General features: G+C 66.1%; 40 protein-coding genes, 1 tRNA gene and 1 pseudogene. 18 read left to right on the top strand and 24 right to left on the bottom strand.

What is annotated here, in order from left to right; all coding sequences use genetic code 11:
- Positions 1-212: 212 nt before the first annotated feature.
- From F3J18_RS15545 to F3J18_RS15535, 3 genes are read right to left on the bottom strand one after another with little or no spacing between them, the layout of a single operon-like run.
- Positions 213-1,229, bottom strand: a complete 1,017-nt coding sequence (locus tag F3J18_RS15545) for a substrate-binding domain-containing protein (RefSeq protein WP_166913264.1) — start codon at positions 1,227-1,229, stop codon at positions 213-215.
- Positions 1,230-1,253: 24 nt separating this feature from the next.
- Complete coding sequence (locus tag F3J18_RS15540) at positions 1,254-1,817, bottom strand: DsrE family protein (RefSeq protein WP_166913263.1); 564 nt, start codon at positions 1,815-1,817, stop codon at positions 1,254-1,256.
- Positions 1,818-1,857: 40 nt separating this feature from the next.
- Positions 1,858-2,628 (bottom strand): ferredoxin--NADP reductase, encoded by a 771-nt coding sequence (locus tag F3J18_RS15535; RefSeq protein ID WP_025101823.1) that lies wholly within the window; start codon positions 2,626-2,628, stop codon positions 1,858-1,860.
- Between the two features lie 265 nt (positions 2,629-2,893).
- Between F3J18_RS15535 and F3J18_RS15530 the strand changes: the two genes are divergently transcribed.
- Positions 2,894-3,985, top strand: coding sequence for a TQO small subunit DoxD (locus F3J18_RS15530; RefSeq protein WP_025101824.1), 1,092 nt, complete (start codon positions 2,894-2,896; stop codon positions 3,983-3,985).
- A 143-nt stretch (positions 3,986-4,128) separates the two neighbouring features.
- Positions 4,129-4,719, top strand: coding sequence for a hypothetical protein (locus F3J18_RS15525; RefSeq protein WP_166913262.1), 591 nt, complete (start codon positions 4,129-4,131; stop codon positions 4,717-4,719).
- A 3-nt stretch (positions 4,720-4,722) separates the two neighbouring features.
- Here F3J18_RS15525 and F3J18_RS38165 read toward each other — a convergent pair whose 3' ends face one another.
- Together F3J18_RS38165 and F3J18_RS15520 are read right to left on the bottom strand one after the other, a co-directional pair.
- Entirely contained in the window at positions 4,723-4,827 is a 105-nt protein-coding gene (locus F3J18_RS38165; RefSeq protein WP_345891820.1) for an integrase core domain-containing protein, read from the bottom strand.
- A gap of 55 nt (positions 4,828-4,882) precedes the next feature.
- Positions 4,883-5,260 (bottom strand): annotated as a pseudogene (locus tag F3J18_RS15520) (transposase); the annotation flags it as partial.
- Between the two features lie 230 nt (positions 5,261-5,490).
- Here F3J18_RS15520 and F3J18_RS15515 point away from each other — a divergent pair.
- Positions 5,491-6,834: a hypothetical protein gene (locus F3J18_RS15515; protein ID WP_166913261.1), complete on the top strand. Its 1,344-nt coding sequence runs from the start codon at positions 5,491-5,493 to the stop codon at positions 6,832-6,834.
- A 440-nt stretch (positions 6,835-7,274) separates the two neighbouring features.
- Here F3J18_RS15515 and F3J18_RS15510 read toward each other — a convergent pair.
- The 6 genes from F3J18_RS15510 to F3J18_RS15485 all read right to left on the bottom strand — a co-directional run bounded on the left by F3J18_RS15510 (position 7,275) and on the right by F3J18_RS15485 (position 14,192).
- Positions 7,275-7,350, bottom strand: a tRNA-Ile gene (locus F3J18_RS15510).
- Between the two features lie 139 nt (positions 7,351-7,489).
- Positions 7,490-9,907, bottom strand: coding sequence for an RNA polymerase sigma factor RpoD (gene rpoD, locus F3J18_RS15505; protein WP_080742206.1), 2,418 nt, complete (start codon positions 9,905-9,907; stop codon positions 7,490-7,492).
- Positions 9,908-10,003: 96 nt separating this feature from the next.
- Positions 10,004-11,884: a DNA primase gene (gene dnaG, locus F3J18_RS15500; protein WP_166913260.1), complete on the bottom strand. Its 1,881-nt coding sequence runs from the start codon at positions 11,882-11,884 to the stop codon at positions 10,004-10,006.
- Positions 11,885-11,936: 52 nt separating this feature from the next.
- Positions 11,937-12,383: a GatB/YqeY domain-containing protein gene (locus F3J18_RS15495; protein WP_025101832.1), complete on the bottom strand. Its 447-nt coding sequence runs from the start codon at positions 12,381-12,383 to the stop codon at positions 11,937-11,939.
- Between the two features lie 188 nt (positions 12,384-12,571).
- The gene (rpsU, locus tag F3J18_RS15490; protein WP_006479415.1) at positions 12,572-12,784 is read right to left on the bottom strand and encodes a 30S ribosomal protein S21; all 213 of its coding nucleotides are present in this window, start codon (positions 12,782-12,784) and stop codon (positions 12,572-12,574) included.
- Between the two features lie 79 nt (positions 12,785-12,863).
- Complete coding sequence (locus tag F3J18_RS15485) at positions 12,864-14,192, bottom strand: NAD(P)/FAD-dependent oxidoreductase (RefSeq protein ID WP_275691117.1); 1,329 nt, start codon at positions 14,190-14,192, stop codon at positions 12,864-12,866.
- On the opposite strand from F3J18_RS15485, the gene tsaD reads away from it, so the two are divergent.
- The 4 genes from tsaD to F3J18_RS15465 all read left to right on the top strand — a co-directional run bounded on the left by tsaD (position 14,191) and on the right by F3J18_RS15465 (position 19,989).
- Positions 14,191-15,231, top strand: a complete 1,041-nt coding sequence (tsaD, locus tag F3J18_RS15480; protein WP_025101834.1) for a tRNA (adenosine(37)-N6)-threonylcarbamoyltransferase complex transferase subunit TsaD — start codon at positions 14,191-14,193, stop codon at positions 15,229-15,231. The genes F3J18_RS15485 and tsaD overlap by 2 nt on opposite strands.
- Positions 15,232-15,426: 195 nt before the next feature.
- Positions 15,427-16,284: a DUF4123 domain-containing protein gene (locus F3J18_RS15475; protein ID WP_166913258.1), complete on the top strand. Its 858-nt coding sequence runs from the start codon at positions 15,427-15,429 to the stop codon at positions 16,282-16,284.
- Positions 16,285-16,327: 43 nt separating this feature from the next.
- Complete coding sequence (locus F3J18_RS15470) at positions 16,328-18,895, top strand: T6SS effector BTH_I2691 family protein (RefSeq protein WP_166913257.1); 2,568 nt, start codon at positions 16,328-16,330, stop codon at positions 18,893-18,895.
- A 2-nt stretch (positions 18,896-18,897) separates the two neighbouring features.
- On the top strand, positions 18,898-19,989 hold the full coding sequence (locus F3J18_RS15465) for a DUF6708 domain-containing protein (protein ID WP_166913256.1): 1,092 nt from the start codon (positions 18,898-18,900) through the stop codon (positions 19,987-19,989).
- Between the two features lie 124 nt (positions 19,990-20,113).
- On the opposite strand, the gene folE2 is transcribed toward F3J18_RS15465, so the two are convergent.
- From folE2 to F3J18_RS15445, 4 genes are all read right to left on the bottom strand, one after another.
- Positions 20,114-20,920 (bottom strand): GTP cyclohydrolase FolE2, encoded by an 807-nt coding sequence (folE2, locus tag F3J18_RS15460; RefSeq protein WP_166913255.1) that lies wholly within the window; start codon positions 20,918-20,920, stop codon positions 20,114-20,116.
- 163 nt (positions 20,921-21,083) lie between these two features.
- Positions 21,084-22,988, bottom strand: coding sequence for a 1-deoxy-D-xylulose-5-phosphate synthase (gene dxs, locus F3J18_RS15455; protein ID WP_166913254.1), 1,905 nt, complete (start codon positions 22,986-22,988; stop codon positions 21,084-21,086).
- An 86-nt stretch (positions 22,989-23,074) separates the two neighbouring features.
- Positions 23,075-23,959, bottom strand: coding sequence for a farnesyl diphosphate synthase (locus F3J18_RS15450; protein WP_166913253.1), 885 nt, complete (start codon positions 23,957-23,959; stop codon positions 23,075-23,077).
- Positions 23,956-24,249, bottom strand: coding sequence for an exodeoxyribonuclease VII small subunit (locus F3J18_RS15445; protein ID WP_025100639.1), 294 nt, complete (start codon positions 24,247-24,249; stop codon positions 23,956-23,958). Before F3J18_RS15445 ends, F3J18_RS15450 begins: the two co-directional genes overlap by 4 nt.
- Before the next feature lie 268 nt (positions 24,250-24,517).
- On the opposite strand from F3J18_RS15445, the gene F3J18_RS15440 reads away from it, so the two are divergent.
- Entirely contained in the window at positions 24,518-25,624 is a 1,107-nt protein-coding gene (locus F3J18_RS15440) for an aromatic ring-hydroxylating dioxygenase subunit alpha (RefSeq protein ID WP_025100638.1), read from the top strand.
- 103 nt (positions 25,625-25,727) lie between these two features.
- Positions 25,728-26,597: a sulfurtransferase gene (locus tag F3J18_RS15435; RefSeq protein ID WP_166913252.1), complete on the top strand. Its 870-nt coding sequence runs from the start codon at positions 25,728-25,730 to the stop codon at positions 26,595-26,597.
- Positions 26,598-26,612: 15 nt separating this feature from the next.
- Here F3J18_RS15435 and F3J18_RS15430 read toward each other — a convergent pair whose 3' ends face one another.
- The 3 genes from F3J18_RS15430 to polA form a co-directional block, all read right to left on the bottom strand.
- On the bottom strand, positions 26,613-27,488 hold the full coding sequence (locus tag F3J18_RS15430) for a dienelactone hydrolase family protein (RefSeq protein WP_013690895.1): 876 nt from the start codon (positions 27,486-27,488) through the stop codon (positions 26,613-26,615).
- Positions 27,489-27,782: 294 nt separating this feature from the next.
- Entirely contained in the window at positions 27,783-29,120 is a 1,338-nt protein-coding gene (locus F3J18_RS15425; RefSeq protein WP_166913251.1) for an NAD(P)/FAD-dependent oxidoreductase, read from the bottom strand.
- 237 nt (positions 29,121-29,357) lie between these two features.
- On the bottom strand, positions 29,358-32,117 hold the full coding sequence (gene polA / locus F3J18_RS15420; RefSeq protein WP_166913250.1) for a DNA polymerase I: 2,760 nt from the start codon (positions 32,115-32,117) through the stop codon (positions 29,358-29,360).
- Between the two features lies 1 nt (position 32,118).
- Between polA and F3J18_RS15415 the strand changes: the two genes are divergently transcribed.
- The gene (locus tag F3J18_RS15415; protein ID WP_025100634.1) at positions 32,119-32,886 is read left to right on the top strand and encodes a TIGR00730 family Rossman fold protein; all 768 of its coding nucleotides are present in this window, start codon (positions 32,119-32,121) and stop codon (positions 32,884-32,886) included.
- A gap of 139 nt (positions 32,887-33,025) precedes the next feature.
- Here the strand turns inward: F3J18_RS15415 and F3J18_RS15410 are convergent, their stop codons facing one another.
- Positions 33,026-35,176, bottom strand: a complete 2,151-nt coding sequence (locus F3J18_RS15410; RefSeq protein WP_025100633.1) for an FUSC family protein — start codon at positions 35,174-35,176, stop codon at positions 33,026-33,028.
- A 569-nt stretch (positions 35,177-35,745) separates the two neighbouring features.
- Here F3J18_RS15410 and F3J18_RS15405 point away from each other — a divergent pair.
- On the top strand, positions 35,746-35,985 hold the full coding sequence (locus tag F3J18_RS15405; RefSeq protein WP_025100632.1) for a hypothetical protein: 240 nt from the start codon (positions 35,746-35,748) through the stop codon (positions 35,983-35,985).
- A 232-nt stretch (positions 35,986-36,217) separates the two neighbouring features.
- On the opposite strand, the gene F3J18_RS15400 is transcribed toward F3J18_RS15405, so the two are convergent.
- A complete protein-coding gene (locus tag F3J18_RS15400) occupies positions 36,218-37,744 on the bottom strand; it encodes an AMP nucleosidase (RefSeq protein WP_025100631.1) in 1,527 nt (508 codons plus the stop codon).
- 156 nt (positions 37,745-37,900) lie between these two features.
- Between F3J18_RS15400 and F3J18_RS15395 the strand changes: the two genes are divergently transcribed.
- The 5 genes from F3J18_RS15395 (at position 37,901) to F3J18_RS15375 (ending at position 41,348) form a co-directional block, all read left to right on the top strand.
- Positions 37,901-38,299, top strand: a complete 399-nt coding sequence (locus F3J18_RS15395; RefSeq protein WP_025100630.1) for a hypothetical protein — start codon at positions 37,901-37,903, stop codon at positions 38,297-38,299.
- A gap of 104 nt (positions 38,300-38,403) precedes the next feature.
- The gene (locus F3J18_RS15390) at positions 38,404-39,402 is read left to right on the top strand and encodes a homoserine kinase (RefSeq protein ID WP_036055729.1); all 999 of its coding nucleotides are present in this window, start codon (positions 38,404-38,406) and stop codon (positions 39,400-39,402) included.
- On the top strand, positions 39,393-40,199 hold the full coding sequence (locus F3J18_RS15385; RefSeq protein ID WP_036055728.1) for a BPSS1780 family membrane protein: 807 nt from the start codon (positions 39,393-39,395) through the stop codon (positions 40,197-40,199). The genes F3J18_RS15390 and F3J18_RS15385 overlap by 10 nt, the downstream gene beginning before the upstream one ends.
- A 107-nt stretch (positions 40,200-40,306) precedes the next feature.
- A complete protein-coding gene (locus F3J18_RS15380; protein ID WP_036055727.1) occupies positions 40,307-40,768 on the top strand; it encodes a MarR family transcriptional regulator in 462 nt (153 codons plus the stop codon).
- Positions 40,769-40,928: 160 nt separating this feature from the next.
- Positions 40,929-41,348 (top strand): organic hydroperoxide resistance protein, encoded by a 420-nt coding sequence (locus F3J18_RS15375; protein ID WP_166913249.1) that lies wholly within the window; start codon positions 40,929-40,931, stop codon positions 41,346-41,348.
- A gap of 167 nt (positions 41,349-41,515) precedes the next feature.
- On the opposite strand, the gene F3J18_RS15370 is transcribed toward F3J18_RS15375, so the two are convergent.
- Together F3J18_RS15370 and F3J18_RS15365 are read right to left on the bottom strand one after the other, a co-directional pair.
- Positions 41,516-41,692, bottom strand: coding sequence for a DUF3563 family protein (locus F3J18_RS15370; RefSeq protein ID WP_080562447.1), 177 nt, complete (start codon positions 41,690-41,692; stop codon positions 41,516-41,518).
- A gap of 97 nt (positions 41,693-41,789) precedes the next feature.
- Positions 41,790-42,875 (bottom strand): PHB depolymerase family esterase, encoded by a 1,086-nt coding sequence (locus F3J18_RS15365; RefSeq protein WP_166913248.1) that lies wholly within the window; start codon positions 42,873-42,875, stop codon positions 41,790-41,792.
- A 202-nt stretch (positions 42,876-43,077) separates the two neighbouring features.
- Between F3J18_RS15365 and F3J18_RS15360 the strand changes: the two genes are divergently transcribed.
- Positions 43,078-43,776 carry a phosphatase PAP2 family protein gene (locus F3J18_RS15360; RefSeq protein WP_025100624.1) on the top strand — a complete coding sequence of 233 codons (699 nt, stop codon included), beginning with the start codon at positions 43,078-43,080 and terminating at the stop codon, positions 43,774-43,776.
- A 100-nt stretch (positions 43,777-43,876) separates the two neighbouring features.
- Here the strand turns inward: F3J18_RS15360 and F3J18_RS15355 are convergent, their stop codons facing one another.
- Positions 43,877-45,541 carry a CHAD domain-containing protein gene (locus F3J18_RS15355; RefSeq protein WP_166913247.1) on the bottom strand — a complete coding sequence of 555 codons (1,665 nt, stop codon included), beginning with the start codon at positions 45,539-45,541 and terminating at the stop codon, positions 43,877-43,879.
- 120 nt (positions 45,542-45,661) lie between these two features.
- A complete protein-coding gene (locus F3J18_RS15350) occupies positions 45,662-46,045 on the bottom strand; it encodes a tautomerase family protein (RefSeq protein ID WP_166913246.1) in 384 nt (127 codons plus the stop codon).
- Between the two features lie 117 nt (positions 46,046-46,162).
- On the opposite strand from F3J18_RS15350, the gene F3J18_RS15345 reads away from it, so the two are divergent.
- Positions 46,163-46,734: LysR family transcriptional regulator (locus F3J18_RS15345; protein ID WP_166913245.1), on the top strand; the 572-nt coding region annotated here is incomplete at its 3' end.

Genomic DNA, 46,734 nt, shown 5'->3' with positions numbered 1-46,734 from the left:
TCTGCAGGCGCAGCGGGCGGAACTCTTCTTCGCTCAATTCGCCCGACAGCCGGCGACGCACCTGGTCGCGGTACTGCGCGACGCGTTCGTCGACGATCGTCTGGTCGTACTGGTCGTACTGATACATGCCTGGCTCCATAGGCGGTCGCCCCAAAAAATGGGCGATCCCGCCTGGTTGCGGACTCAACCAAAGTGATGTGCCATACCGGCGCTCAACTCGCCCCGCCCATGTAGGGTTTGAATCCGTAACGTTCGAAGATGGCCAGCGCCTGCGGCGATCGAATGAAATCGAGCCAGCGCCGGGCTGCTTGCGGATGCGGCGCGTGCGCGGCCATGCCCGCCGCGTAGACGGCGGTGGTGTTGTCGGCCGCGGGTATGTCGACGTGGCTGATCGGATGGCCAACCTGCTCCTGGAACACCGCTTCGGACTGCCAGGTCACGCCGGCCCGCACCTTGCCCTGCATGATCCAAAGCGGCGTCTGGCGATGATGGATATGCGTCAGCAACGTCGTGCCGTCGGTCACCTTGGCGTCATACACCTCGCGCACCAGTGCATCGCCACCGACCTTCGCGAGCGAGGCTTTCACCTGTCGCGCGATTCCCTCGAATGCCGGATTCGGCATGGCCAGCATCAGTTTGCTCCGGCCGAGGTCGGCGAGCCCGTCGATATGGTCGGGATTGCCACTGGGCACCATGATCGTCAGCGTGTTGGTGACGTAAGGCACGGCGGGCGCCACCAGGCTTCCTGCGTCGATTTGCTTTTGAACGGCTTTCAGGCCGGCCAGGTAGACGTCGGGTTTCACCGTCCAGGTCATGTTGCCCACCGTCACGGTACCGCCCGCCTCCATCTGCCGAACCAGCAGCCCCGGAGGCAGCGTCTCCCAGTAGACATGCCCGCGATACTGCGGATAGCTGCGCTCGAATGCCTGTACCAAGGGCGCCATCGCGAAGAAATAATTGCCGCCCACGTAGAGCGACAACTGCGCAGCGAGCGGATCGCCGTGGAAGTCGGCGAGATTGTCCGCGTCCGGCTCGGTGAAGGAAAGGCCCCGGCGTGCCATGTCGATATCGTCGTTCGCCCCGTGTTGCCACGGCGGCGACACGCTGAACGACGCGGCGACGGGACTTGCCGGCTCGTCTTCGGCCGATGCATGTGCCGGTACCATCGCCAGCGTACCGAGAGCGCCTGCCAGGCAGGCGGCCAGAATCTTGCCAATACGTATCATCATGCTTGGGTTCCGTGGGATCGAGTATCAGAGCGGCATGAGGGCATAACCCTCGGTTTCCAGGGTGGTGACGGTCGTCAGCCCGGACAAGGCGAGCGTCACGTCCGTGGCGATCCAGCCGTAGGCATAGTGATGTTCGGCCACCGCCTGCCCGCAGACAGCGACCGTCACGCCGGCTCGCTTCAGCAATGCGATCAACGGCAGGTTCGGGTTCGCCATGCCATAGGCCTCGCGATAATGCGCATCGTCAAGCATGCTCGGCGTGGCCGCGCCATAAGCGACGGCGACGAACTTCAGGTGCGAGAGCGGCACCCCCGCCGCCGCATAGAGGTTCACCGTGCGCGCCACATGGTCGAGTGCCGGGTTCACCTTGTCGGGCGACGGGGTGCCCTGGGTGAGCGCGAACACGATGCGATACGAATGCTTCGGGTCGGGCCTGAACGCCGCATCGGGCAAGTCGTGGATCGGGCCGTAGCCGGCAATCGCGGGCGTCGTCCAGAAGCCCGGCGCTTGGTCCGGTTGTTGCGCGAGCGCGGCCGACCCGAGGCTGGCGGCCAGAACCGCCACGGCGACTGCATGGATGATCTTCATGTCGATTTTCTCCAGGGGAAAGATGGGAGTGACCACACCCTCACGAGACAAAGGCGCGCTCGACTACAAAATGACCGGGCGAGGACTGGCTGCCCTCCTCGAGCCCGCGCTCTTCCAACAGCATCCGGGTGTCCTTGAGCATCTGCGCGCTACCGCACAACATGAGGCGATCATGTCCGGATGAAAACGGCGCGAAGCCCAGATCGCTGAAAATGCGGCCCGATGCGATCAGCTCGGTGATGCGTCCGCGATTCTGAAATGCTTCGCGTGTGACGCTCGGGTAATAGACGAGTTTTTCGCGAACCAGCTCGCCCAGGCATTCGTGGTTCGGCAGCGCTTGCGTGATGGTGTCGCGATACGCGAGTTCGCAAGCATGGCGGCAGGTGTGCGTGAGCACGATCCGATCGAAGCGTTCGTACACGGAAGGATCGCGAATCACGCTCAGGAACGGCGCGAGTCCGGTGCCGGTCGACAGCATCCACAGGTTCCTGCCAGGCAGCAGGTTATCGACAATCAGGGTTCCGCTCGGTCGTTTGCCGATCAAGACCGGATCGCCCTCGCGAAGGTGTTGCAGCCGCGAGGTCAATGGACCGTCCGGCACCTTGATGCTGAAGAACTCGAGATCTTCCTGGTAGTTTGCGCTGGCGATGCTGTAGGCACGCATCAATGGCCGCCCGTCCACCTCGAGGCCGACCATCGTGAACTGGCCGTTTTCGAACCTGAATGATGGACTGCGCGTGCAGGTGAAGCTGAAGAGCGTATCGGTCCAGTGGCGGATGGAAAGGACCGTTTGCGTTTCATGTTGGCTCATGTCGATTGCAAGGAAGTGCCGGGTGCCTTGCAGTGTACGGAGCGCCAGACGCCGGGAAAAATACCAGCTTGGCATCGCTGCCATGACTTGAACACATGGCCTGACGAGCGGAGCGCATCCGATAAGGAAAAGGCATTGCTCGAATGCCAGCAAGATATTTTTCCTGGCGCGCAACGATCGATACGCTGCGTGTATCCCTTCGTCCGCAGCCGCCTGCCCGGCATCGCGCGATCGGACCCGTTCCCTTCATCTCACCAACACAGCGATGACTCCATCAACCTTCCCCTCCTCCCAATACCAGCCGCAAGCGCCGGACGCAAGCGCGAGCCGGACCGCCGTCCGGGCAAGTGCCCTGTCGATGATCGCGGTGCGCGTGATCCAGGGCTTCATCTATTGGGGCGGCGGTTCCCGACGCTTCATCTACGCGCCGAGCAAGCTCAATCCCAACGCGACGCACTGGATGGCAAACAAGTTCCAGACGGCACTGCCCGGCGCGCTGCTCGGCATGGACCACGTGATCAGCTACATGCTCCATCACTTCGTGGTCCTGTATGCCGGCGTGATCGTGTTCAGCGCGGCCGAACTGATCGTCGGGCTGATGTTGATGGCCGGACTCTACACGCGCGCGGCAGCGCTGGCTTCGATGGGATTCTCGGTGATGCTGATGCTGATGTTTGGCTGGCAGGGCGCCACCTGCATCGATGAATGGACCATGGCCGCCTGCAATCTCGCCATGGGGGCGACGCTGTTCCTCGGCGGCGGCGGAGCCTACACGCTGGACAACGTGTTGTTGCGCAAACGGCCGTCACGCGCGCAAAGCGCACTGTTCCGCTGGGCCTCGGGTGCCCTGCCCTTGCCGCTCGGCGAACACGGCATGCGCAAGCTCGCGCTGGCCGTCCTGGCGGTGGTGGTAGTGTTCGACGTGAGTACCTACAGCTACTATCGTGGCTCCGTGGTGACGCCTTTTCACAGCGGCCCGGTCAGCCCGACCGCGCATCATGTCACGCTGAGCCAGGTCTCGCTGACGCCGGGCGGATTGCGATTCCACGCCACGCTCGATGCCGGCACGCCGGAGGCGCCGGTGCATATCGTGCAAGCCGTGGTGCTCGACGCGAACGGCCAGGCGCTGGTTCGATGGGATGCGGATCAACTCTCGCACGTGCCCAAATCGGCCTTCACCAACGATTACGCCTACAACCAGTTCGGCCCCGGCCCGTTCGGACTGCGTGCCCCGATGGGCGCCGCGGCATTCGTCACACTGGCACTTCCAGACGGACATGCCGCCGATCTCGCGAAGGCAGCCAGGCTGCGCCTGATCGATGTCGACGGGCGCAAGTTCGAGAGCGCGATCGGCTGACGGAATGCATCCGGCAACCATCGATGCGGAAACGAGATGGGCACCGGCCAGGGGAGGTTCACCTGCCGCCGGTGCACATTCGGGTCCGCGCCCGCGCACCGACATGGAATAAACGCGCCTCGCCCGACGTCAAGCAATTCACCTTGATCGACATCCAGAGGAACGAAATGACTTCTTCCCTACCTCACCAGAACGGGACCGCCGCATCAGGAATCGGCGCGCAACTGAGCGTCGGCCTGCGCGCCGGCATTCCTGCGATTCTCCTGAATACGGCCCTGCTCGGCGCCGCGGATGCAGTCGGCATCGTCACCGCGCGCGGCGGATTGCTCAAGCTCCTGCTCACGCTCGCGGGCCATGAACATACGCCGGGAATCGCCGGCACCTGGATTTTCCAACAGTTGTTCCACGTGGCTGTCGGGATCGCGATGATCATCGCCTACGGACTACTGTTGGGCTCCTGGCGCGCCCCAGCACTCCTCAAGGGTGTGCTCGCCGCGGCGATCGTCTGGCTGCTCAACGCCGGCATGGTACTGCCCATGCTCGGCGAAGGCTTCGCGGGCTCCCGCGTGCTGACGGCCGGTGGCCTCGCGGCCTTCGCGGTGGCGCACACGCTGTTCTTCGTGGTCGGCGCCGTGCTCCATGAAAGATGGAAAGGACGGACCGGCGAAATCGAACACCGAAGTGGCGTCGACAAGCCAGGTAATCCCCCCGCTTTTAACGCGAGTCAGAAGTAGAGACTATGCTGCGGCCATGAGTTGCTGTTTCGGTGTCATGCCGCCAAGGCCCATGTCAGGGCGCTCGTGATTGTATTGCCACATCCATTCGCTCGCGAAATGCTGCACGTGCGCCCGGTCTTCCCAGTAGTACGGCGACAGCCATTCATAGCGCACTGTCCTGGCGCTCGTAGCGGTAGCACGTCTGGCTTACGCCAAATGCCTCGCATGCGAGCCGGATCGACACGCCCCGGCTCGCCACTGCTTCTCTGGCCATCTCGCGGCGGGTAGATGGCTTCAGTCTTTTTTGCCAGCGCCTGCGCGACGATCTCCGCCTTGATCTTCTCTCCGACGTACATCTTGCGCAGTCGCGCGTTCTCCGCTTCCAGCTCCTTCATCCGCGCCATCAGCGACACGTCCATCCCTCGGTACTTGCTGCGCCAGTTGCAGAACGTCGCCGTGCTGACGCCCAGCTCCCGGCAGATCTCGGCACCGCCACGCCAGCCTCCGCTCGCTTGAGCGCATCCATGACCTGGCTATCCGTGAACTTCGACTCCTTCATTGCCTAGAACTCCCTTTGCTGGAAATTCTCTCCTGATCCCACCTACTGGACGGGAGGATTACTGGCTCGGCACTGGCTTGCCAGACACATTCACGCATGCCACATAGCTGGCCCGGCAAACGGTGCGCCAATACCGAAAATCTTGCACGACCATGGAATAGCGCAGCATATCCGCGCGTTCTGTCAGGATCCGCTACGCGTCGTTCATGCCATCCACTGGGAGATTGATATTGCCACTTGCCGACATCATTACCCAAGCTCGCAAGCAGCAGACACTCGGCCAAGCGTTGAGCTTGAACTCCGGGACAAAATTGCAGAGACGCGCCTCCATCAGCCTGTCCAATCCCGTGACCAGCCCAGAGCCATTGGCCATGTCGCGGATGCCCTTGTCCAGCATCCTGGCCGAGTGTGGGGATACCCTCACATTGGGCGAGCAAATGGGGGGCGGCAGTGTCTTGGTCGATTTTCTCGACTTCCTCGATCCCTACGTTGTCGCCCAGCCGACCAAGCGCTTCGCACTGAAGCTGATTCGAGCCGCCGCCACGCTGAGCACGGCTTTTCGCTCATTTCCACAACTCACGCGGACTGTCGTGCTCTATCAGCTCACGCTCAGAGTGCTGGACCCCTACCGTATCAATCAGGCTCGCACCGGCCTCTGCGGTCCCGTCTCGTTGGCAGTGGAACTCGTACGCAGTCGCCCAGATGCGTATGTCCAATTCGCACTCGAGCTGGCGGAAAGTGGCGCCGGTAGAATCGCCGACTATGAGGTCAAACCCGATCCCAGCATCCGCAATTATCGAGTCAAGGTAAATTCGATTCCGCAAGCCGATTTTCTCGTTCTGGCGAGTTTGAGGAACTCCGCCAGAGCGCTCGAGGCCACCACTAACCTCGCGCAGTACGAAGGTACGCGGGAGTCCGATCTGTTCGAGTGGTGCAAGCGATGCGGATACCCGCAAGTGATGATGTACATCACACCACCGCAATTGCCGTTCTGGCCGCCGGGACAGGCGCCGCTCGCGCTCCTGTTGAAGGTTGCCTATGCCGTGATGGTGGTGGCGCCCAAACTCGGCATCTCGGGAGACAAGGGGGTGGCGATGGTGTATCCGCCGGGTAGCGCATCCGGCGTCTATCCGTTCAGGACACGCCTCGAGGCGGCCGAGCGGATCGCGCATCTCCTGGCATGCGGCTACAAGGTGTTTCTCAAATGCAATATCCAATTGGCCGAAGCGGCCGAAACCTACAGCAGGCTGCTGAAAAACGGACGCACGATGCTCGAGGGTCAGCCCGAAGCGAGGCACGCTGAAATCCTGAAGGGTTTTCAAGCCGTAGCCCAAAAAGACGCTACCTCGAAGCTGGGCAATCTGGCCATGCAACCTCACTGGGTGCTGCTCAATCAATTCCTGATCTCGGGCGATCGGGTCAGCATCGAGGTCGTGCACCACGGCGGCGTGCATTCGTTTCTGGGGCTGCCGCTCGATGGCGTGCTCGCCCAGCTTCTGGGCTTTGTCGCGGCTAAGCCGGCATGGGACTCGAGCATGCCGACACCTTCCTTGAGCGCCGAAGCGCCGGCGTGATGGTCGGCGATCGGGCGCCAGCCATCTGGCGAGCATCCGTTGTGTGACCCGAGGTTCGGCGATCGGGTATTGCGGCAGCGCGTCGCCGAGGTGGCGGCTGATGGCCATCATCGCGGTGTGGATGCCGAAGATCGGGCGCTCCCCATCCTGCTCGAAGACGCGCGTTTCCAGATTGGCTGGCCCGAGACTCCTGACGCAGATCAGCTATTCACATGCGGCACGGTTACGCCACGGCGATGCTGATGGCGGGCATGATGCCCGCCTTCTGCGCCAAGCAACTCGGCCATAGCGTCGAGATGTTCCTGACGACCTACTCCAAGTGGATCGATGGAAGCCAGAACGACATCGAGAGGGGAAGGCTGGAAGCGGCCATATCGTCCCCCGATTCCTCCCCGGAAAAGGAAGTTCGGGCTAAGCCGTTGATGCCGTTGAGGAAGTTTTGGTGGGCCCGGCGGGGTTCGAACCCGCGACCAATCGATTATGAGTCGACTGCTCTAACCGCTGAGCTACAGGCCCTGATCTGACGCAGTGGGAAGACTGCATTGACGCGCGCCCCGGCAGACTGCACTCGGGGACGGCATTGTACCGAACAATTGGGGAGAGAAGAACCGCCGCCGACCTTCACGGCCGGCGGCGGCCACATGCTTGATGCCGATCAGTTCCCTTCCAGGAACGACTTCAGCTTGTCCGAACGGCTCGGGTGACGCAGCTTGCGCAGCGCCTTGGCCTCGATCTGGCGGATCCGCTCACGCGTGACGTCGAACTGCTTGCCGACTTCTTCCAGCGTGTGATCGGTGCTCATCTCGATACCGAAACGCATCCGCAGCACCTTGGCCTCGCGCGGCGTCAGCGAATCGAGCACGTCCTTGACGACGTCGCGCATGCTGGCATGCAGCGCGGCATCGGCCGGGGCGACCGTGTTCGAATCCTCGATGAAGTCGCCGAGATGGGAATCGTCGTCGTCGCCGATCGGCGTTTCCATCGAGATCGGTTCCTTCGCGATCTTCATGATCTTGCGGATCTTGTCTTCCGGCATCTCCATCTTCTCGGCCAGGGTTGCCGGATCCGGCTCGAGGCCGGTTTCCTGCAGGATCTGGCGCGAGATCCGGTTCATCTTGTTGATCGTCTCGATCATGTGAACCGGAATCCGGATGGTACGTGCCTGGTCCGCGATCGAACGCGTGATCGCCTGGCGGATCCACCACGTCGCGTAGGTCGAGAACTTGTAGCCGCGACGGTATTCGAACTTGTCCACCGCCTTCATCAGGCCGATGTTGCCTTCCTGGATCAGGTCGAGGAACTGCAGGCCGCGGTTGGTGTACTTCTTCGCGATCGAGATCACCAGGCGCAGGTTGGCCTCGGTCATTTCACGCTTGGCCTGGCGCGCCTTCAGTTCGCCCGCCGCCATCTGGCGGTTGGTTTCCTTGAGGTCCTTGAGCGGCAGCACCACGCGCGCCTGCAGATCCAGCAGACGCTGTTGCTGCTCGTGGATCGCCGGCACGTTGCGCTGCAGGATGGCGCTGTACGAATGGCTTTCCGTGGCGATCTTCTCGGCCCAGGCCAAATCCGTTTCGCTACCCGGGAAGCGCGAGATGAATTCCGAACGCGGCATGCCGCACTTGTCGACCACGATGTGCAGGATCTGGCGCTCGACCTGACGCACCTCGTCGACCTGGGCACGCAGCGTGTCGCACAGACGCTCGACGGTACGCGCCGTGAAGCGGATCGACATCAGCTCGTTCTGGATCGTTTCCTGCGCCTTCAGGTAGGACTTCGACTTGTAGCCTTCCTTCTCGAAAGCGCGACGCATCTTGTCGAACCATTCGCTGATCAGGGCGAACTTCTCGAGCGAGGTGCGCTTGAGCGCTTCGAGCTGGGCGGCGTTGGCGGTGGCCTGCGCGGCACCGTCGTCGTCCTCTTCCTCTTCGTCCTCGCCGGCTTCCTCCTCGTCCTCGTCCGCCTGCTCGGCTTCTTCCGCTTCCTTCGCGTTGAAACCGTCGGCGTCCTCGGCGTTCGGATCGTTCAGGCCGTCGACCAGCTCGTCGATGCGGATTTCGTCGTTCGCGACGCGCTCGGCCATCGCCAGGATGTCGGCGATCGTGGTCGGGCATGCCGAGATGGCCATCACCATGTGGCGCAGGCCGTCCTCGATGCGCTTCGCGATCTCGATTTCGCCTTCACGCGTGAGCAGCTCCACCGTGCCCATCTCGCGCATGTACATGCGGACCGGATCGGTGGTGCGGCCGAATTCGGAATCGACCGTCGACAGCGCGACTTCGGCTTCCTCCTCGACCTCGTCGTCCGACGACGCGGCGGGCGCGTTGTCGTTCAACAGCAGCGTCTCGGCGTCCGGCGCCTGCTCGTAGACCGCCACGCCCATGTCGTTGAACGTGCCGATGATGCCTTCGAGCGCTTCCGTTTCCGTGAAGTTGTCGGGCAGGTGATCGTTGATTTCCGCGTACGTCAGGAAGCCGCGATCCTTGCCCAGCTTGATGAGCGCGCGCAGCTTGACGCGCCGCTCCTCGAGCTCCTCGGCCGTGCCGGGCTGGCTCGTCGCGAACGCTTCCTTCAGCAGCAGCTTTTCCTTCGCGCGACGATCCCGCGCCTTGGTTTTTTCCTTGCCCGCTGCAGCGGCGGGCTGCTCGTCGCTCTGGGTTGCGTCGTCATCGACGGATACTTCGTTCAGCTTTTTCGTCATGGAGTTCGCCGTACCGGCTAAATCGACTCGCGGCTGCTGGACAACAGCCTCTTGAACCGTGGATGCTTGAGTAGTGCGTACTGCCGTTTCGTCCGCGGCGGCAGCCGCTGCCCTTGCGCTATTCGCACTTGCCCGCTTCGCCGACGGCTTGGCCGCCGTACGCGATTCGGACTTCGCGACGGCCCGTGATGCGCGAACCGTCGGTGCCGGCGCAGCCTTGGCGGTGCCGGCAGCAGTGCGTTTCCTGCCAACTGGCGACGCGCCGGACAACGACTTCGCGGAAGATGAAGATGCAGTGCTGGCCTTCGTGACCTTGCCGGTCGGCTCGTCGGAGCCCTTGCCTACTGATCTTTTCCCGCCTGTCGTCTTTGCCATTGCGAATCTCGCCTTTGTGCTTAGAAAACAAACCGCTGAAAACCTTGTATTATAGCACGTTGGGGTAAGCCTCTCGCCTACCCCGTTGTTCCGCGTTTACAGTCCCAGTTTTGCCTTCATGTCCGTGCGCGCCCGATTGAGCGCCATCAGCTCGGTCAATTCCTCTGGAGAATGCGTCGACTGGCGCGACAACTGGTTCAGCCGGTCGTTGCAGGCGTCGTAGCGCATCTTCAGCACGGCGGCCTTCAGTTCCTCCCCCGCGATCCGTTCGCGCTCGCGCACGGCCTCCTGGCCGGCCTCGTCCTCGGGGCTTTGCAGCAGCAGCTCCCGGACGTTTTCATCATAGTCGAGAATTTCGCGGAAGATTTCGTCGTAGGTTTCGGCGTTCGTCGTATTGCGGAGAACGTCGGACAACAGCCGGAATTCGGCCGCATCGCCCAGCTCCCGCGACATCGCCAGCACCTCGTCGAATAGCTCCCCATTTCTCGGCAGGCCACGCAGGGTCGCAACATCATCCTCGTCGAGCACGGTCACGATGCGCGGGTACATCACCAGGTTGCGCAGCGTGCGCTTCTCGTGGTCGGTCACGCGGCGCCGGTCGGCGCGCGCGGGCGCTTGGCGGGCCGGCGCGGCGATCCGCGCGTCGACGTCGCTCAGCCCCGCCACTTCCTCGAACGGAATGTTCAGGCGATCGGCGAACATGTGCATGATCTGCGCGCGCAAGGCATTGGCCGGCAAGGCCTGCAGCAGCGGCTTCGCCTCGAACAGCGCCTTGGCGCGCCCTTCCGGCTGGTCGAGCTCCTTGCCGCCGATCGCCTCGTTGAGCAGGAACTGCGACAACGGCATGGCGCGGCGCACCTGGTCCGAGAACGCCTCGGCGCCAAATTCGCGCACGTAGCTGTCGGGATCGTGCTCGGTCGGCAGGAACAGGAAACGGATCGTGCGATTGTCGGCCGCGTGCGGCAGGCAGGCCTCGAGCGCGCGGCGCGCGGCGCGGCGGCCGGCCGCGTCGCCGTCGAAGCTGAACACCACCGTGTCGGTCTGCCGGAGCAGCTTCTGCACGTGGATCGGCGTGCAGGCCGTGCCGAGCGTGGCCACCGCGTTCGGGAAACCGAGCTGGGCGAGCGCCACCACGTCCATGTAGCCCTCCACCACCAGCGCGTACTTCTGGTCGCGGATCGCGAGGCGCGCCTCGAACAGCCCGTACAGCTCGCTGCCCTTGTTGAACAGCGGCGTCTCGGGCGAGTTGAGGTACTTCGGCTCGCCCGAATCGAGCACGCGGCCGCCGAAGCCGATCACGTTGCCCTTGACGTTGCGGATCGGGAACATGATCCGCTCGCGGAAGCGATCGTAGCGGCGCGCGGTGCCCTGCGCGTCGGTCTTCTCGCTGACGATCACCAGGCCCGCGTCGACCAGCGTGTCGGCGCGGTAGTCCTCGAAGGCCGTCTCGAGGTTCTGCCAGCCATCGGGCGCGTAACCGAGCCCGAAGCGCATCGCGATCTCGCCGGTCAGGCCGCGCTTCTTCAGGTACTGGATCGCATTGGTCGCGCCGCGCAACTGCTTTCGGTAATAGTCGCTGGCCGTCTGCATCACGTCGGTCAGCGCGGTGGTGACCGATTTCGAGGCGGCGGGCAGCGAGCTGCCCTCGCCGCCGTAGCCGCCCCCGCCTCCGCCGCGCATCGAGGGCTCGTGCGGGACGGTCAGGCCGACCGACTGCGCGAGCTCCTGCACGGCCTCGGGGAAGCTGAGCCCGGCATGCTCCATCAGGAAGCCGATCGCGGTGCCGTGGGCGCCGCAGCCGAAGCAGTGATAGAACTGCTTGGTCGGACTGACGGTGAACGACGGGCTCTTCTCGTTGTGGAACGGGCAGAGCCCCATGAAATTGGCGCCGCCCTTCTTGAGCTGGACGAAGCGGCCCACCACGTCGACGATATCGACGCGGTTCAGCAGATCCTGGAGAAAGGAACTCGGAATCACGATACAGGCGTGGACAGGAACCGGCGGACGCCGCAAGGCGCCCGCCCGACGCTCACTTCGACAGGGCGGCCTTGACGCTCGCGGACACGGCCGTCATGTCGGCCTTGCCGGCCAGCTTGGCCTTCAGCACGCCCATCACCTTGCCCATGTCCTGCGGGCCGGCCGCGCCCACCTCGACGATCGCGGTCTGCACCGCGTCGGCCACCTCGGCCTCCGAGAGCTGCGCCGGCATATAGGCAACCAGCACCGCCACTTCCGACTGCTCCTGCGCGACCAGGTCGTCGCGGCCGGCGGCCTGGAACTGGGTGATCGAATCCTTGCGCTGCTTGAGCATCTTGTCGACCACGGCTACCACGCCAGCGTCGTCGATCGTGATGCGCTCGTCCACCTCGCGCTGCTTGATCGCGGCCAGCAACAGGCGGATCGTGGCGAGCCGCGCGCTGTCCTTCGCGCGCATCGCGGCCTTCATGTCTTCGCTGATCTGGTCTTTCAAACTCATTGCTTCACCCGGAGAGAAAAAATACGGAATGCCCGAGCGCCCGGGCATCAACACAAAAACCCGCTTGAGAGCTTGCTCAAGCGGGTTTGCTCGAATTCGGCATCGACAGCCCGCTGCGTGGGACTACCGGCGCGCCGCCTGGCCAAACTGCGGCGCCTGAGATGTGAGGGGTGGGTGACGACCCGCGTTCAGTAGAGCTTTTTCGGCAGCGTCTGGCTGCGGATGCGCTTGTAGTGCCGCTTCACCGCGGCTGCCTTCTTGCGCTTGCGCTCGGCCGTCGGCTTTTCGTAGAACTCGCGGGCGCGAAGTTCGGTCAGCAGACCGTTCTTCTCGATCGTCCGCTTGAAGCGGCGCATCGCGACTTCGAAAGGCTCGTTTTCTTTAACGCGAATGATCGTCATGACCCGTCACTGAAAAAGGGAAACCACGGAAGAAAGGTTTCCGAGTATAGCAGACGCGTTGCACAAACGCACTAGCACGTCAAGCGCCGCGAGCCAGTTCCGCGGCCGCCTGCCCGGCCGCCACGCCCGAGGCCCAGGCCCACTGGAAGTTGTAGCCGCCGAGCCAGCCGGTCACGTCGACCGATTCGCCGATGAAAAATAGTCCCGGAACGCGCGCGCTCATCATCGTCGACGAGGACAGCTCGCGCGTATCGACGCCGCCCTTGGTCACCTCGGCCTTCTTGTAGCCCTCGGTGCCGTCGGGCACCAGGCTCCAGCGCGACAGCGCGCCGCCGACCTGGCGCAGCGTCTTGTCGGGCAGGTCGGCCAGGCGCGCGTCGGCCGCGACGCGCTGGGTATCGAGCCAGGCCTGGGCCAGCCGCGCCGGCACCCATTCCGACAGCAGCGCGCCGATCTGCCGCTTCGAGCCGGACTTGGCGCCCAGCAGCGCCTCGCTCGCGTCCTCGCGCGGCAGCAGGTCGACATGGATCGGCTCGCCCGGCTTCCAGTAGCTCGAGATCTGCAGGATGCCGGGGCCGGACAGGCCGCGATGCGTGAGCAGCAGGTCCTCGACGAATTCCGCACCGTCCTTTTTGCCGCCGGTCGCCACGCGCACCTCCAGCGACAGGCCCGAGAGCGCCGCGAACGGCGCCCAGTCGGCCGAGGCGAACGTCAGCGGCACCAGCGCGGGGCGCGTGTCGATCAGCTTGTGGCCGAACTGCTTGGCCAGCCGGTAGGCGAAATCGGTGGCGCCGATCTTGGGGATCGACAGGCCGCCCGTGGCGACGATCAGCGCGCGCGCGTTGATCGCGCCGGCGCTGGTGTCGAGCGTGAAGCCGGTGTCGTCGGCATGGCGCACCGCCTCGACCGAGACGGGACGCCGCCACGCGATGCGCCCCGCGTCGCATTCGGCGCGCAGCACGTCGATGATGCCCTCGCTGAGCTGGTCGCAGAACAACTGGCCCTTGTGCTTCTCGTGCCAGGTGATGCGGTGGCGCGTGAGCAGCGCCAGGAAGTCGCGCGGCGTGTAGCGCGCCAGCGCCGATCGGCAGAAACGCGGGTTCTGCGACAGGTAGTGCTCCGGCCCCGCGTTGAGATTGGTGAAATTGCAGCGGCCGCCGCCGGAGATGCGGATCTTCTCGGCCAGGCGCGGCGAATGGTCGATCAGCACCACGCGGCGCCCCAGTTGCCCGGCGACGGCCGCGCTCATCATGCCGGCCGCCCCCGCGCCGATCACGGCGATATCGAAATTTTCCATGGCGCGGATTGTAACCGCCCGGCAAGCCGCGCCCGGCGCCGACCGGCCTCTCACTGCTATACTGCCCGGTTGCCAATGCTGATCCGGCTGCCCAGCCGCCCCACCGACCATGCTTGTCCTCGGCATCGAAAGCTCGTGCGACGAAACCGGCCTCGCGCTCTACGACACGCAGCGCGGCCTCGTCTCCCATGCGCTCCACTCGCAGATCGCGATGCACCGCGAATACGGCGGCGTGGTACCCGAACTCGCCTCGCGCGACCATATCCGCCGCGCGCTGCCGCTGCTCGAGCAGGTGTTCGCCGAAGGCGGCGTGACGCGCGAGCAAGTCGACGCGATCGCATTCACGCAAGGGCCCGGCCTCGCGGGCGCGCTGCTGGTCGGCGCGAGCATCGCGAACGCGCTGGCGATGGCCTGGGACAAGCCCACGGTCGGCATCCATCATCTCGAAGGCCACCTGCTCTCGCCGCTACTGGTCGAGGCGCCGCCGCCGTTTCCGTTCGTCGCGCTGCTGGTGTCGGGCGGCCATACGCAGCTGATGCGCGTGACCGACGTCGGCGTCTACGAGACGCTCGGCGAAACGCTCGACGACGCGGCCGGCGAAGCCTTCGACAAGACCGCCAAGCTGATCGGACTCGGCTACCCGGGCGGCCCCGAGGTGTCGAAGCTGGCCGAGCGCGGCACGCCCGGCGCGGTCGCGCTGCCGCGGCCGATGCTGCATTCGGGCGATCTCGATTTCAGCTTCAGCGGCCTGAAGACGGCGGTGCTCACGCAGATGAAGAAGATCGAGGCCGGCGGCGCGACGGGCGAGGCGCTCGAGGCGGCCAAGGCCGACCTGGCGCGCGGTTTCGTCGATGCGGCGGTGGATGTGCTGGTCGCGAAATCGCTGGCGGCGCTGAAGCAGACCCGGCTCAAGCGCCTGGTGGTGGCCGGCGGCGTGGGCGCGAACCGGCAACTGCGCACGGCTTTATCGGCGGCCGCGAAGAAGCGCGGTTTCGAGGTGCATTACCCCGATCTCGCGCTGTGCACCGACAACGGCGCGATGATCGCGCTGGCCGGCGCGCTGCGCCTCGCGCGCTGGCCCGAGCAGGCCAATCGCGACTACGCCTTTACCGTCAAGCCGCGCTGGGACCTGGGTTCGCTGGCGGCTTGAGCCTGGCGGCGCCACTCGGCGCCGATTCCAGCGCGCCGGATGCGCACCGAGCGCGTTATCGCCACTCAAAAAATGGCGGTGAACGAGATCGCATAATCAGATGGATTCTGATTATTCAGATGCCGGCGATTTTGATTCCCTGATAGACCCGAAAACCACCTGATATTTCCATGCCCGATCGATACGATCGGCCGCATGGTTTTCGTCATTCCCCGTGGCTATATTCCCCTCGCACATCAAGTTCACGACGACGCCGTGGTTCTTGCCGAACTTCCGGCGCGAGGGAAATCCATCATCGCCATGCCGCATTCCACGCAAAACTTAAGAGAACTGAAGTTCGATTGTTCCGGCGTCCCGCCTCACGGCTTCCTGTTGATCGATCCCGTCACTCGGATCGATACCCCCGAGCTTTCCGAATTCGACGGACAGCCCTGTGTGCCGCGTGTACTGGCACATCGTGAAGAATGCATGCCGCAGCTGGTCGATATCGCCGCCCTCGACGACCGGGCAAGAACCCTCGCAACCCAATATCTGCTTGCCGAGAGGCATGTCGAACGAGCCCCCGTGCTCTGTGCCTGGCTCGACAGCGAAGCAAGCGGCGATGCGATCAGGGAACACATCGCGAACCACCTCGTCGGCCCCGGTGCCGAAGGCGCGGACGTTTTCTGGCGCTTTTACGATCCTCGCGTGATGAGCCTGGCACTCGCAGTCCTGGATCCCTCGCAACGACAAGCGCTGCTCGGACCGGTGACATCGTGGACGTTTCCGTGGGCGGGACATTACTGGTGCGTCGAGACGAGCGGCAACGGGCGTGCCGCCGTCGATGCATCGTCCGGGTGGCCGCGCCCGGACCAATGGCCTCGTATCGACCGCAGCGATCTTGCCGACCGGATCGTGCGCCGGCGCCTCGCTTTTTCAATCGATCACCTCGCACATCTCCCCAGCACCCTGGATCGGATGTTTTGCGAAGCGGTGCGTCAGGGAATCACGAGTCCCGACGCACTCGTCGATTACGCGCTGCATCGCCTGCGACAAGCGTTCCTTGTTCCCTGATCCAGCATCACGGCGCTCCAGCCGGCTACCGAGGATGCCTTTCATGCCAGCCCGCAAAGCTTGCCCAATGTGTGATCGCCAGTCATTGCTGATCCATCCGGTTCGCTACGCAATCGCGTGCCCGCGCGGCGCGGACAAGGCCCCGCCCTTGTCCGGCAATTTCCGGATCGACGATCGCGCGCCGCAATCCGTCGCCTCCGCCCGATACACCTTGCGTGCATTGCGCGGCGGGTATCTCTATACCTACGACGAGAAGCGCAAGAACCTGCGCGCCTACATGGTGCTCGACAACGGCATCCTCTGGCGCTTCCCTGCCGACACCCAGCCACCGCCCGGCGACACACCAGACCGGTTCATTCGGCAGATATGCCCCACCAGCGACGAGGCCTACGACTCCTATGGTCGATGCGTGGATGTGCTGCATACCCCCGGCAGCGACGAGGCGACCAAGCTCTGGATCGGCTGGTCCAATGTTCGCTGGACTCGGCGGATCGTCTACGACAAGGTGGAAAGCGAAGCGTGGCGCATGCAGCACATGCAGTGCATCGATATTCCGGCCATGCTCGCCGGCGATGCAGCCGACACGGGCGAGTTCCAGGCGTCGCATTGGCAGATCGCGCATTTCGCGATGGACGACCAGGCGATGACCGAGGCTTTCTCGTTCAGCAATCAGCCTGTCCAATACGAGACTCGCATAGGCCGCAGCCATGCGGCCAAACGTATCGGCGACGCAATGGCGGAATCGCCGAACAAGAAAGGTTTCGTGGTCGCGGTCAATGATCCGGTCGGCATCACCAACGATCTCGCGGAATTGACGGTTCCCAGCCTGCACAACGGCTTCGACGAACAGATCTACTGGAAATCCATCTCGGCACAGTTGCTGGAGCGCGCGGAAGCCGGCATACGCGCCAACGCGCGAGCTACGGCCGGCTTGACGTATGGCGTGTCAAAAGCGATCGCGGAGGCCAACGCCGTCAATATGAAGATCGGTCGCCCAGTATCGGCGGATGCAATGGGAGCTTTTCATGTGCTGCGTCGGTGGATCAAGACAGGAAGCCTCGAGAAGGCCGTGAAAGACGAGACGAAGAAAGCGAACGATATTCCCGCAACCCTGGAGGATGCGGCCAACGAAGCTTGGGAGGAGGCTTCGACCAGGGTTGGCGCGGACGGCAAGCGAGTCAGCGTGATCGATTCAGAGGCCCTGAAGCGCTTCCCGCAGGAATATCAACAAGCGCTCGATGCGTTCAGGCCGACATGGGAAACTCTCGTGCAGGCTCACGCCGATTGGTTGAAATCGCTGCTGCTGGCCGAATGGATGGCAGGCAACCATGACGTGAAGGACTTGCGCAGCGGTTATGCCTACAGCGAATCCTGCGCGCAGGCGATCGGCGCCGCCGCAGGTACCGAAGCCTGCAAGAAGGTGCTCGACGACTGGCTGAACGGCCAGGCTTCGGATATCAGGAATCTGTATGCGCGGGCCCTGATGTTCAATCATGAGGCGTTGATGAAGGCAGCGGACGCGCATGTCCATGCTTCGGATATTCCGTACGAAAATTTCCTGAATATCTACAAGCTGGCCTTCGATCAGATCAAGGAACTGGGCAACGCCGCGAACTTGCGTGACAGGCTAGTGGTCACGACAGCCAATCAAGTCGTCAATGTATTGACGAAGGCTGCACACGGTTCCGCAGTGGGTTTCATCACGATCCGCCTGGCGATGCAATCGGGTGTTCGGATCAAGCGATCGGCAGCCAGCAAGCTCGCGATACGCGATTGGACATTGGAGCAGGCCAAAGCGCTGGAAGTGAAGCTGGATGGCGATCGGACCAGTCAGCGGACAGCCGCCACACAGGTCGGCAAGCAGGTTCTGAGGGCGGCGCCCGCGACGGACATGAATATCGTCGCCTACGAGATGGACGTCGATGCGTTGGTGAAGAACGGGAAACTCGAGGCCGGCGCGATCAAGGCGATCAGGGTGCCAGGGGTGGACGCGACGAAGAGATGGCTCGGATCGTCCAAGGATTTCAATCTCGGCATCGTGACGATGATTTTCCAGCTTGTGACGCTGACATTCGCAGCCAAGGAATGGGAAAGCCGTGATCGATTCACTCATGACGAAGCGGAGTTGAAGCTCTCCGGTGCCGTTGTATCGATTCTTGGAACGGTTGTCGAGACGGCTTCGGCAACGATCGCGAAGGCGCCTGCTCATCCGCTGTCGACGTTCATGATGAAGCAGTGGGCGAGAGCAAGTGAATGGGCCGGAGTCGGCATTCGGTTCGGACAAGGACTCAGCGCTATCGGCGGCATATGTTTTGCAACTTACGACGCATTAGACAAAGCGCCCGAGGCATTTACCAACAACAACTCCCAACTGGGATGGTTATATCTCTCGAGCGGAACATTAGGAACATACATCTCCGTCGCACCGCTTTTCAGCCTCCCACTTTTTTGGACGACATTCATCGCATCGATATTACTCAGCATCGCAATCGCGATTTGCAGACAATCAGCAATCGCGGAGTGGATATCGAGAAGCAAGTTCAGCAAGGACAACCACTATCAATCGCTTGACGATGAAATCAAAGCTTTTCATTTCTCAATAGAAGGGTAGCAATGGACGAACTCGCGATGAAAAGCTGTATCGGCAAACCCATACCAGAATGGGACATAACACACCGATTGAGCATTGATCAGCCAGTCGGACCATCCTTGCAGGATTTTGGTGCCACGTTTCGAATAAATTCAAACCACATGGATGCAACTGAACCATCCTTCCTGGACAAACAGTGGTCTATTACTGGAGTTGCCTTGTCCGTCATTGCCACCGGATTGGGCCCATATGCCTATTGGCTTACCAACGTACGCCATCCCTACGCTGGAGGATTAATCGGAAACATGTTTTCCGCCGGCGTTTCCTTGGTGTTTGCAACCATTGCCTGGAAATTCGGCCACGTCCTATTTTTCAGCCTGCGCTACAGGCCAGTTCGATTCCATCGCCAAGATCGCAAAATCTACGCAATCCGCTCCCGACGTTACTTCGCGAAACCCGGCGAAGGCGACATAGTCTGGGAAGCCCCCTGGTCGACCGAATCGATCTTCTGCCTGCATCGGGAGCACACATCGTTCGGCACCATTTTCCACATCCGACACTACACGCTCGACGACAACGGCAACGTCGCACGCGTGTTCTCGATCGGCCGGGAATGGACCGGCTACCCGCAAATCGACATGGCTCTTGCCCAATGGAACTACTGGTGCACCTACATGAACGATGGACCGGAAGATCTACCCAAACCGATGTTGTTCCATACCCAGCAAGAAACGCTACGCGAAGCGTTCCTGTTCTCGCTTTACAGCTTCGGCTTGCGTGCCCCGGTCGTCGTCCGGCTGCTGATGATGCCGCTCATCCTCGTCTTCACGGTCATGCGCGTATTCGCAAACGCAACCTGTCGCGCTCCCATCTGGCCTGAAACGATCGAACGCATCTCGAACATCTCCGCCGACGATCCCCACGCCGAACCCCGCCCCGGCACCCCTGTCGGCTGGGGCGACACCATCCTGGCCCAGCAACGCGGCGAATATCCAGACAATCCCCAAGCCCAGGTCAAAAACTGGAACGGGGAAATGGACGAGCAAAGAAACGCCGCTGCATGGATCGAAAATCCGGCCGCGGCCGCCCGCCGAACCTCACGAGGCAAGCGGTAAAAGACGACCACGGACGACACGCGATCCCCGTGCCCGCGCCGCCCACTCGCCCCAAGGAAAACAAAACCCCTCGTGATGGCAGTCACGAGGGGTTTTGTCCGTCCGCCCAGCCCGACGTCAGCCGTCAGCCGATCCGCTTGTCGCGCTCGATCAACGCATACGCGCTGTGATTGTGAATCGACTCGAAGTTCTCGGCCTCCAGCACATAAGCGACAATCCGCTCGTCGGCATTGAGCCGCTGCGCGACATCACGCACCAGATCCTCGACGAACTTGGGATTCTCATAAGCGCGCTCGGTGACGAACTTCTCGTCGGGACGCTTGAGCAATCCCCACAGCTCGCAGGAGGCCTCTTCCTCGGCAATCCGGATCAACTCCTCGACGGCCACCTCGCCATCGAGCTCGGCGTCGATCGTCACGTGCGAGCGCTGGTTATGCGCGCCGTACTGCGAGATCTTCTTCGAGCACGGGCACAGGCTCGTCACCGGCACCAGCACCTTCAAGAACAGGCGCGTCGCGCCATTGCGCACCTCGCCGGCCAGCGTCACCTCGTAATCGAGCAGGCTCTTCACCCCCGACACCGGCGCAGTCTTGCTGACGAAATACGGAAACGTCACCTCGATACGCCCGGCCACGGCCGCGAGCTTGTCGAGCATCGATGCCAGCAGCCCCCGCAACGCCTCGGGCCCGAGCGGCTCTCGGTTGTCCTCGAGCAGCGCGACGAAGCGCGACATGTGGGTACCCTTCTGCTCGGCCGGCAGATGCACGTCGAGGTTCCACGTGCCGACGCTCGGCTGGATCTCGCCGCTCGCGGTGCGCACCGTGAGCGGATGGCGGACCGCCTTCACGCCGACGCGCTGGATCGGGATCTGCCGCGTATCGACCGTGCTCTGCACGTCGGGCATCGCGAAGCCGGGATTCATCTGGTTCATCTTGTTCGAGTCCTTGTCGTCGCGCGACGCGCCGCTTGCGGCACGCGCGCTTCCGCTCGCAAGCGGGGAGCCGGAAAAGCAACATGGGCCCGCAGGCCCATGTGTTCCGTTCCGGAGATACGGGATGCCCGCCCGCCGAACCGGCCGGGCGGCGCCGCGATCCTCAGGCCACGCGCTTCGCCTGGTCGGCGACGCTGTTGGCCTGGTCGAGGAACCGCTCGCGGATCGACTTCGCGATGCCGGCGGCGTCGAGGCCGCACAGCGACAGCAGCTTGGCCGGGTCGCCGTGATCGATGAAGCGATCGGGCAAGCCCAACTGCAGCACCGGACGGATCACCCCGCCTTCCATCAAGGCTTCCACGCAAGCCGAGCCCGCGCCGCCCTGGATGCAGCCTTCCTCGACCGTGACGAGGTAGTCGTGCGTCTGCGCGAGTTCGTGCACCAGCTCGGCGTCGATCGGCTTCACGAAGCGCATGTTGGCGACCGTGGCGTCGAGCTCCTCGGCGGCAGCCAGCGACGGTGCGACCATCGTGCCGAAGGCCAGGATCGCGACGCGCTTGCCTTCCGGCTGCGCCGAACGGCGGCGCACCTCGCCCTTGCCGACCGGGATCGCCGTCATCGCCTTCACGGTCGGCACGCCGGCACCGGCGCCGCGCGGATAGCGCACGGCCGTCGGGTTCGGCTGCTGGACCGCCGTGTAGAGCATCTGGCGGCATTCGTCCTCGTCCGACGCGGCCATCACCGTCATGTTCGGGATGCAGCGCAGGAAGGCCAGGTCGTAGGCGCCCGCGTGAGTCGCGCCGTCGGCACCGACCAGGCCGGCGCGATCGATCGCGAACACCACCGGCAGGTTCTGCAGCGCCACGTCGTGGATCAGCTGGTCATAGGCGCGCTGCAGGAAGGTCGAGTAGATCGCGACCACCGGCTTGAGGCCTTCGGTCGCCATGCCGCCGGCGAAGGTCACCGCGTGCTGCTCGGCGATGCCGACGTCGTAATAACGATCCTTGAAGCGCTTCTCGAACTCGACCATGCCCGAGCCCTCGCGCATCGCCGGCGTGATGCCGACCACGCGCGCGTCGAGCTCGGCCATGTCGCACAGCCATTCGCCGAACACCTGCGTGTAGGTCTTCTTGGCGGGCGTGGTCGAGGGCTTGATGCCTTCGGCCGGATTGAACTTGCCTGGGCCGTGGTAGAGCACCGGATCGGCCTCGGCGAGCTTGTAGCCCTGGCCTTTCTTGGTAACCACATGCAGGAACTGCGGACCGCGCAACTCCTTGATGTTCTGCAGCGTCGGGATCAGCGAGTCGAGGTCGTGACCGTCGATCGGGCCGATGTAGTTGAAGCCGAATTCCTCGAACAGCGTGGCCGGCACCACCATGCCCTTGGCATGCTCCTCGAGCTTGCGCGCGAGCTCGAGCACCGGCGGCGCGACGCTGAGCACCTTCTCCACGCCGGCGCGGGCGGCCGCGTAGAAGCGGCCCGACATCAGGCGCGCCAGGTGGCGGTTCAACGCGCCGACCGGCGGCGAGATCGACATGTCGTTGTCGTTGAGGATCACCAGCAGCTTGGCATCCTCGGACACGCCGGCGTTGTTCATCGCCTCGAAGGCCATGCCGGCCGTCATCGCGCCGTCGCCGATCACGGCGATCGAGAAGCGGTCGTCGCCGTTCAGCTGGCTGGCGAGCGCCATGCCGAGCGCGGCCGAGATCGAGGTGCTCGAATGGGCGGTGCCGAAGGTGTCGTAGACCGATTCCGAGCGACGCGGGAAACCCGAGATCCCGTCGAACTGGCGCAGCGAGTTCATCTGGTCGCGGCGGCCCGTCAGGATCTTGTGCGGATAGGTCTGGTGACCCACGTCCCACACGATGCGATCGTTCGGCGTATTGAAGACGTAATGCAGCGCAAGCGTCAGTTCGACCGTGCCGAGATTGGACGACAAATGGCCGCCCGTCTTCGACACGCTGTCGAGCACGAACGCGCGCAGCTCGTCGGCGAGCGGTTGCAGTTGGCGACGATCGAGGCGGCGCAAGTCCGCGGGGTCGTCGATGGTTTTCAGCAAGTCGTACATCGTCGTTCCATTGTAGGAAATCAAACGCGCCCGCACTCCTTATGCACGCTTCCTGGCGACCGGAAGCGCGGCGGCGGGCTTTCGCGTCAGCTGACCCGGTTCACCACCAGGTCGGCGAGTTCGGCAAGGCGCTGGGCGCGCGCGCCGAACGGTTGCAGCGCCGCGTGCGCGTCGGCGCGCAGTTGCGCGGCCAGCTCGCGCGAGGCATCGAGGCCGATGATCGACACGTAGGTCGGCTTGTTGGCCGCCGCGTCCTTGCCCGCCGTCTTGCCGAGCGTCGCGGAATCGGTCGTCACGTCGAGAATGTCGTCGACTACCTGGAAAGCCAGGCCGATCGCGTCGGCATAGACGTCGAGCGCGCGCATGGTGTCGTCCGACGGCGTCTCGCCGGCGAGCGCGCCCATGCGCACCGCGGCGCGCAGCAGCGCGCCGGTCTTCTTGCGATGCATCGTCTCGAGCTGCTCGCGCGTGAGCATCAGGCCCACGCTGGCCAGGTCGATCGCCTGGCCGCCGGCCATCCCGACCGAGCCGCTCGCCAGCGCCAGTTCGCGCACCAGCGCGGCCTGCTGGACAGCCGTCAGCGCGGCCGCGTCCGTCAGCGCGACGAAGGCCTGCGATTGCAGCGCGTCGCCGACCAGCAGCGCGGTCGGCTCGTCGTACTGGATGTGGACGGTCGGCTTGCCGCGACGCAGCGCGTCGTCGTCCATGCACGGCATGTCGTCATGCACCAGCGAGTAGACGTGGATCATCTCCAGCGCGGCCGAGGCGGCATCGCGCGCGGCCTCGGTCGCCCCCGTCAGCTCGCCCGCGGCGTGGCACAGCAGCGGGCGCACCCGCTTGCCGCCGCCCATCACCGCGTAGCGCATCGCCTCGTGCAGCTTGCCCGGCACCACCGTCTCGGCCGGCAAGTAGTGGCCCAGCGCATCTTCGACGCGCGCCAGCACTGCGCGCATCCATTGTTCGAATGTCATAGATCGTCGTCTTCGCCGTCCGTGGCGCCCGCTCCGTTGGCGTGCGGCTTCAGCGTGGCCCCGTCGAGCACACGCACCTGCTGCTCCACCTTGTCGAGTTGTTGTTGGCAAAACGCAACAAGAACCGCCCCGCGCCGATAGGCGGCGAGCGAATCCTCGAGGCTCAGTGTCCCGCCCTCCATCCGTGCGACAAGCGTTTCGAGCTCCTCGAGCGCGGTTTCGTAGGAGGCCGGCACCGATTCGGGGCCGGCACCCGACGCCGCAGCGCCCGGAGTTGCGTTTTTCGCCATGGGACGAGGTATCAAATTTAAAAACAAGTCGGACATTCTACGGCAAAAGCGGAATCCAGCACGGCTCGACGTGACCGATCCGCCCCCGCCGGCTTCGCCGCGGCTCCGCCGGCAGGACAAGATGCTGCGGGCCGCGATACGAAATTTGACACAAATCAGGCACTTAACTTACCCCCGGGAAACAGTTCCGGGTATAATCGCCGGTTCCCCTAAATCGATTTTTCGATGGTTGGGTTGTTCACTGCTTTCACGCTTTCCGGGAGTGGGAATGTCCAATCTGAGCGACGCGCTGCAGTTGAAGTCGGCATCCAGCCAGCTTCCAGTCACGGCTTACTTCGATGAGGCGCTGCTCCAGCGCGAAGTCGAAACCCTATTCAAGAAAGGACCTCGCTACGTCGGGCACGAATTGATGGTGCCCGAGGCGGGAGACTATTTTGCCTTGCCTTCCGAGAAGGAAGGCCGCGTGCTCGTGCGCAACCAGGAGTCGCGCATCGAGCTGCTGTCCAACGTCTGCCGCCATCGGCAGGCGATCATGCTGAACGGCCGCGGCCACGCGAACAACATCGTGTGCCCGCTGCACCGCTGGACCTACGATCTCGACGGGCAACTGCTCGGGGCGCCGCATTTCCCCGACAAGCCCTGCCTGAACCTCGGCAAGTCGCCGCTGCAGAACTGGCAGGGGCTGCTGTTCGAGGCCGAGGGCCGCAACGTCGCGCAGGATCTCGCGAACCTCGGCACGCGCCATCACTTCGACTTCTCGGACTATCAGTTCGATCACGTCGAGGTGCACGAGTGCGACTACAACTGGAAGACCTTCATCGAGGTCTACCTCGAGGATTACCACGTCGTCCCGTTCCACCCGGGCCTCGGCAGCTTCGTGTCCTGCGACGATCTCAAATGGGAGTTCGGCGACTGGTACAGCGTGCAGACGGTCGGCGTGCACAACGCGCTCGCCAAGCCGGGCAGCCCGACGTACCAGAAATGGCACGAACAGGTGCTGCGCTTCCGCGATGGCGTGCCGCCCGAGTTCGGCGCGATCTGGATGGTCTACTACCCGGGCCTGATGATCGAGTGGTATCCGCACGTGCTGGTGGTGTCCTGGCTGATTCCGCGCGGGCCGCAGAAGACCACCAACATCGTCGAGTTCTACTACCCCGAGGAGATCGCGCTGTTCGAGCGCGAGTTCGTCGAGGCCGAGCGGGCCGCCTACATGGAAACGGCCGTCGAGGACGACGAGATCGCGATGCGCATGGATGCCGGCCGCCGCGCGCTGATGGAGCGCGGCGAATCGCAGGTCGGGCCGTACCAGAGCCCGATGGAAGACGGCATGCAGCACTTCCACGAATTCCTGCGACGCAAGCTGGGAAGCTTCTGAGGCAGCCGGCAGCGCCGGCATGCCAAACGAAAAAGACGGGCCGTGGCCCGTCTTTTTTTGTTTAGACTGGATGGATCCGGCCGTTTTCCTCGCAGGAGCCATCATGCCCCACACTCACTACACCACCCTCATCTCCGCCGGCAATCTCGCCGAGCGCCTCGCCGCCGCGCCCGACAGCGTCTTCGTGTTCGATTGCCGCTTCGACCTGGCCGATCCCGATTCCGGCTCGCAAGCCTATGCGGCAGGCCACCTGCCCGGCGCCCGCTACCTGCATCTCGATCGCGACCTGTCGGGCCCGAAGACCGGCAGCAACGGCCGTCACCCACTGCCCTCGCGCGACACGCTGGTGGCGACGCTGGCCGCCAAGGGCCTGCGCGCGAACCAGCAGGTGGTTGCCTACGATGCGCAGGGCGGCATGTACGCGGCCCGGCTCTGGTGGCTGCTGCGCTGGCTCGGCCATGATTCCGTCGCCGTGCTCGACGGCGGGCTGCAGGCCTGGCAGGCCGCCGGCCAGCCGCTCACGCAGTCGGCCCCGGCCGACCAGGCCGGCGACTTCCGCGCCCAGCCGCCGCTCGCCACCGTGATCGACGCGGCGGCCGTGGTCGCGAACCTCGCCTCGAAGTCGCGGCTGGTGGTCGATGCGCGCTCGCCCGATCGCTATCGAGGCGAGAACGAAACGCTCGATCCCGTCGGCGGCCACATCCCGGGCGCGGCCAATCGCTTCTTCAAGGACAACCTCAATGCGGAAGGCCGCTTCAAGAGCGGCCATGAACTGCGCGAGGACTGGACCCGCGTGATCGGCGAGCAGCCGGCCAACAACGTGATCCTGCAATGCGGCTCGGGCGTCACGGCCTGCCACAACGCGCTGGCGATGGAGATCGCCGGGCTCCACAACCCGCTGCTGTACGCGGGCTCCTGGAGCGAATGGAGCGCGGACCCGTCGCGGCCGGTCGCGACCGGCCCGAACCCCTGATCCGCGCGCGCGGCGTCACAGAACGCCGTGCTGATGGAACCACGCGAGCGCGCGCTTCCAGCCATCCTCGGCATCGGCCTTCACGTAGCTGGGCCGGTAGTCGGCGAAGAAGGCGTGCGCCGCGTCCGGATAAGCGAGGATCTCCGAGTCGCGCGCGGCCTTCAGGTTGCTCGCCAGCAGCTTGCCGCGCATCTCCGAGAGCGTCGACTGCGGGATGCTGTCGTCCTTCGCGCCATACAGGCCCAGCACCGGCGCCTTCAGGTCGGCCACATGGTCGATCGGATTGAAGGGCGTCATCTCGTTGCGATCGCCCACCACCTTGCCGTACCAGGCCACCGCCGCGCGCACGTGCGGGTTGTGCTCGGCGAACAGCCAGGCCTGGCGCCCACCCCAGCAGAAACCGGTCACGCCCAAGCGCGTCAGGTCCCCCCCGTTCTTGCCGGCCCAGGCCACCGTCGCGTCGAGATCCTCGGTGACTTGCCGGTCCGGCACCTTGCTGACGATCGCCTCGTAGAGCCCCTGGATGGTCGGATATTTCGAGGGATCGCCTTCGCGCGAATACAGGTCGGGGGCAATCGCGAGGTAGCCGAGCTTGGCGAAGCGACGGCACACGTCGGCGATATGCGCATGCACGCCGAATACCTCGTGGATCACCAGGATCACCGGCAGGTTGCTCTTGCCGTCCGGCTGCGCGCGATAGGCGGGCACGCTGGCATCGCCCGAGCGGATCTCGACGGTATCGCAGTCGAGGCCGTTGCTGTCGGTGGTGATGGTCTGCGCCGAGACCGGCAGCACGGCGGCGGCGAACGAGCCGCCCAGCGCGGCCTGCATGAAGCGGCGGCGATTGAACGGAACGTGCGGAACGAGGCTGTCCACTTCGGGTTTCAACATGGAGGGCTCCTTGTAATTCAGCGCGACGGCATCGCCGAGGCACTCGGCAACGCCGGAAAGTCGAACGAGGAAAGCCGGTGGAGCGAGCCGCGCGGCGCAAGGCCGGCGCACCGCCCACGGGTTCCGGCGATCCGGACCCCGCACACGATGCCGAATCTTACATACCGCCGTCAACTGTTTCGCGCACCCGGGGCACGATCGGGCAGCGTCCTGTCAGCCCGGCGCCAGCTTGCTGCCAGCATCGCAACGGGCTTCCCCCTGCCCGCCGGGCTTCGCGCACCGCCCCGCTCCGCCTCAGTGCAGCTTGACCCGCGGCAGGGTCGAGCGCCGCAGCCAGTGCGCGAAAGTGTCGAGCACCATGCGCGGATAACCGTGCAGCGCGGCGATATGCAGGCGATACAGCGACATGTACATGAAGCGCGCGAACAGCCCTTCGATCAGCATGTTGCCGCCGATCAGGCCGCCCATCAGGTTGCCGACCGCGCTGAAGTGGCCGAGCGAGACCAGCGAGCCGAAGTCGCGATAGCCGAAGGCCGGCAGCGGCCGGCCCTCGAGCCGGCAGGCCAGCGCGCGCAGCAGGAAGCTGGCCTGCTGATGCGCGGCCTGCGCGCGCGGCGGCACGTTGCGATCGGTACCGGCCCAGGCACAGGCCGCGCAATCGCCGAGCGCGAACACGTCATCGTCGAGCGTGGTCTGCAGCGTGGGACGCACCGCGAGCTGGCCGAGCCGGTTCACCTCCAGCCCGTCCAGCTGCGCGAGCACGGCCGGCGCCTTGATGCCGGCGGCCCAGACCGTCAGGTCCGCGCGCACCGCGGCGCCGCTCGCGGTGTGCACCATGCCCGGCGCGACCTCGGTCACGCGCTCGCCCATCATCAGCCGCACGCCGAGCTTCTCCAGCAATTCGGCGGTGGCCGTCGAGACGCGCTCGGGCAACGCCGGCAGGATGCGCTCGCCCGATTCGATCAGCACGATGCCGACGTCGTGCTTCGGATCGAGCTTGTGCAGGCCATAGGCCGACAGCACCTGGGCGGTATTGCGCAACTCGGCCGACAGTTCGACGCCGGTCGCGCCTGCGCCGACGATCGCGATCTGGATCGGCGGCTCGCCGGGCGTCGCGGCCTGCGCGGCCGCCTCGGGCGTGCGATGTTCGGCGCGGATGCAGGCCGCGATCAACCGCTTGCGGAAACGCTCCGCCTCGCCGACCGTATCGAGCGCGATCGCGTTGCGCTGCGCGCCCTCGACGCCGAAGAAATGCGTGGTGCTGCCGATCGCGATCACCAGCGTGTCGTACTCGAGCACGCGCTGCGGCATCAGCTCCAGGCCGTCGCTGTCGAGCACGGACGACACCACGATGCGCTTCGCGCCGCGATCGACCGAGCTCAGTTCGCCCTGCTGGAACTCGAAACCGTGCCAGCGCGCCTGCGCGGCGTATTCGAGCTCCTGGGTGAACGGGTCCATGCTGCCGGCGGCCACTTCATGCAGCAGCGGTTTCCAGATGTGGGTCGGATAACGATCGACCAGCGTGACGAGTGCCCGGGCTTCGCGCTTGCCGCGCGCGCCGTAGCGGTCGCCGAGCCGGGTCGCGAGTTCGAGCCCGCCGGCGCCGCCGCCTACGATGATGAAACGATGCATTCGAATCCCCCAATGCGTGATCCTGGCCTTCAGGAGTGCAGAGGGTCGCGCGCCCGTGAACGAGATGCGCAACCGCGTCGAACGCGCCGCGACCGGTCGAACCGCGGCGGCATGCCCATTTGTCGATCGCGCCGGCATGTCGGCGCGTGCTTGCTCAGGCCGGCGCGACGCGCGAGGCGCCGTCGCCGGCCGGGACGAGGCGACCGCCCGGCCGCCCCGCCCCGATTCCGGCGGCGCTCAGTGCGCCTCCTCCCAGTTGTCGCCGGCGCCGACCTCGGCGACCAGCGGCACCTTCAGCCTGGCGACCCCGCTCATCATCTCGGGCAGCTTCTCGCGAACCAGGGCGAGTTCGTCCTCGGGCACCTCCAGCACCAGTTCATCGTGCACCTGCATGATCATGCGCGAACGCAGCTGGTCGCGTTCGAGCCAGCCGTCCACGGCGATCATCGACAGCTTGATCAGGTCGGCCGCGGTGCCCTGCATCGGCGCGTTGATCGCCGCACGCTCGGCCGCCTGGCGGCGCGGGCCGTTGCCGCCGTTGATCTCGGGCAGCCACAGGCGACGCCCGAACACGGTCTCGACATAGCCCTTGTCCTTAGCCACCGCGCGCGTGGTTTCCATGTAGTTGGCCACGCCCGGGTAGCGGGCGAAGTAGCGGTCGATATAGAGCTTGGCCGCGTCGCGCGTGATGCCGAGGTTCGAGGCCAGCCCGAAGGCGCTCATGCCGTAGATCAGGCCGAAGTTGATCACCTTGGCGATGCGCCGCTGGTCGTTGCTGACTTCCAGCGGGGTCACGCCGAACACCTCGGCCGCGGTCGCGCGGTGGATGTCCTCGCCCTGCGCGAAGGCACGCAGCAGCGATTCGTCCTCCGAGATATGCGCCATGATGCGCAGCTCGATCTGCGAATAGTCGGCCGACACGATCCGGCAGCCCGGCGAGGCGATGAAGGCCTCGCGGATGCGCCGGCCCTCGGCGGTGCGCACGGGGATGTTCTGCAGGTTCGGATCGTTCGAGGCCAGGCGCCCCGTGACGGCCACGGCCTGCGCGTAGTTGGTGTGGACCCGACCGGTCCGCGCATTGATCATGCGCGGCAGCTTGTCGGTATAGGTGGACTTCAGCTTCGACAGGCCGCGGTGCTCCAGCAGCAGCTTGGGCAACGGGTAGTCCTCGGCGAGCTTCTGCAGCACCTCCTCGTCGGTCGAGGGCGCGCCGCTCGGCGTCTTCTTGACCACCGGCAGTTGCAGCTTCTCGAAGAAGATCTGGCCGATCTGCTTGGGCGAGCCGAGGTTGAACTCGCCGCCGGCCAGCTCGTAGGCTTCGCGCTCGAGCTCGATCAGGCGCACCGCGATCTCGTGGCTCTGCTTGTCGAGGCGCGCGCTGTCGATCAGCACGCCGGTGCGCTCCATCCTGCGCAGCACCAGCGACACCGGCATCTCGATCTCGGCATAGACGCGCTTGAGGCCCGGCTCGCGCGCGACCTGCGGGTACATCGCCAGATGCAGCTGCAGCGTGATGTCGGCATCCTCGGCGGCATAGGCCGCGGCGGTCTCCAGCGGCACCTCGTCGAAGCCGATCTGCTGCGCGCCCTTGCCCGCCACTTCCTCGTACTTGATGGTCTTCACGCCCAGGTGGCGCAGCGCGAGACTGTCCATGTCGTGCGTGCGATGCGATTCGAGCACGTAGGATTCGAGCAGCGTGTCGTGCTCGATGCCGTTCAGCGCGATCTCGTAGTTGGCGAGCACCTGCGCATCGTACTTGAGGTGCTGGCCGACCTTCCTGCGCTCGGCGCTCTCCAGCCAGGGCTTCAGCTTCGCCAGCACCTCGTCGCGCGGCAGTTGCTCGGGCACGTCGGGGCCGCGATGCGCGACCGGGATGTAGGCCGCGCTGCCGGGCTCGGTCGACAGCGAAATGCCGACGATCTGCGCGACCATCGGATCGAGCGAGGTGGTTTCGGTATCGAAGGAGGTCAGCTCGGCCGCCTCGATCTTCGCCAGCCAGGCGTCGAACTGCGGCCAGGTCTGCACGGTCTCGTAGTTGCGCTCGATGGCGGCGGCCGCCGGCACCGGCTCGGCCGCCGCTTCGCCAGCCGGCACATCGCCGTCCGCATCGGCCGGCGCGGCCTCCAGCTCGCGACGCCAGGTCTTGAAGCCGTAGTTCTCGAAGATCGGCAGCAGCGCCTCGCGCGATTCGCCGAGCGTGGCCAGCGAGGCCTCGATCGATTCCACTTGCGGCTTCAGCTCGCAGGCCGTCTCGACCGTCACCAGCTTGCGCGCGAGCGGCAGGAAGTCGAGCGCGCGGCGCAGGTTGTCGCCGACCACGCCCTTGATCTCGGCCGCGTGCTCGACGACGCCGTCGAGCGTCTCGTATTGCGTGAGCCACTTGACAGCCGTCTTCGGCCCGCACTTCTCGACGCCGGGCACGTTGTCGACGGTGTCGCCGATCAGCGAGAGATAGTCGACGATGCGCTCGGGCGGCACGCCGAACTTGGCGATCACGCCGTCGCGATCGAGCAGTTCGTTGCTCATGGTGTTGACCAGCGTGACCCGCTCCGTCACCAGTTGGGCGAGATCCTTGTCGCCGGTCGAGATCACCACCTTCATGCCGCGTGCCTCGGCGGCATGCGCGAGCGTGCCGATCACGTCGTCGGCCTCGACGCCCTCGATCATCAGCAGCGGCCAGCCGAGCGCGCGCACCGCCTGGTGGATCGGCTCGATCTGCAAGGCGAGATCGGTGGGCATCGAGGGGCGGTTCGCCTTGTAGTCGGCGAACAGATCGTCGCGAAAGGTTTTGCCCTTTGCATCGAACACGCACGCGCTATACTCTGCTGTGACTTCCTTGCGCATGCGGCGCAGCATGTTGATGATCCCGTAGAGCGCGCCAGTCGGTTCCCCGCCCGGCCCGCGCAAATCAGGCATCGCATGGTAAGCCCGATAGAGATAGCTCGAACCATCAACCAACAGCAGGGTCTTACCTTCCAGGTTCCGTTCTTCAGGCATTATGAATAAGAGAAAAGTGATTCCGAGCTTGCGTTCGCTCGCAGATCAAGAACGCGCGACAGCAAAGAAAGCCCGCGCTTCGTGGCAGATGTTCACGATTATGGCAGAGTTTATCGAGGCCACCGAGTACCTGTCCGAGATCCGCCCAGCCGTCAGCATCTACGGTTCGGCGCGCCTGAAAGCCGATTCCCCGCACTACCAGCTCACCGTGGAAATCGCCCGCAAGCTGTCCGATGCGGGCTTCGCGGTGATCTCCGGCGGCGGCCCCGGCATCATGGAAGCGGCCAACAAGGGCGCGCATGCCGGCAAGGCGCCGTCGGTGGGCCTGAACATCGAGCTGCCGCACGAGCAATCGGGCAACAACTACCAGGACATCTCGCTGCGCTTCCGCCATTTCTTCACGCGCAAGGTCACCTTCGTGAAGAATTCCGACGCGGTGGTGGTGATGCCGGGCGGCTTCGGCACGCTCGACGAACTGTCCGAAGTGCTGACCCTGATCCAGACCAAGAAATCGCGCCTGGTGCCAATCATCCTGGTCGGCAGCAGCTTCTGGCAGGGCCTGCTGCAGTGGTTCCGCGACCAGTTGATCCCGATGGGACTGATCAATCCGGACGACATGAACCTGATGCAGGTGATCGACGATCCGGACCAGGTGCTCGAGGCGGTGCTCGCGTTCTACGAGGACACCGGCGAGGAAGGCGGCACGCCCGAGGAGCCGCAGCGCGCGCAGGACGACCGCCACGACGACGACCGGATGTTCTATCTGTAAGCAGCCGGGCCGGTGTTGAAAACGAAAAGGGCGACGTCGAATCGACGTCGCCCTTTTCCTTGGACGCTCATGCTTCGCAGTGCTTGTCTTCCTCGCGCGACCGGGCACCTCGTCCCGAGCCGCCCCCGCCCTTCACCCTTCAGCCGGCACGTCGCGCCGGCATCGCGCCGCGCCGCGCGAGCGGCCCGTCATCGTGCTGCAGGTCGCCGATCAAGCGCTGCAGCAAGGCGATCTGCCCCACCGCATCCATCTCCAGCTGCGCGAGCTTCTCGCGCGGCGGCAAGGCGCGACGCGGCGGCACGCGTCCCGAGGCCAGCATCGCGTCGATATCCTCGCTCGCCGTGGCCACCCATTCCACCAGGTCGATCTCCATGCGCGGCCCATGCACGCTCGCGCGCAGATGCGCGGCGGTGCCGGCCATCCGGCGCAGTAGCCCCAGCACGGTGGAGGCGGCCGTATCGAAGCGCGAATCGTCGAGCCGTTCGAGGCGGATCCGGTTGAAGGCTTCCTCGGCGTTGTTGCTGGCCAGCCCCGCCTCGCGGCGCAGGCGCTCGGCCTCGCGATTGGCGCGCCCCGGCGCCTCGATGGCATCGACCAGGTAGCGCAGGTTGGCCGCGATCGCCGCGGCGAGCTGGCCGCGGATATCGATCTGCTCGCGGGTCGGCCACAGCAGGAAGGTCGCGGCCAGCGCGATCGCGCAGCCGAGCACGTTGTTGCCGAGCCGCGTCAGCGCATAACCGAGCTCGTTGGCGGCCGGGGTGGCGAAGTCGGCCACCAGCACGAAGGTCGGCGTGAGGAACAGCACGAACAGGCTGTAGCTGACCGGCCGCAGCGCCATGGTCGCGCACACCAGCGGAAACACCACCAGCGAGATGCCGATCGGCGAATGCACCGCCAGCCCGATCGCGGCGGCCAGCAGGCCGCCGATGATGCTGCCGGCCGCTCGCTCGACGCTGCGCGGCCAGGTGCCGGCGATCGAGGGCTGCAGGATCAGCAGGGTCGCCATGGTGGTCCAGTAGCCGAAGGGCACGCCGAGCAGGCGCACCACCAGGAAGCCGAGCGTGGTCGCCACGCCCACCCGCGCGGCATGGCGCAAGCCGATTGACTGCCACGACAGGTTGGCACGCAAGCTCACCCAGGACCTCGCCAGCACGCCGCGCAGGCTGCGCGTCCAGGCCAGTTGGCGGCGCGGCGTGGGTGCCACGTCGGCGGGATCGGGCTCCAGTTGCAGGGCCATCGTCATCGATTCGCCGAGCGCGGCGTCGAGCCCGCGCGCGAAGCGGCGCAGGCGCCGCTGCAGCATGTCGGGCCGCTCCCAGGGCGCCGCGTCGATCGCGTCGCCGGTGCGATGCAGCAGCTCGGCGATGCCGGCCAGCACGCGCGTGGCGCGCGCCGGATCGCGCAAGGTCTGCCGGCCGCGCTGGCAGACGCCCGCCACCGCGATCAGGTGCGCGAACCAGCGCTCGCCCTCGGCCAGCGCGATCAGCAGGTTCGCATAGGATTCGCGGCGGTCGGTCCTGGCCACCGGCATGCGCGCCAGCGTGCGGCGCGCGGCCTCCAGCGCGGCGCGCGCGTCCGAGCGGTACTTGCTGGCATGCAGCTCCCAGGCGCGCTGGCCCGGCGCCGGGTCGGCCAGCAGGCGGGAGGCGTCCAGCGCGATGTCGGCCAGCCGCACATAGATGCCGCGCACCGCGCCGCGGCTCTGCGCGAACGGGTGGATGCGCCAGACCGTCAGGCTCAGCACGATCGCGAACACGCAACCGCCGAAATAGACGCCGAGGAAGGCCAGGCCGGCGCGCCAGTCGTGCATCGGCCGGTCGGCCATCACCACGCAGGCGGTGGCGGCCAGGATCGAGACCTGCGCGGTGGCCGCGCCCCAGATCCGCCCGAGCGCGCCCAGCGAGGTGAACACCAGCACCGCCGCCAGCGCGGCCAGGGTGCCGACGCCGGAGGCGAAGGCGGTCAGGCCGCCGCAGATGGCCGAGAGCACCGCGAAGCTCGCCATCGAGGCGAAGCGCGTGCGGTTGGAGCCGGCCGCGTCGGCCAGGCAGGTCCAGAACGCGCCGATCGCCGCCCACGCGAAATCGGGCTCGTGCAGCAGGTTGCCGATCACCAGCATCGCCGTCGAGGCGCAGGCGGCGCGCAAGCCTTCGGACAGGCTCGCGTCGTTGACGGCGAAGGACACCATCCACAACGGCCGGCGACGCGACCAGGCGCCCGCGAGCACGTTGAGACTTCTCAGGCGCGCGACGACCAGGTGCCGGACGCGATGGTGTAGATGGCGAAGCATTGCGAATTCGATCTTGAAGCAAGTGAAAAACCGGGGCCGCTAGCGAATCCGGCGACGACTGACTACTGACACAACGGCTGCCGACCCGGAATCGATGATAAGGGAAAACCCTTGGTTTCAGAAATCATCGGGCCGGATGGACGCGCGAGCCGGGAAATCGCCGCCCGCGCAGACAGCCGGGGCAACGCGCGGCAGGCGCCGGCAACGCTGCGCCATCGTATCGGAGCCGCGCGGCGATTTCATGGATCCTCCCCTGCAACACTCGCCGCGATTCGTAACCAGCCGTTTCAGCAGACCAGAGGCCAATCCATCTCGAGGCGCCCGGCCGCGGCGCCCGCCCGCGCCGACCCGCGGCAAAGTTCGGGCCGGATCGCCGGCCTGCGTCGGCCGGGCCGGCGGCACCCCGCCCGGCGAATCCAAGGTTACAAATCCACACGCTAATTAATCTGCCCGATCGCCAGACTGAAGCCATGCCGTGACCGCCGCGGCACCGGGCAAGCGCGCCAGCCGGCCGCCCCCGCCATCGAGACGCGGCGGACATCCCCGATCCACCTTTCGAGGAGAAGACCATGAAACGCACCCTGATCGCCACGCTGCTGGCCGCCTTCGGTATCGCCCTGTCGGGCGGCGCCGCCAATGCACAAGTCGTCAACGTCCAGGTCGGCGGCCCGCCGGTGGTGGTGGGCTGGCATGGCGACCGTTACTGGGACGGCCATCGCTACTGGCAGCGCCAGGAGTGGATGGAGCATCATCGCCATGACCGCCCGCACTGCCCGCCGGGACACTGGGGGCACAACGAGTGCCGATGAGCACGCGGCGCTGATCGACCGGCAGGCCGATCAGCGGGCGAAAAACAGGCCGCGCCGACGAGAAGTCGGCGCGGCCTGTTTCGTTATCCGGGCGGCACGCGAGGCGCACGAAGCGTGATCAGGCCGCGCGAACTGTACTGGATCCCGCCACGCGATTCGCCGCCGATCGACAAAAAAGCACATAAGCCGATCGATCGCGACGGAATCGATGCGCGAGCGCTGCCTTCCCTGCTTACTGGAACGCCACCTCGGCGAAGCTGCGCAGCTTGCGGCTGTGCAGCTTGGCCAACCCATTGGTGCGCAGGATCTCCATGGCGCGCACGCCGATCTGCAGATGCTGGTCGACCTGCGCGCGGTAGAACTGGTCGGCCATGCCCGGCAGCTTCAGCTCGCCGTGCAGCGGCTTGTCCGACACGCACAGCAAGGTGCCGTAAGGCACCCGGAACCGGAAGCCGTTCGCCGCGATGGTCGCGCTCTCCATGTCGAGCGCGATGGCGCGGCTCTGCGAGAGCCGCTGCACCGGCTCGCGATGGTCGCGCAGCTCCCAGTTGCGGTTGTCGACGCTGGCCACCGTGCCGGTGCGCATCACGCGCTTGAGTTCGCTGCCGTCGAGCCGGGTGACCTGCGCCACCGCGCGCTCGAGCGCCACCTGCACCTCGGCGAGCGCCGGGATCGGCACCCACAGCGGCAGGTCGTCGTCGAGCACGTGATCCTCGCGCACGTAGCCGTGCGCCAGCACGTAGTCGCCGAGCCGCTGCGTGTTGCGCAGCCCCGCGCAGTGGCCGAGCATCACCCAGGCATGCGGGCGCAGCACGGCGATATGGTCGGTGATGGTCTTCGCGTTCGAGGGACCCACGCCGATATTGACCATCGTGATGCCGCTGCCGTCGGCGCGCTTCAGGTGGTAGGCCGGCATCTGCGGCAGCCGCGGCGGCGGCGAGCCCTCCACCGGCTGGTTGCCGAGGTTGGCGTTGTAGCTCACCACGTCGCCGGGCTCGACGAAGGAGGTGTACTGGCTGCGGTACTCGCGCACCTCCGGATCGTCGCTGGCCGACATCATGGTGCGGCCCAGCTTCACGAATTCGTCGATATAGAACTGGTAGTTCGTGTACAGCACGTAGTTCTGGAAGTGCGTCGGCAGCGTGGCCGTGTAGTGGCGCAGCCGGTGCAGCGAGAAATCGACGCGCGCGCCGGTGAACAGCGCGAGCGGATGCGGCTCGTCCGGCGCCGGCTCGTAGGTGCCGTTGACGATGCGATCGTCGAGATTGGCCAGGTTGGGCACGTCGAACACGTCGCGCATCGCCAGCAGGCGGTCGCGGTCGAGATCGCCCTCCAGGTGGATGCCTTCCGAGAACGCGAAATGGATCGGAATCGGCTGGTCGGACACGCCGACCTCGATCTTCGCGCTGTGGTTCTTCGCCAGCAGGCGCAACTGCTCGCGATAGTAGCTGGCGAACAGGTCCGGGCGCGTGACGCTGGTCTCGAACACGCCGGGGCCTGCCACGAAGCCGTAGGAGCGACGCGAGTCGATATTGGTATTGACCTCGGTGCGCACCCGCACGAACGGGTAGCAGGCGCGCACATGGCCGCCGAGCGGCTCGCTGCGGCGGTAGCGGGCGAACGCGTCGCGCAGGAAGGCGGTATTGGTCTCGTAGATCGAGGACAGCCGCTCGAAGGCGGCGGCCGGGTCGTCGAAGGCCTCGACAGAGGGGCTCTCGGGCGAGAGCGGAAGATGCTGGCGATGCGTATCCTTGTTCATTGTCGATTGCCTCTTCGGTTGCGTTCGACATTATCTCGCAAGCGAGCGCGCGCCGGTGCCCATCGCGCGCCGACGCGGCGCCGCCACAGCGGCGCGACGGCAAGCTCGGCGCCCGGCCGGTTTTGCTAGAATCGTGCGGTTAATCCGGAGAACCTCATGAAGCCGCTCATTTTCGCCGCCGCGCTCGCGACGGCCGTCGCCCTCGCCGGGCCCGCATTTGCCGACGGCCAGCAGCCGAGCGACGAAGCACGAGCCCGGGCCGCGCAGGACGAAGCCGCCGGCCTGCCCGATCTCACCAAGATCAACCGCCCCGGCGCCGAAGTCAGCTCGAAGGTCGAATTCGACGACATCACGCGCACGCCGAGCTTCCACGAGAAGAGCGTGAGCGGCACCGAGGTCACCGAGTACCGCGATCGCGGCAAGCCGGTCGAGATCGACGTGCGTTCCAACTTCGGCACGCGCTACCAGATGAGCTCGACGCCCGACATCTCGCCGCGTCCGCACCAGGGCAACGTGCCGGTCACGCGCGTGCCCTCGATCAACCTGCACTACTGATCCATCCCGCCGGCATCGCCGGCCTGGCGGGGCGGCCCCGCCCGCCCCCTCCGCAGCCGCCGGCCCGCTCGCCGGCCTGCCAACCCGTTTCGACGCATCCCCGCATGGCAGTTTTCACCGCAGTCTCCGATTCCGATCTCGCGCACTGGATGCGCCACTACGATCTCGGCGAAGTCGTCGCGTTTCGCGGCATCCCGTCCGGCATCGAGAACAGCAATTTCTTCCTGACCACCACGCGCGGCGACTACGTCCTGACCATCTTCGAGAAGCTGACGGCCGCGCAACTGCCGTTCTACCTGGAGCTGATGCGCCATCTCGCCGGGCACGGCGTGCCGGTGCCGGACCCGGTGGTGCGCGCCGACGGCACGCTGTTCGGCGAGCTGCACGGCAAGCCGGCCTCGATCGTCACCAAGCTGGAAGGCTCGGCCCAGCTCGCGCCCGAGGTCGAACACTGCGTCGAGGTCGGCCAGATGCTGGCGCGCATGCACCTGGCCGGCCGCGACTACGCGAACCGCCAGCCGAACCTGCGCAGCCTGCCCTGGTGGCAGGACAACGTGCCCGCCATCGTCCCCTTCGTCGACGATGCGCAGCGCACGCTGCTCGAGGGCGAACTCGCGCACCAGGCCGCCTTCTTCGCCTCGGACGACTACGCCGCGCTGCCCGAGGGCCCCTGCCACTGCGACCTGTTCCGCGACAACGTGCTGTTCGCGCACGCGGCGCCCGATACCGGCCATACGGTGCGCCTGGGCGGCTTCTTCGATTTCTACTTCGCAGGCTGCGACAAGTGGCTGTTCGACGTCGCCGTCACCGTCAACGACTGGTGCACCGAGCTGGCCACCGGCGTGCTCGACACGCGGCGCGCCGACGCGCTGCTGCGCGCCTACCAGACCGTGCGCCCGTTCACCGACGACGAACGCCGCCGCTGGCCCGACATGCTGCGCGCCGGCGCGTACCGGTTCTGGGTGTCGCGCCTGTATGATTTCCACCTGCCCCGCGCCGCCGAGATGCTGAAGCCGCACGATCCCGGCCATTTCGAGCGGATCCTGCGCGAACGCATCGCCCATGCGCGGGCGCTCCCCGAGCGACACGACCCATGCAACTGATCGAAGTCCCCGCCAAGACCGGTTACGTCTGGTTCCGCCAGGGCATCTGGCTGTTCCGCCGCAATCCGCTGGCCTTCATCACGCTGTTCTTCACCTACCTGCTGGCGATGATGATCGTCTCGCTGGTGCCTGTGATCGGCCCGGCGCTGCCCTTGCTGTTCATTCCCGGCATCTCGGTCGGCTTCATGGCGGCCTGCCGCGACGCGGTGGCCGGCAAGCCGGTGCTGCCGACGATCCTGATCGACGGCTTCCGCGCCTACGGCAGCCTGACCACGCAGCGCCTGTTCACGCTGGGCGGCATCTACATCGTCTCGATCGCGCTGGTGTTCGCCTGCTCGGCCTTCGGCGACGGCGGCATGCTGCTGCGCCTGATGTTCGGCCTGGGCGACGACAAGCCCGATCCGAACCTGATCCTGTCGATGGGCACCCTGGTCGCCCTGCTGATCTGCGCCACGCTCTACGTGCCGGTCGCGATGATGTTCTGGTTCGCGCCGGTGCTCACCGCCTGGCACGAGATCCCGCCCGTCAAGGCGCTGTTCTTCAGCGTGGTGAGCTGCTGGCGCAACCGCTGGGCCTTCACGCTGTACGGCCTGCTGTGGTTCGCGGTCGCCACCGGCGCCTCGTTCAGCCTGGCCGCCCTGCTGCAGGCGCTCGGCGTCGGCGTCTACGCCATGACGATCATGATGCCGGTCTCGGTGGTGATCACCGCGGCGCTCTACTGCTCGTTCTACGCCACCTATCGCGGCTGCTTCGGCGTGCAGGAGCCCGGCAGCACGGCCGTCCCGCCCCAGCGCTGAACGCGGCGGGCGGTGGCCATGATGCGCCGCCGCTCGCCAGTCGGGCGCGATCGGCGCACAATCCTTAGTGTGCGAATTTCTTGTGCCCGATCGACGGGCCGCCGATCATGACCGACCTCCCCGCCCTCCCCACGCTTCCCGCCACGCTCGACGAGCAGCTCTGCTTCGCGCTCTACTCCACCTCGCTGGCCATGACCAAGGCCTACAAGCCCTTGCTGGAGCGGCTCTCGCTGACCTATCCGCAATACCTGACGATGCTGGTGCTGTGGGAAACCGACGATCTCGCCGTCAAGGACATCGCCGCGCGTCTCAACCTCGATTCGGCCACGGTCACGCCGCTGCTCAAGCGGCTCGAGTCGCTCGGCTATCTCGAGCGGGTGCGCGGCACCGCCGACGAGCGGGTGGTGCATGCCCGCCTCACCGCCGAAGGCACCGCGCTGCGCAAGGCCGCCCGCTCGGTACCGGTCGACCTCTATTGCGCCATGCAGCAAACGCCCGAATTCCTCGGGCAATTGCGCGAAAACCTCCGCCAACTGCGCGAGGCGCTGAAGGAGCACAACGAGGAATAAAGGGAGTCGCCGGCACGCTATCGCCGGTCGTCGCCGGCTTCATCGAAAATTAATTTGCACACTAATCTTTTGTTCGATATATTTCCATCCATGGCTGGCGGACGCGATACGGCACGTCCGGGCCGGTTTCCCTTCTCACCGAGATGAACAGGAGTCGAGCATGAACATTCTGTACAAGACGAGCGCCACCAGCACGGGCGGCCGCGACGGCCGCGCGGTTTCGGAAGACAACAAGCTGGACGTGAAGCTGGCCGCGCCGCGCGAGCTGGGCGGCACGGGCGCGGAAGGCACCAATCCGGAGCAACTGTTCGCCGCCGGCTATTCGGCCTGTTTCCTGAGCGCGATGAAGTTCGTGGCCGGCCAGACCAAGCAAGCGCTGCCGGCCGATACGACGGTGACGGGGCAAGTGGGCATCGGCCCGAACGACAAGGGGGGGTTCGCGCTGGACGTCGAGTTGCGCGTCTCGCTGCCGGGCCTGGCGCCCGAAGCGGCCAAGGCACTGGTCGACAAGGCACACGAGGTGTGCCCGTATTCGAACGCGACGCGCAACAACGTGCCGGTGCGGATCGTGATCGCCTGAGGCGGGCGCCCGTTCAGGCCCGTGCCCGGCCAAGCCGGGCGCGGCACGGCGGATATGAAAAAAGCGTGGCAACCACGGTGGTTGTCACGCTTTTTTGTCTGCGCGAGACTCGCGCAACGGCGGGAAGATCAGGAACGCATCGCCCGTTTCGAAGCCGGAACCGGCGATCAACGTGCGGCCATCCAGGCCGGCGCGCGATGTGCGGCTTCCTGGTCGAGCTTGCGGATGCGGAATTCGAGATCGTAGAGATCGGTGGCATCGGCCAGGTACGCATCGGCGCGTTCCTTGGCGATCTGTTCGGAAGACTTCGTCAGGAACAGGAACAGGCGGCTCAGCATGTACATCATGATAGGGCTCTCCAAATCCAGGGTTATTGCTTAAGTGTTAACCCGGATTATAGGGAAAACCCCTAGCCTCGCCAAGCGTTTCAAAAATACCGGGTCACCTTGTCGCACCCTGGCGACAATGCTCCGCGAAAAAGCCCCAGATCATCGTGCTCGCATCGGGTCCGACCGCCGCGTGGAACGGCACCGTTTCGTCGCCGCCGGCCCAGGCGTGGCCGAGCTTGCCGACATGGCAGACGCGCAGCACCGGCGTGCCGCCGCGACGGTAATCGACCAGGCTCGCGTCGCCCATGTCCGTCTCGGTCCGCGTGACGCCGCGCCGTGCCCCGCCCGCCTCGACCATGTCGTTGAGCCGCAGGAATTCCAGCGCGAGGTGCTCGGCGTTGACGGGCGACACCACCGGATCCTCGTCGCCATGGACGATCAGCACCGGCATGCCGGGATAGCTGCCGGGTTCGGCGTATTCGTCGGCGATCGCGACCGGATCGCGATGCAGGCCGCGCCGCATCACATCCATCGCCGCGATGCTCGAGCGCGCATCGCCGAAGGCCGGCCCCGAATGCAGGGCGATCGCCGCGAAATGCGCCGGGAAATGCAGCGCCAGCAGCGTCGCCAGCCCGGCCCCCGCCGACAAGCCGGCGACGAAGACGCGAGACGCGTCGAAATGTCGCTCCTCGACCAGGCTGTCGACCAGGTCGACCACGGCACGCGCCTCGCCGCGGCCGCCGCGCTCGGTATCGTCGTACCAGTGCCAGCAGCCGTGCGAATGCGCCTGCGTCGACTGCTCCGGGTACAGCACCGCGAACCCGTGCTGATCGGCCAGCAGGTTCATGCGGGTGCCTTGCGCGAACTGGTCGGCATCCTGGGTGCAGCCGTGCAGCATCACCACCAGCGGCGCGCCTTCCGGGAGATCGCGCGGCACATACAGCGCGTAGTCGAGGTGCCGGACCAAGCGGCCGATCACGAAGGGCAGCGGATGCTCGCCGCGGCTCCATTCGCCGCCGGCCCAGGCGGCCGCGCGTGGCCGAACGCGCGATTCGCGCGGCGGCACCGGCGCGCGCGCATCGGCGCCGCGGGGCGTGGAACGGGGGGCGCTCGCGACGCCGGCGGGCGATCGCGGCGCGGGCGTGCGCAGCATTTTTTTCATACCGCCCAGCCAGAGTTTCGTCAGACTTTTGGTCATCGATCGGCTCGCAGTCGAATCGGGGCGCCAACAGCGGCGCCACCACGTTGAATTTGTGCATTGCACAATAACATTGTTTCAGCCGCTTGGCCGGGGGCCGGATCGTGTAGCGCCGGGATGGACCCCGTTATACTGGGCAGTCGCCGTCCGCCTCACGGCCCGCGTTCCGCCTCTTTCCACTTCATCTCGCCGCCGTTTCTCGATGTACGACCTGCCGCTTCAACTGTGGAACTGGATCACCTACTTCGGTAGTGCCGGCATCACGCTCCCCCTCGCCGCCACGCTCGCGATCTGGCTCGCGCTCGGCTACTCGGCGCGTCTCGCGCTGACCTGGCTGGTCGTGCTCGGCGTCGCGGTGGCCGCGGTCGGGCTGACCAAGATCGCCTTCCTCGGCTGGGGCATCGGCATCCGGGCCTGGGATTTCACCGGCTTCAGCGGCCATTCGATGCTGTCGACCTCGGTCTACCCGGTCGCGATGATGATCGCGATGACGCGCGCCCATCCTGCCTTGCGCGCGGCCGGCGTGGCGGCCGGCCTGGCGCTGGGGGTGGCGGTCTCGTTCTCGCGCGTGGTGCTCTCGGCGCATTCGCCTTCCGAATCGATCACCGGCTGCGTGGTCGGCGCGCTGGCCGCGCTGTCCTTCGTGCTGATCGCCTGGCGCGCCGAGCCGCATCGCTGGTCGGTGCCGGCCGTGGTGGCCAGCCTCGCGATCGTCACCATCACCCTGCACGGCATCCCGGTGCCCTCGCAGCGCTGGGTCACCGAGGTCGCGCTGAAGGTGTCGGGCCACGAGCGCCCCTATGTGCGCGCCCGCTGGAAGGCCAACCCGAACTATCGGCCGGCCTCGCGCGCCGGCGCGGCCTCTTCCTCCTCCCGGCCGCCCGCCTTCCGCAGCATCTGAGCCATCCTCGCGATCCCGCTGCAATCGGCTCCGTGACAGCGGCTCGCGCATGGCAGCCTCGCCTCGCTCAGCGCACAGTGCCGCCGCCCGCCTCCGCGCGCTAGCCGCGCAGCTTGGGACGCCACAGCTTGCGCAGTTGCGCCTCGGCCGCGATCGTCGCGTAATGCTGCGCGGCCGCGCCGTAGCCGCGCGCGAAGCCCAGTTGCTCGGGTGGCGCGGCGAGCCGCTCGAGGTGGCGCAGCGCGACCTCGGCATCGTTGGCGTCGCCCAGCGTGCCCTGCACCTTCGAGACCCGCTTGATCAGCTTGCGGCGCGTGTCCGGCGAGGCGATCGAGGCGAAGAATTCGAGCGCGTAGCGCAGCCGTTTCGCATCGATCCGCACGCGGTGGCGCGCGGCGACGTCGAGCGTGGCCAGGTCCGGCGCACCATGGACGCGCGCGAACAGCTTGTCGACGCGCCGGGCCGCATGGCGCTTGAGCGAGCGGCGCTGGCGCCGCGTGGCGGCCCGCTCGTCGCGCAGCGACAGCAGGCACAGCCATTCGACCCAGCCCAGCACCAGCCGCGCATAACGCGAGGAACCCAAGGCCTGCCGCAGCTCGCCGCGTGCCACGTCGCGCTGGCGCGCCGCCGCCTCGAGCGTGGCGGCCCAGGCGGGCGCGCCGGCGATGTCGGTATCGGCCTCGGCCAGGCGCGGCAGCGTTTCGCTGACGCAGACATCCCAGTCGCGCACCGCGCCGAGCTGCGTGCCGAACCAGGAGAGATCGGCCGCGAAGGCCTCGCGATAGGCCTCGTCGGCGTAATCGCGGAACAGCCGCATCAGCGTGCGCAGCCGGCGCAGCGCGATGCGCATCTGGTGGACGTATTCGGGATCGCTGCTGTCGCGCACGCCGGCGTCGTTGCCGAGCCATTGCGCGACCACGTTCGCGCCGAACGCGAACAGGGCCTCGCGCTGCCGGCGCATGCCGGCCAGGTCGACGGGATCGGCGCGCACCGGGCCGCGCTCGGCATCGGGCGGCACGCCCGCGCAGGCCAGGTCGAGCAGCGAAGCCGGCTTCAGGAAGGCGGGCCAGGCGCCGCTCAGTTCGCGCGCCGCATCGAACAGCGAGCGCAAGGCCAGTTCCCGGCCGGCATCGTCGTCGACATACTCCACCGCCAGCCGCAGCTCGCAGGCGCGGCCGGCGCCCTGTTCGCCGCGCCAGCCCAGGTCGTCGAGCGTGAGGTCGACCGGCACGCGATCCTCGCGCTGCCAGCGGCCGCGCCGGCGCTCGCAATCGAAGGCGAATGCAGCGGCGGCCGGCGTTTGCGTCGGCCGCTCGCTCGCTTCGGATTCCGCATGATCCGCGCCGGCCCCGATCGCATGGGCAGGCACGCTCCCCTCGCGCAAGACGCGCCGCAGCTCGGCGGCCAGCGAGCCGTCGTTGGCGGCCGCCTCGGCATCCTGCGTCTGGTCGGGCAGCGTCTCGCGTATCGCGACGCCCGGCGCGAACGGCGTCGAGTGCACCGCCACCCACCGCTCGCCGGCCTGCCCCGTCTCGCGCCAGGCACGCCAGCGCGACGCGTGCGGCAGCGCCTCGGCCAGCGCCAGCGGGGTAATCGCGATGCTTTCGTGCCCGCGCTTCATCCGCACCGGCGGGCAGATCCGCCAGGCACGAACCAGTTCCGCGCCGAAGTCGCGCACCGCGCGCGCGGTGCCGCGGCGGCGCCCGGCGGTCACCCCGCCCGACGGCAAGGGCAGGGCAAGCACGATTTCCAGCACACGCGTCATGAAACCTCCGCTCGCCAGCCTGCCCGTCGCGCCCATGCGCGCCGTCGACGGCTGTCGATGACGAGCATGGTACACGGCACGGCCTGACCGGGAGCAGAGCGCCCGACGCGTCGCCGGCGCTCAGTTCGCGTACTGCGCGAGGCCCATCCCGAACGACCAGTCGTCGAGCTTGACCTCGACCAGGCTGATCAGCACGTCCTCGGGGCGCACGCCCGGCGAGGCGCCCAGTTCCTCGACGATCAGCCGATACAGCTCGCGTTTCTGCTCGCGCGTGCGCGTATCGCTGACGGTGATCTGCAGCATCACCAGGTCGTCGCTGCGCTCGATGCCGAGGTAGTGGCGCCCGAAGATGAAGTCCTCGGCGGCGTGTTGCGTGACGAGCATGAAGATGTCGTCCTCGGGCACGTTGAAGGCGCGCTGCAGGGCGCGATGGACGCCGGCGGACAAGGCGTGGCGATCCTCGACGGAACGGCCTTCGCGAACGGCGATACGGGTGAAGGGCATGACGGGCTCCTGGCGGTTGAAGGGGAAACGGGTGTTTCCCATCGATGTCTCCCAGCATAGGCAGGCCCATCTATAATCAACAGACATCACCGGATATATCATCCATTTTCATTCAAAATGAAACCACTCGATCTCGATGCCGTCCGCGCCTTCGTGCTGGTCGCCGAGCTGGCCAGTTTCACGCGCGCCGCCGACGCGCTCGACACCACGCAATCGGCCGTCAGCCTCAAGATCAAGCGGCTCGAGGCGCATCTGGGCCGCGCCCTGCTGGAGCGAACGCCACGCGTGGTGAGGCTCGCCGTCGACGGCGAGGCCTTCCTGCCGGCCGCGCGCGAACTGCTCGACGCGCACCAGCGCGCGCTCGGCACGGTGGCCGCCGAGCCGCGCCGGCTGTCGATCGGCGTCAGCGAGCACGTGGCGGTGCCGGACCTGCCCGCGCTGCTGACCAGCCTGCATCGGCACGATCCCTCGCTGTCGCTGGAGATGCACCTGGGCTCCTCGGCCCGGCTGCTGGCCGACTACGACGAACGCCGCTTCGACGCGGCCGTGGTGCGCCACGAGCCCGGCGAGGACCCGCCGCGCGAGGATGCCGTGCCGCTGTTCAGCGAGGCCTTGAGCTGGCTGGCCGCGCCCGACTGGGCGCCGCGCGCCGGCGAACCGCTGCCGCTGTCGGTGCTGGCCGGCCCCTA

This window comes from Burkholderia sp. Ax-1720 (assembly GCF_011753035.1).
Lineage (GTDB): Bacteria > Pseudomonadota > Gammaproteobacteria > Burkholderiales > Burkholderiaceae > Burkholderia > Burkholderia gladioli.
This window is presented reverse-complemented; position numbering and strand designations above follow the sequence as displayed.

Bases quoted from the DNA above. Each gene is read 5' to 3' on its own strand.
- F3J18_RS15540 (WP_166913263.1), bottom strand. From the start codon at position 1,817: ATGAAGATCATCCATGCAGTCGCCGTGGCGGTTCTGGCCGCCAGCCTC.
- F3J18_RS15485 (WP_275691117.1), bottom strand. From the start codon at position 14,192: ATGGTCGGTGGGGCGGCTGGGCAGCCGGATCAGCATTGGCAACCGGGC.
- F3J18_RS15440 (WP_025100638.1), top strand. From the start codon at position 24,518: ATGTCCAATCTGAGCGACGCGCTGCAGTTGAAGTCGGCATCCAGCCAG.
- F3J18_RS15545 (WP_166913264.1), bottom strand. From the start codon at position 1,229: ATGATGATACGTATTGGCAAGATTCTGGCCGCCTGCCTGGCAGGCGCT.
- F3J18_RS15385 (WP_036055728.1), top strand. From the start codon at position 39,393: ATGCAACTGATCGAAGTCCCCGCCAAGACCGGTTACGTCTGGTTCCGC.
- tsaD (WP_025101834.1), top strand. From the start codon at position 14,191: ATGCTTGTCCTCGGCATCGAAAGCTCGTGCGACGAAACCGGCCTCGCG.
- F3J18_RS15425 (WP_166913251.1), bottom strand. From the start codon at position 29,120: ATGCATCGTTTCATCATCGTAGGCGGCGGCGCCGGCGGGCTCGAACTC.
- F3J18_RS15350 (WP_166913246.1), bottom strand. From the start codon at position 46,045: ATGCCCTTCACCCGTATCGCCGTTCGCGAAGGCCGTTCCGTCGAGGAT.
- F3J18_RS15410 (WP_025100633.1), bottom strand. From the start codon at position 35,176: ATGCTTCGCCATCTACACCATCGCGTCCGGCACCTGGTCGTCGCGCGC.
- F3J18_RS15395 (WP_025100630.1), top strand. From the start codon at position 37,901: ATGAAGCCGCTCATTTTCGCCGCCGCGCTCGCGACGGCCGTCGCCCTC.
- rpoD (WP_080742206.1), bottom strand. From the start codon at position 9,907: ATGGCAAAGACGACAGGCGGGAAAAGATCAGTAGGCAAGGGCTCCGAC.
- F3J18_RS15445 (WP_025100639.1), bottom strand. From the start codon at position 24,249: ATGGCGAAAAACGCAACTCCGGGCGCTGCGGCGTCGGGTGCCGGCCCC.
- F3J18_RS15535 (WP_025101823.1), bottom strand. From the start codon at position 2,628: ATGAGCCAACATGAAACGCAAACGGTCCTTTCCATCCGCCACTGGACC.
- F3J18_RS15375 (WP_166913249.1), top strand. From the start codon at position 40,929: ATGAACATTCTGTACAAGACGAGCGCCACCAGCACGGGCGGCCGCGAC.
- dxs (WP_166913254.1), bottom strand. From the start codon at position 22,988: ATGTACGACTTGCTGAAAACCATCGACGACCCCGCGGACTTGCGCCGC.
- F3J18_RS15360 (WP_025100624.1), top strand. From the start codon at position 43,078: ATGTACGACCTGCCGCTTCAACTGTGGAACTGGATCACCTACTTCGGT.
- folE2 (WP_166913255.1), bottom strand. From the start codon at position 20,920: ATGAACCAGATGAATCCCGGCTTCGCGATGCCCGACGTGCAGAGCACG.
- F3J18_RS15465 (WP_166913256.1), top strand. From the start codon at position 18,898: ATGGACGAACTCGCGATGAAAAGCTGTATCGGCAAACCCATACCAGAA.
- F3J18_RS15435 (WP_166913252.1), top strand. From the start codon at position 25,728: ATGCCCCACACTCACTACACCACCCTCATCTCCGCCGGCAATCTCGCC.
- F3J18_RS15470 (WP_166913257.1), top strand. From the start codon at position 16,328: ATGCCAGCCCGCAAAGCTTGCCCAATGTGTGATCGCCAGTCATTGCTG.
- F3J18_RS15390 (WP_036055729.1), top strand. From the start codon at position 38,404: ATGGCAGTTTTCACCGCAGTCTCCGATTCCGATCTCGCGCACTGGATG.
- F3J18_RS15495 (WP_025101832.1), bottom strand. From the start codon at position 12,383: ATGAGTTTGAAAGACCAGATCAGCGAAGACATGAAGGCCGCGATGCGC.
- F3J18_RS15450 (WP_166913253.1), bottom strand. From the start codon at position 23,959: ATGACATTCGAACAATGGATGCGCGCAGTGCTGGCGCGCGTCGAAGAT.
- F3J18_RS15400 (WP_025100631.1), bottom strand. From the start codon at position 37,744: ATGAACAAGGATACGCATCGCCAGCATCTTCCGCTCTCGCCCGAGAGC.
- F3J18_RS15475 (WP_166913258.1), top strand. From the start codon at position 15,427: ATGGTTTTCGTCATTCCCCGTGGCTATATTCCCCTCGCACATCAAGTT.
- F3J18_RS15370 (WP_080562447.1), bottom strand. From the start codon at position 41,692: ATGTACATGCTGAGCCGCCTGTTCCTGTTCCTGACGAAGTCTTCCGAA.
- F3J18_RS15405 (WP_025100632.1), top strand. From the start codon at position 35,746: ATGAAACGCACCCTGATCGCCACGCTGCTGGCCGCCTTCGGTATCGCC.
- F3J18_RS15355 (WP_166913247.1), bottom strand. From the start codon at position 45,541: ATGACGCGTGTGCTGGAAATCGTGCTTGCCCTGCCCTTGCCGTCGGGC.
- F3J18_RS15380 (WP_036055727.1), top strand. From the start codon at position 40,307: ATGACCGACCTCCCCGCCCTCCCCACGCTTCCCGCCACGCTCGACGAG.
- F3J18_RS15530 (WP_025101824.1), top strand. From the start codon at position 2,894: ATGACTCCATCAACCTTCCCCTCCTCCCAATACCAGCCGCAAGCGCCG.
- F3J18_RS15415 (WP_025100634.1), top strand. From the start codon at position 32,119: ATGAATAAGAGAAAAGTGATTCCGAGCTTGCGTTCGCTCGCAGATCAA.
- polA (WP_166913250.1), bottom strand. From the start codon at position 32,117: ATGCCTGAAGAACGGAACCTGGAAGGTAAGACCCTGCTGTTGGTTGAT.
- F3J18_RS15430 (WP_013690895.1), bottom strand. From the start codon at position 27,488: ATGTTGAAACCCGAAGTGGACAGCCTCGTTCCGCACGTTCCGTTCAAT.
- F3J18_RS15365 (WP_166913248.1), bottom strand. From the start codon at position 42,875: ATGACCAAAAGTCTGACGAAACTCTGGCTGGGCGGTATGAAAAAAATG.
- rpsU (WP_006479415.1), bottom strand. From the start codon at position 12,784: ATGACGATCATTCGCGTTAAAGAAAACGAGCCTTTCGAAGTCGCGATG.